The organism is Microvirga splendida, assembly GCF_016427565.1.
Lineage (GTDB): Bacteria > Pseudomonadota > Alphaproteobacteria > Rhizobiales > Beijerinckiaceae > Microvirga > Microvirga splendida.
Genome location: NZ_JAELXT010000007.1, coordinates 1 through 53,439, shown reverse-complemented (window position 1 = coordinate 53,439; position 53,439 = coordinate 1). Strand labels below are relative to the sequence as shown.

The window sequence follows — 53,439 nt, the reverse complement described above, 5'->3', positions numbered from 1 at the left end:
AGGTGACCCTGTCGCCGGGCCGCGTCGGCACCGTCCGGGCCAGGGTCGTGATCGCCTCGGGACGTGCCGCGCCGGTCGATCCGAAGGAGGTGACGCTCGTCCTCAGCAGGCCCGACGCCGGCATCGGGCCCCTCGAACGCCAGGCCCAGAGGGTGGAGCGGGGGTGGGAGGTCGACGGCCTGGTTCTGCCGTTGGCGGGGCCCTGGCAGCTCAGGGTCGAGATCCTTGTCAGCGACTTCGAGAAAGCCAGCCTTGAAGGGAGCATCACGCTCCGGCCATGAAGCCAGATGCACCCGCGGCAGCCGGTGTCACCCCGCCCAATCTCCTCAATCTGCCCGGAGACTGTACTGGCGATGGTGCCTACCGCCCGAACGACCTCGTGGGCCGGGTGCTCTGGACCGCGCCGCAGGAAGGTGCTGATGAACAGCCCCGCCGTGGAGGTGATCCGCTGGGCGCAGACACAGTTCCCCGCCCTGCTGCCGGGCGGCGACAGCCGCCCTCTCATGGTGCCGCCCGCGCGCCCGAAGCCCGCCGCAGCAAGCCGGCCATAACCGGCGGCCCCATGACAGGTGGCACGGGCACCGGCGAAGCGGCACCATTCCCCAAGACAGCGGCCTTGATATTCTTCGAAGCCGCCCACTTTGCTGCCAGGGCGAGCCCGCGCGGTCAGGCTCGTTGCAACTCGGGAAGGTCCGCCCGCAGCCAGGCGAGGCGGGCGATGGCGCGTCCGGCGAGCGCCTGCACCCGCCCCAGCGCCTGCTCGTCCTGCAGAGTGTCGCCGGCTTCGAGGTAGCGGTCGGTCAGCAGTTCGGCCAAAGCGACAGGGTCATCCGGTGTTGTGTCCATGGGCCGTGCGCCGGGCACGACGATGGGGAATCGCTCAAGCTGCTGCGCGTGATGCCGCGCCTCGTCGGCAAAGCCCTTGAGGCGTGCGCCCTCCTCAGGCGAAGCCTTGGCCGCGAGGGGATCGAGCAGATCGGCGAGCCGCCGCTCCAGGGCGGCAAGATCCGCTTGCCCGCCCTCCCCGGCAGCGCCCGTATGCCTGCGCTCAACATGAAAGGCCTTCCGCCTCTCCCGTCGAAGAGTCGCCACATGTCCGAGTTCCTCGTGGGCCATTGTCTCGGCCGCGTGCTGGATCTCGGGCACCTCCGCATGCGCCGCCACGTAGCTCCAGAAGGCGAAGGCGCGCTCCTCATTGCGCACCGCCATCGAGAGCGCGCGGTAGGCGCTCAGCAGCTTGGGATCCGTTGTGGCCGCCCCCTCGTCGTCGAAGGTCTCTGGCAGCGCCCAGCGGATCCGCGCCGGATCGGGATCCTGCCCCTTGGTCTTCTGCGACCAATGCACGACGCCGTCGAGGTGGCCCTGCTCGTCGGCGGACAGGCGCTCGAACACCTCCGCCAGCGCAGGATTGCCCTCATGGCGCATGCGTGCGGCAATCTCGGCGTAGCGGGTCGCAGCCTCATGCTCCATGGCGGCGGCGATGGCGAACAGCTCCTCCAGGGACCTCACGGTTCCCGTCGGCTCAGCTTTCAGAAGCGACATCGGACTCTCCTCATGATGCTGACGATGGCGCCAGAGGTTGACGAGGGATGCATGATCCGTCAATTTGCGCCAGATCAAAGCAATACAAGCTCGGCTGTTTCATAGAGTGCCGGGCTTCATGATCTTCACCGATCCAGCCCCGGAAAATCACGACACGGCAAGCGGAACCTTTCTGGCCCGCCGACCGTTCCGTGTTTTCTGTTCAGAAGCACACTCTGACGCTGGACGGTCCCTGTTGGAAAGATCGAATTCGTTAAACCCCGCCCGATCCTTCTCCATCACCACTCTGCAGGTTCTTCGGGTTCTGGCCCTGCTGGGGGCCATGATCCTTCTGTTGTGGGCAGGGCAAGCCCTGGCAGCCGGGCGCGTGCAGGAGTTCCTCCCCAAGGCGCAGCCTAGCGAGTTCTTCCCAGGCGCTGACCGCTTCGGCACGCCCCAAGGCGATCCGCCGCTCATCCCTGTGCAGCAGGGCGACCGCCTGCTCGGCTACGTCTACCTCAACTCCGACTTCACGGGCACCACCGGCTATTCGGGCAAGCCGATCCACATGCTGGTCGGCATCGACCCGAACGGCGTCATTACGGGCATCAAGCTCGTCGACCACAAGGAGCCCATCGTCCTCATCGGCATCCCCGAGCGTCGCATTGTCGACGCGATGAACAAGCTCATCGGCAAGGACATGAAGCCGGTCTCGACGGGCGCGGAGCGCCCGCCCCAGGTCGACATCGTCAGCGGCGCCACCGTGACGGTTCTCGTCATGGGCGACAGCGTCGTGCGCTCCGCCGTGCGGCTGATCCGCAGCGGCCGCCTCGGCGCAGGTGGCGGTCAAACCGCCGGAGCGGCCGCGGCTGCTCCGGCGGCCGTAAAGACCGTGGACCTGTCGAAGAGCGAGGTCCGGGACTGGCAGACTCTTCTCGGCGACGGCTCGGTCCGGCGCCTGTCACTCACCGTTGGCGAGGTCAACGAGGCCTACCTCCAGGCGGGCAACCAGGAGGCGGCCAACAACGCGGAAACTGGCGACCCGAACGACACCTTCATCGACATGTACGTCGCGCCCGTGAGCGTGCCCACCATCGGGCGCAGCCTGCTTGGCGACGCAGGCTACGAGCAGCTCAAGTCCCGCCTCAAGCCGGACCAGCAGGCCATCGTTGTTGCCGGTGACGGTGTCTACTCCTTCAAGGGCTCGGGCTATGTCCGCGGCGGCATCTTCGACCGCATCGAACTGCTCCAGGGCGGCCAGGGCATCCGCTTCCGCGACCGCAACCACACCCGCCTCGGCGACCTCGCGGCCGCGGGTGCGCCTGCCCTGCGCGAGATCGCCCTGTTCGTGGTGCCGGAGGACTTCAAGCTCGACCTCACGGAGCCATGGCAGGTGCAGCTGCTCGTCCAACGCAACGTCGGCGCCCGCGACCGGGCCTTCCTGACCTACAATCTCGAATACACGCTGCCGGACCAGTATCTGCGGATCGAGCAGCCTCCCGCCCCGGCACCGACGCCCGCTCCGGCCCCTTCGCAGCAGGCCCAGGTCCAAGGGCAGCCGAGTGCGCCCGTGCAGGCGGCACCTCCTGCCGAGCCGTCATTGAACGATGCCGACGCGCTGGCCGCCGGAGAGATCGACGAGCCGCTCTGGCTCAAGATCTGGAAGACGAACACCGTTTCCATCGGCATCGCGGCCATTGCGCTTGCCGTCCTCACCGCGATCTTCTTCTTCCAGGATGCCTTGGTGAAGCGCCCGAAGGTCTACGTCTGGGTGCGCCGCGCCTATCTGACGTTCACGCTGGTCTGGCTCGGCTGGTACGCCAACGCCCAGCTCTCGGTCGTCAACGTCCTGACCTTCACGAATTCCCTCATCACGGACTTCAACTGGGAGTTCTTCCTCGCCGCGCCGCTGATCTTCATCCTCTGGGCCGCGGTCGCGGCGGCGCTGCTGTTCTGGGGCCGCGGACCCTTCTGCGGCTGGCTCTGCCCCTTCGGCGCGCTTCAGGAGCTGACCAACAACATCGCGCAATGGCTGAAGGTACCGCAGATCACCGTGCCGTGGGGCCTGCACGAGCGCCTGTGGCCGATCAAGTACATCATCTTCCTCGGCCTGTTCGGCCTCTCGCTCTACAACGTGGCGCTCGCCGAGGTCTTCGCCGAGGTCGAGCCGTTCAAGACCGCCATCATCCTGAAGTTCGTCCGCGACTGGCCGTTCGTCATCTACGCCCTGACGCTGCTCGCGGCCGGCCTGTTCATCGAACGCTTCTTCTGCCGCTATCTCTGCCCTTTGGGCGCGGCGCTCGCGATCCCCGGCAGAATCCGCATGTTCGAATGGCTCAAGCGTTGGCCCGAGTGCGGCTCGCCCTGCCAGCGCTGCGCCAAGGAATGCCCGGTTCAGTCGATCCACCCGGAAGGCGTGATCAACGTCAACGAGTGCATCTACTGCATGCATTGCCAGGAGCTGTACCACGACGATCAGCGCTGCCCGCACATGATCCAGGTCCGCCTGAAGCGCGAGAAGCGCGAGGCCCTTTCGTCGCCGTCCATGCGCCAGAGCAAAGACGGCGGCAGCGGACCCGCTAAACCGATCATCACCCACAAGGGAAAGGCCGTCGGAGCGCCCACGGACGAACCGACAGCGGCCGACGTTCCGACCACCGCTTCATGACCAAGAAGGAGACTCACGTGTCACAGGAAGAAAACAAAAACGGCCTCAGCCGTCGCCAGTTGCTTGGAACGACTGCCGCGGTGGCGGCCGCCGGAGCGACAGGCGTCGCGGGCGGGGTGTCCCTGAAGGATGCGGGCTTGGTCACGCCGGCCGAGGCGCAGACGGCTCCTGGCGCGCCGGCCGCGCGCCCCGCGGTCGCCAACAAGTACGAGGTCAAGCCCGGCGAGCTCGACGAGTACTACGTGTTCTTCTCCAGCGGCCAGACCGGCGAGGTGCGCATCGTCGGCCTGCCGTCCATGCGCGAGTTGATGCGCATCCCGGTCTTCAACCGCGACAGCGCCACCGGCTGGGGCCAGACCAACGAGAGCCGCAAGATCCTCACCGAGGGCCTGACGCCGGATAGCGTCGAGTATCTCAAGGACAAGGGCGGGGTCTACACGGCCGGTGACCTGCACCACCCCCACCTGTCCTTCACGGACGGCACCTACGACGGGCGCTACCTGTTCGTGAACGACAAGCTGAACACCCGCGTCGCCCGAATCCGGCTCGACGTGATGAAGTGCGACAAGATCATCCAGTTGCCCAACCAGCACACGGTCCACGGGCTGCGCGTGCAGAAGTACCCGCGCACGGGCTACGTGTTCTGCAACGGCGAGGATCGCGTGCCGATCCCGAACGACGGCAAGATCCTCGACGACCCGAAGCAGTATTCGTCGATCTTCACGGCCGTCGACGGCGATACCATGAAGGTGGCGTGGCAGATCCGGGTCGACGGCAACCTCGACAACGTCGACGCCGATTACCAGGGCAAGTACGCCTGGGCCACCTGCTACAACTCGGAAGAGGGTGTGACGCTGGCAGAGATGATGGCCAAGGAGCAGGACTGGGTCGTCGTCTTCAACCTCAAGGCCATTGAGGACGCCGTGAAGGCCGGCGAAGCCCAGACGGTGGGCGGCGTACCCCTCCTCGACGGCCGCCAGGGCTCGAAGTTCACCCGCTACATTCCGGTGGCGAACAGCCCGCACGGCATCAACACCGCGCCGGACGGCATCCACTTCGTGGCCAACGGCAAGCTGTCGCCGACCGTTACGGTCTTCGACGCCCGCAAGCTCGACGACCTGTTCGCGGACAAGATCAAGCCGCGTGACGTGGTCGTGGCCGAGCCGGAGCTGGGTCTCGGCCCGCTGCACACCGCTTATGACGGCAAGGGCAACGCCTACACGACGCTGTTCCTCGACAGCCAGGTGGTGAAGTGGAACATCGACCTCGCCCGGCGTGCCTTCGCGGGCGAGAAGGTCAATCCGGTGATCCAGAAGCTCGACGTGCATTATCAACCGGGTCACAACCACACCTCCATGGGGCAGACCAAGGAGGCGGACGGCAAGTGGCTGATCTCGCTGAACAAATTCTCGAAGGACCGCTACCTCAACGTCGGCCCGCTCAAGCCTGAGAACGACCAGCTCATCGACATCTCCGGTGATCGCATGGTGCTCGTCCATGACGGCCCGAGCTTCGCGGAGCCGCACGACGCCACCATCGTGCACCGTTCCAAGATCAACCCGGTGCATACCTGGAAGCGCGACGACCCGTTCTTCGCCGATGCGGTGCAGCAGGCCAAGGCCGACGGCATCACCCTGGAAACCGACTCGGAGGTGATCCGCGACGGCAACAAGGTGCGGGTCTACATGACCTCGGCCGCACCTGCCTATGGGCTGGAGTCCTTCCAGGTGAAGCAGGGCGACGAGGTGACGGTGTACGTGACCAATGTCGACGAGGTCGAGGACCTGACCCACGGCTTCGCCATCGTCAATTACGGCATCAACATGGAGGTGGCGCCCCAGGCCACGGCCTCGGTCACGTTCACGGCGGACCGGCCCGGCGTGTACTGGTACTTCTGCTCCTGGTTCTGCCATGCCATGCACATGGAGATGAAGGGCCGGATGTTCGTCGAGCCGCAGGCGTCCTGACGACATGATGGGACTTCGTACCATGATACGAATGGGGCTGGCGGCGATCTTCGCCGCCGGCCTCGCCCTGCCCGCCCGGGCTGAACGCATCGCCGTCGCGACGGGCGATGCGGTCCAGGACGTCATCGATCTCGCCGCCGAGGGCGACGTGATCGTCCTGAAGCGCGGCGAGCACCGCGGCCCGGTCCGGATCACCCGCCGGCTGACCGTTGAAGGCGAGGCGGGCGCCGTCCTGACCGGACCGGGCCGGGGGAGCGTCGTCACGGTCTCGGCCCCGGGTGCTGTCGTGCGCGGGCTGACCATCCGCGGCTCGGGCACGGACCTGGAGAAAATGGACGCGGGGGTCTTCGTCGAGAAGACGGCCGCGGGCGCCGTTGTCGAGGGCAACCAGATCGAGGGCAATCTCTACGGCATCTACCTTCACGGGGCCGAGAATTCCATCGCGCGCGGCAACACGATCATCGGCATCGAGGAGGGCCGCCTCAACGAGGCCGGGAACGGCATCTCGGTCTGGAACGCCACTGGCGCCAAGGTGCTCGACAACGACGTGCGCTTCGGGCGCGACGGCATCTACGTGATCACCAGCAAGCGCAACGTGTTCTCGGGCAACCGCTTCCGCGATCTGCGCTTCGCCATCCACTACATGTACACCAATGACAGCGAGATCACGGACAACGTGTCGGTCAATAACGCCGTTGGCTTCGCGATGATGTTCTCCAGCCGCCTGAAGATCACGGGCAATGTCTCGGACGGCGACCGCGATCACGGCTTCCTGTTCAACTACGCGAACGGATCCCAGATCAGCGGCAACACCGTGCTTGGACGCCTCCAGCCCGCCGAGCGCTGGACCAACGCCGGTACGCGCGGCAAGGACGACAAGGAGCATGGTCTTCCGGCATCGGACGCTGCCGAACTGACACAGGGTGCCGACGCCCGCCCCGGGCCGACGAAGTGCGTGTTCATCTACAACGCCAACCAGAACAGGTTCCGCGACAACTGGTTCGAGGGCTGTGAGATCGGTATTCACTTCACGGCCGGCTCCGAGCGCAACGAGATGGTCGGCAATGCCTTCATCAGGAACCGCAACCAGGTGAAATACGTCAGCACGCGCTACCTCGACTGGTCCAAGGACGGTCGCGGCAACTACTGGTCGGACAACCCGGCCTTCGACCTCAACGGCGACGGGCTGGGCGACAGCGCCTACCGCCCCAACGACCTCGTCGACAAGGTGCTCTGGACCGCGCCGCAGGCGAAGGTGCTGATGAACAGCCCCGCCGTGCAGGTGATCCGCTGGGCTCAGGCCCAGTTCCCTGCCCTCCTGCCGGGCGGCGTGGTCGACAGCAAGCCGCTCATGGCGCCGCCGGTGCGCCCGAAGACGGTTGCGGAAGGAGGCCGGCCATGACCGGAACGGTGGAGATCCGCGACGTCGTCAAGCGCTTCGGCAAGGTCGAGGCCGTGCGCGACGTCTCGTTCAGCCTGCCCGAGGGCGAGACGGTGGCGCTCGTCGGCCACAACGGCGCCGGCAAGACCACGCTGATGAAGCTGATGCTGGGGTTGATCAAGCCGACCAGCGGCAGCATCTCCGTGCTCGGTGACGATCCCGTCGCTGGGCAATTCGAAGCCCGCCGCAGGCTGGGTTACCTGCCCGAGAACGTCTCCTTCAATGCAGCCCTGACGGGCTCCGAGACGCTGGCCTTCTATGCTCGCCTGAAGCGTGAGCCCGCCAAATCGGTCGCACCGCTCCTCGACCGCGTCGGCCTCACCCATGCGGCAGGCCGCCGGGTCGGCACCTATTCCAAGGGTATGCGCCAGCGGCTCGGGCTGGCCCAGGCGCTGCTGGGTGAGCCGCGGGTGCTCCTGCTTGACGAGCCGACCACCGGCCTCGATCCTGCCCTGCGCCAGAGCTTCTACGAGATCGTGGAGGAGCTGCGCGGACGCGGGGCCACCGTCCTGCTGTCGTCGCACGCCCTGACGGAGCTGGAGGAGCGTGCCGGGCGCGTCATCATCATGAACCGCGGGATCAAGGTCGCCGACGGCACCCTCGACGAGTTGCGCCGCATCGCGCGCCTGCCGACACGAATCCGCCTCAAGGTCACCGGTACGGGGCTGGCCAACGTGCCGAACTGGCTCGGCCCTGTCGATGGCTGGCGCCGCATCAACGGCCAAATGGTCGAGATCGACGCCGCGCCAGACAGGAAGATCGAGGTGCTGCGCCGCGCCACCGACGAAGGTGCGCCGGTCGAGGATCTCGACGTAATCCCGCCGACCCTCGATGAGCTTTATGCCCACTTCCTTCTCACGCAGGAGGCCGCGCGATGAGAAACATCCTGATCGTCGCGCGCAAGGAGATCCAGGAGGGGCTGCGCAACCGCTGGGTGCTCGCCACGACCCTGCTGCTGGCGGGCCTGGCGCTTTCGCTCACCTTCCTCGGCAGCGCCCCCACGGGTACCGTGGGCGTGAGGGCGCTCGACGTGGTGATCGTCAGCCTGTCCAGCCTCACGATCTTCCTCGTGCCGCTGATCGCGCTCCTCATCTCCCACGATGCCATCGTGGGAGAGATGGAACGCGGCACCATGCTGCTGCTTCTCAGCTACCCCGTGGCGCGCTGGCAGGTGCTGCTCGGCAAGTTCGTGGGCCACCTGTCGATCCTGGCCTTTGCGACCCTGCTGGGGTACGGCGCCGCCGCGGGTGCATTGGCCGTGACGGGCGCGGAGATCGACGCCCAGAGCTGGACGGCCTTCGGGTCCATGATCGGTTCCTCGATCCTGCTCGGCGCCGCGTTCATCGCCGTAGGCTACCTGGTGAGCGCGCTGGTGCGGGAGCGGGGCACGGCGGGCGGCATCGCCATCGGCATCTGGCTGCTGTTCGTGCTGATCTACGACATGGCCCTGCTCGGGCTGCTCGTGGTGGACCAAGGCCAGACGCTCTCCGGCGGGTTCCTCAACGCCCTGCTCCTGCTCAACCCGGCCGACGCCTACCGCCTGTTCAACCTGACGGGCTCTGCCGGCGTCAGCGCGTTCTCCGGCATGGCCGGGGTGGCGCAGAACGCCACCTTGAACCCGTCCGTCCTCCTTGCCGCTCTCGCCGCCTGGGCCCTCGTCCCGCTCGGGCTCGCGACGCTGGCCTTCTCCAGGAGAGAACTATGAGAAAGACCGTCCTCCTCGCCGCCTTCGCGGGTGCGCTGGCCCTGGCCGGCTGCAACGATCAGAAGACCGCCGAGGCCCCGCCGCCCCCGCAGCAGCTGACGGCCACCGCCGTCGGTCACTACTGCGGGATGAACGTGCTGGAGCATACGGGACCGAAAGGACAGATCATCCTGGCGAGCCGCAAGGAGCCGGTGTGGTTCTCGTCGGCGCGGGACGCGATCTCCTTCACCATGCTGCCGGAGGAGCCCAAGGACATTAGCGCGATCTACGTCTCCGACATGGCCAAGGCTCCGAGCTGGGACAAGCCCGGGGAAGCAAACTGGGTTGATGCGAAACAGGCGTTCTTCGTCATCGGCAGCCGCATGAAGGGCGGCATGGGCGCCGATGAGGCGGTGCCGTTCTCCGACAAGAGCGCTGCCGAAAAATTTGCCTCGGAGAATGGCGGGCGCGTGATGGCGTTCGCGGACGTGCCGAAAGACTATGTCCTCGGCGCCACCACGGAGGCCACGGGTTCGGTTGAGGAGGGGCACGGCGCCGGCGGACAGCATGATGGCCATGCGGCCCCTCCCGCGCCGAGAGACGGTCATGCCCACTAGGGAGTCCTTCATGTCCCCCCTCCTCTCGCGCCGGCGCTTCATCGGGGTCACCGCGGCCGCGGCGGGCCTCGGGCTTGTGCCGTTCGGACATGCGCCCAGGGCCGAGGCCCACCTTGTGACCTGGCAAGGCCAGGCGATGGGCGCGGTGGCGACCTTGCAGGTGCATCACCATGACCGTGCCGCCGCCGAGCGGCTGGTCGAACGCGCGCTTGCGGAAGTCCGCCGTCTGGAGGCCGTGTTCAGCCTCCACCGGGACGACTCGGCCCTCTCCACCCTGAACCGCCAAGGCTTCCTGATCGCGCCGCCCGCCGCACTCGTGGAGCTCCTGTCGGAGTGCCGCCGCTGCTGGGAGCTGACCGGGGGCGCCTTCGACCCGACGGTGCAGGCCCTGTGGATCCTCTACCGCGACCACTTCTCCCAGCCCGGCGCCGACCCGCAGGGACCGCCCGAAACCGCACTCCAGGCCGCTCTGGCGCGGGTGGGTTTCGGCCAGGTCGCGTTTGACGCGGACCGCATCGTCCTGCCACGGCGCGGCATGGGGCTGACCCTGAACGGCATCGCCCAGGGCTACGCGACCGACCGGGTCGTCGATATCCTGCGCGCGGGCGGCATCGCCAGCAGCCTCGTCGACATGGGCGAGTTGCGGGCTATCGGCCCCCGTCCCTCCGGCGAACCCTGGCGCGTCGGCCTTGCCGATCCGGACCATCCCGAGAGGATTGGCGAGACATTGGATCTGGTCGACCAAGCCGTCGCCACGTCCGGCGGCTACGGCTTCCGCTTCGAGCCCGAAGGCCGCTTTAACCACCTGCTCGATCCGCGCACGGGCGCGTCCGCCGGGCTGTATCGCAGCGTCACCGTCGTGATGCCGTCCGCGATGGCCGCCGACGCGTTGTCGACCGCGTTCAGCCTGCTGCCGCCCGGGGACATCGGGCAGGCTGTTCAGCGGCTTGGCGAAGGGCAGGTCCATCTGCTCACGGCATCAGGAGAAACCATCATGCTCCAGGTCTGAGCCTGTCGCGGCAGAGGAACCGTGCCGGACGCGGATCATTGACCTCCCATCCCAACCGGCAGGAGATTTGACGATGAAGGCACACCTCACGGCCACCGCACTCTGTGCCCTGCTCGTGGCCCTCCCCGCAGCGGCCCAGCAGGACCAGTCCCGCTCCACGACCCCCTCCCGGGCCGAGCAGAACCCGACGAGCAGCCCGATGGCGGACCCGCACAAGGACGGCGGCCGCCCTGAGAGCCACGGCGGCACGGTGCATGCGCCCCAGGTCAATGCGTCCACACCCCTGCCGGCCGACCTGAAGCCAACCGCCGAGAGTCTCGCCAGGAACACGATCACGGCCCAGCAATACGGCAACCTCGCCTCGAAGCGGCACACGAGCGGCGCTGTCCACGAACTCGGCGACAAGATGCTGCTCACCAACAGCCGGATCAATCGCGCCTTGACCGCCGCCGCTCCGGAGCTGGGCAACGTGCAGATGCCGGAGAAGGAGCGCGGGACGTTCGACAGCCTGGCGCGGGATGCCGACGAGACCCAGTTCGGCATGAACGTCGCGCAGTGGGTCGTGCAGTCCTACCCGCAGGCGATCAGCGACCTGGAGAAGCTCGGCCAGCAGGGACAATTCCAGGAATTGGCGAGTTCGGCCGTGCCGGAGATGAAATCCCAGCTCTCGGAGGCCCAGAGTATCCTCCAGAGCGCGAGCAACGCTTCGGGCGGGCAGCCCACGTCGACCGGCACGGTGACGGACCCGAAGAAGAAGTCCGATTGACACATGGAAGAAACGGCGGTGGCGGGCGGTCCGGGTCACCGGCCGTCCGCCCCACGCCCGCCTAGTCGCCGGTGCCCGGCTCAGGGCTGAAGAACTGCCCGTATTTGCCCGGCGCCCCGTTCATGGCATCGGCATCGACCGCCGGGGTTTTCTTCTGGGTGATGTTGGGCCACTGCGAGGCGTACTGCCGGTTGATGTCGAGCCAGACCGGGTCGAAGGGTTCCGAGTCCGGCACGATGGCTTCGGCCGGGCACTCCGGCACGCAGACGCCGCAATCGATGCACTCGTCCGGGTGGATCGCCAGCATGGTCTCGCCCTCGTAAAAGCAGTCGACCGGGCAGACCTCCACGCAATCCGTGTATTTGCACCGGATGCAGTTCTCCAACACCACATGCGTCATCACAGGCCTTTCGTCAGGGACACCCGGGGAGAACGGGCCGAAGGCGCTTCGGTTCTCCCCCGGATGTCCCGGCGATGGCAGTCCGGCAGGCAATGCCGATGCCTAGTGGCCCGTCTCGACGATGCGCGGCAGGGTGTTGAACTGGTGGAACGGCGGCGGCGAGGACAGCGTCCATTCCAGCGTCGTCGCCCCCACGCCCCAGGGACTGTCAGCCGCGCGCTCCTTGCGCCGGAACGCGTCGACAACACCGTACATGAAGACGAACAGGCCGACGAAGAAAATGTATGCCCCGATGGAGGACACCATGTTCCAGCCCGCGAAGGCATCCGGATAATCCGCATAGCGGCGCGGCATGCCGGACAGGCCGAGGAAATGCTGCGGGAAGAACAGCAGGTTGGAGCCGATGAAGGCGACCCAAAAGTGCAGCTTGCCGATGCGCTCCGAGAACATGTAGCCGGTGATCTTCGGGAACCAGTAGTAGACGCCGGCAAAGATCCCGTACACGGCGCCGAGAGACAGCACGTAGTGGAAGTGCGCCACCACATAGTAGGTGTCGTGCATGTAGCGGTCGACGGGGGCGTTCGCCAGCACGACGCCGGTGACGCCGCCGACCGTGAACACGAAGATGAACCCGATGGCCCAGTACATCGCCGCGGTGAAGCGGATGGAGCCGCCCCACATGGTGGCGATCCACGAGAAGATCTTGATGCCCGTGGGCACCGCGATCACCATCGTGGCGAACACGAAATAGGCCTGGGTCTGCAGCGACAGGCCCACCGTGTACATGTGGTGCGCCCACACCACGCTGCCGACCACCCCGATGGCCGCCATGGCGTAGGCCATGCCGAGATAGCCAAAGATCGGCTTCCTGGAGAACGTCGAGACGATGTGGCTGATGATGCCGAAGGCCGGCAGGATCATGATGTACACTTCGGGATGGCCGAAGAACCAGAACAGGTGCTGGTAGAGCACCGGATCGCCGCCGCCCGACGGATCGAAGAAGGTCGTGCCGAAGTTGCGGTCGGTCAGCAGCATCGTGATCGCGCCCGCGAGTACGGGAAGGGTGATCAAAAGAAGAAAAGCGGTCACCAGCATGCCCCAGGCGAAGAGCGGCATCTTGTGCAGCGTCATGCCCGGAGCGCGCATGTTCAGGATCGTGGTGATGAAGTTGATCGCACCCAGGATCGAGGAGGCGCCGGACAGGTGCAGCGCGAAGATCGCGAAATCAAAGGCCGGCCCGGGATGACCGATGGTGGAGAGCGGCGGATAGGCGGTCCAGCCGCCGCCGAAGCCTAGCGAGCCCGGAGCGCCCTCGGAGAACAGGGACAGGATCATCAGGCAGAAGGCGGCCACGAGCAGCCAGAAGGAGATGTTGTTCATCCGCGGGAAGGCCATGTCCGGCGCGCCGATCATCAGCGGCACGAACCAGTTGCCGAAGCCGCCGATCAGAACCGGCATGATCACGAAGAACACCATGATGAGGCCGTGGCCGGTCACGAAGACGTTGTAGGCCTGCGGGTTGGCGAACCATTGCAGGCCGGGCTCCTGAAGCTCCAGGCGCATGCCGATGGACAGCAGCCCGCCGGTGATGCCGGCCACGAAGCCGAAGATGAGGTAGAGCGAGCCGATGTCCTTGTGGTTCGTGGAATAGAACCACCGCCGCCAGAAGGTGGGATAGTCGCCGTGGTCGGCTGTGCCGGCATGCGCCGTGTGAGCCATGATGGTGCTCCTGACGCCCCCTGAGACTGCATTCCGACGCTTCGCCTGTTGCCCTCGGGCTGGGGCGCCGCCTTGTCCGTTCGCGCCGGCAAAACCGGCAGGCTGTCGAGGTTAGGGTGGGCGTTCCAGAGCGCAACCCAGGTAAAATGCGTAGGCCGTCTGGCCATGAAATGCCTTGGCCAGCCTGGAACTGCCGGACCTCCGTCCTATTATGCCTTCGACGTTCCGACGAACCATTAGGGAGTCTATGATGCGTCTCGCCCTTCTCGTGCCTGTTGTCCTGGCGCTCAGCCCCGCGGCCGCCCAGGCCCAGGATGCCGCCAACGGCGAAAAGGTGTTCGCCCAATGCCGCGCCTGCCACCAGATCGGCCCCACGGCCAAGAATGCCGTCGGTCCGCACCTGAACGGGCTCATCGGCCGCAAGGCCGGCACGGTGGAGGGCTACAACTACTCGCCGGCCAACAAGAACTCCGGCCTGACCTGGGACGAGGCGACCTTCTCCGAGTACATCAAGGATCCCAAGGCCAAGGTGCCCGGCACCAAGATGGTCTATGCCGGCCTGAAGGACGAGAAGCGCATCGCCGACCTGATCGCGTACCTCAAGCAGTTCGATGCCGCGGGGCAGAAGTCCGCGGAGCTTGTGAACCCTCAGCAGCTCGCGGCCCGGTAAGCTCCCCAGCGGCAGGCATGGAGGCCGCAGGCGGACGGGAGCGAACCATACCCGTTCCTGCCGCCGGGTTCCTTCATGCACCTCCACCGATCCGCCAAGCGCAACCATCCCGGTTGCGTTCCACAGGCTCCAGGAGAGACATCGATGTCCGATTCTTGGCTTCCTTCGCTGGTGACAGCGACACCCCAGGAGGGGTTCGACCTCGCCGTCAGGCTCTCACGGATGGGTGTCAAGCTGACCCAACCCTCCGATCAGGTGCGCGACAAGCTGCGGGCGGCCTATGAGCAGGATTCCGCCCAGCTCATCGCCATCTCGCAGGTCATCGCCATCCACTTCCAGACGATAGCGGCGGCGAACAACCATTGGCGGTCGTGACGGGCAGCGACATCCGTTGCGGCCTTTGGCGACACACTCTCCGCGCAGGCGGCGTCAACAGCCGCTCGGCCCGCATGGGCGAGAAGGTGAAGCTCGCCTGCTGACCGTTGGAAGGGGCAGGGACACTAGCGCCGCGCGGCCCGCCGGTGGCTTCGCCGGGGCTTCGGCTCCGGCGCGGTGTCCTGGTATAGCACCCGCGCCACGGCCTCGACATCGGCGATGACCAGCCGGCGCCGGGAGCGCCGGATCTGCCGCTGCGTCTCCCAGGCGCGCAGCGTCCGGCTCACGGTGGGCAGGGTGCTGCCGATGAGGTCGGCCAGGTCCTGGCGGCCAACCGGGAACGGGATCTCGACACCATCGTCGGTCTGACGGCCGAAGGTGTCGACGAGCTTGAGGATCGCGCGCGCCAGACGGTGCTCGACCGGCTCGTTCGAGAGGTCCCGCAGCCGGTCCTCCATCTCGCGCAGGCGTGTCTCCAGATCGTGGATGACATTGAACGCCACGCGCGGCTGCCGGTCGATGAAGGTCCTGAGCAGCTCCGAGGGCCATTGCAGCTCCACGCCGTCCATGACCGCCACGGCATCCACGGGATAGAACCTGTCCAGCAGGGCGGGGCTGCCGAAGACCTCGCCGGGCCGGACATACTTGACGATGACCCGAGCCCCCTTGGGTGTGGTCTGCATCAGCTTGGCGGCGCCGGAGGCGAGCACATGCACCGAGCGGGCGGGCTGCCCGGCCGTGAAGAGCACCTCGTCGGCATGCACCGTCCGCCGCTGCGCCTGCCGCAGCAGGTCGGCGGCAATCTCCGGCGCAAGCCCGGCCAGAAGGCCTATGGTCTCCACACCATCACGCATGGGCTCGTCCCGGTCTCCGGCATCTGTTGGTTCATCGCTGGACCAACGCGCGGGCCCGGGCCGTTCAGTCAGGAGCATCGTTCAACCCACAAAGCCAACGAGGTGAATCCTCCCGCCGGGTACGTCGCCCGTACCGGAGGCTTGTCCGGCATGAGCGCGAACGCACGCGTGCGGGCCAGGAGCTCCTCCATCACGACGCGCAGCTCCAGCCGGGCCAGCTCCGCTCCCGGGCAGACATGGATGCCGGCGCCGTAGAGAAGGTTGTGCGCCGAATCCCGGTCAAGCCGGAATTCGTCCGGATCGCCGAAGACGGCCTCGTCGCGGTTGGCCGAGGCCCAGATCAGGCTGATGCGCGCCCCTGCCTCCAGCCGACGGCCGCCGATCTCCACCGCCCGCGTCGTCATCCGGCGGTTGGCTATCAGGGGGGCATGGATGCGCAGGATCTCGTCGATGGCGGCAGGCAGCAGCGAGGGGTCTTCCCGGATGCGCCGCTGCAGGTCGGGATGGGCGGCCAAGTAGTGCGCCAGGATCCCGACGCTCGCCGCGATGGTGCCCAGCTCGCCCACGGTCCAGTTGCGCACGATGCTGACGATCTCCTCGTCCCTCAGCGGCCGATCCCCGATCCGCTCGCGGAGCAGGCGGGTGGTCACGTCGTCCGGCGCGGCGTTGCCGGCCTTGCGGCGCGCGTCCAGCAGGCCCCTGACAAAGCCGTCGAACTCCAGCGCCACGGCCGCGGTGGCGGCCCGGTCGCCGGAGAGCGTCGCCTCCTGGTTGCGATGGGTCCATTGCCGCAGCGGCTCGTGCAGCTCCGCCGGCCAGCCCATGAAGGCGCACTGGATCCGCAGGGCGAAGTCTCGGGCGAAGCCGCCCATCAGCTCGACCCCGCCGCCGGCCGGGAGCTGGCCCACCAGATCGGCGGCAACGCCCCGGCAGACCGGCTGGAAGGCCCGCACCCGCTCCGGCGCGAAGTACGGCTCGATGAGCGCCCGGTACGCCGTGTGCTCGGGCGGATCCATGCCGTTGGGCACGGAGGGGTGGCGGGAGACGACATTGCTGAAGGTGCCGTGGTCCTCCAGCACCCGCAGCACGTCGGCGTGCCGGAACACGGACCAGTGCAGATAGTCGCTGCGGGCCACGGGGCAGCGGCCGCGCATGCGGTCGTAGGCGGCGATCTGGTCGTCGAAAACCGCCGGGGACCGCGGATCCCAGTCAGGCTGTCGGTTGTTGCTCATGGGAATGATCTGGTGGAACGGATGGTATGGGTTCTGTTGGCCCGCTCGGAGGCGGGCGGCTGTCATCGCGGCGTCAGGCGCGGAGCAAGAGTCGAGGCGCCGGCCACCGCAGGTTCGGACCCGCCCCGAAGGCGCTGCCGCAGCGCCATGAGGCCGACGGCAATCGGCAGCCCGATCATGGCTCCCAGGAGCGCGAGCCCTGCAGCGAAGGCCATCAGGGCCATTCCGGCCAGCAGCGCCGCGACGGCGAGCCCCTGACCGAGAGGGCGCAGCAGGGGACGATCAGACGGGACGGGCATCGGCAGGCTCCAGGACAGGCAACGCGTGCTTGTTGCACCATCGGCGGCACGCCTGCTTTGCGGCACAGCAAACAAAAACGCGATCATGCGCGGGGCCGGGCGAGCAGCGGCCCGTCGCCCAGGCCGTGCGCCGGGCGCCGGACCACCCTCCCTCCGGCAGCTTCCTTACCGAGAACCGCGGGCGCAAGCGCGACAAGGGCCAGCAGGAGCAGAACGACCGCCGCGAAGTACGGGGCGCCCCAGATGATGGAGGGGCCGGGTTGGGCCACGCCCGCGGCGAAGCTCGCGGTGAACAGAACTGGGCCGATAAGGCCGCTCACCCCGCGCAGGCTGTTGAGCGCACCCTGCAGCCGCCCCTGCTCCGACGCCGCGATCCGTTGCGTCATCAGGCTCTGGGCCGCCGGGCTGAACAGCCCCCACAAGGCCGCCAACGGAATCGCGAGCCAGATCCATCCCCCGCTCGGGGCGAGGCCGAAGAGCAGGGAGCCGGCGGCGCCGCAGGCGAGGCCCGCCACCATGGTCGGCCGCTCGCCCAGCCGCGGCACGACACGGCGCACGAGCCCGCCCTGCACCACGGCCGAGGCGACACCCACGGCGGCCAGGGCAAGGCCGATGGTGACCTGGCCCCACCCGTAGCGGTGGCCGGCGTAGAGCACGAACACCGCCGGGAAGACCTCGTGCGCCAGGTTGGAGAGGAACAGCACCGCCGAGACCCGGAACACCTCCGTGTTCGACCGCAGCAGCCGCAGGGCGGCCACGGGGTTCGCCTTGCGCCAGGCGAACGGCGTCCGCCGCTCCCGCGGCAGCGACTCCGGCAGCACGAAGATGCCGTACAGCGCGTTGGCCAGGCACAGCCCCGCCGCCACCCAGAACGGGAGGCGCAGGTCGATGGCGCCGAGCATGCCGCCAAGCGCCGGCCCTGCAATGAAGCCGAAGGCGAACGCCGCGCCGATCACGCCGAACCCGGCCGCGCGGCGGTCCGCGTCGGTGATGTCGGCCACATAGGCGAAGGCGGCGGTGAAGCTCGACGAGGCGAGGCCGCCCGCGGCGCGTCCGACCAGGAGCCAGCCCACGCCGGGAGCGACGGCCATGAGCAGGTAATCGAAGCCGAGCGCCAGGTTGGACAGCAGGATGACCGGACGGCGCCCGACGGCGTCGGACAGCGCGCCCAGAACAGGGGCGCCGAAGAACTGCATCACAGCCCAGGTCAGGCCGAACAGGCCGTAGACCTGCGCCGCGCTGACGGCCTCGCCCCCAAGGAAGTCCTGCACCAGGCGCGGCAGGACCGGGATGATGATGCCGAACGCCAACAGGTCGAGGGCGACCGTGATCACCAGGAAAGGCAAGGCTGCGCGGCGGGGACGACGGGATTGCATGGGCAGATGTCTCATCAGGTGTTCGAGGACGGCGGGTTCACAGGGAGATGGTGCGCTAGGGCGATCCGGTCGCGGCCGGATCCTCGCCTTGCCAGCGGCCCTGGCTCTTCAGGGCGTCCGCCACCTCGCGCGGCATGTAGTTCTCGTCGTGCTTGGCCAGCACCGTGTCGGCCTTGAACACGCCGGCCGGATCGAGCATGCCCTCGGCGACGACGCCCTGCCCTTCGCGGAACAGGTCGGGCAGGAGGCCCCGATACTGCACGCCCACCGCCCCGTTCGCATCCCCGATTCGGAAGGCGATGACCTGATCCCTGCCCCGTTGGACCGAGGCCTCCTGCACCAAGCCGCCGAGGCGGAAGCGGACACCGGGCGCAACGCCCTTCGCCTCGACTTCGCTTGGGGTGTGGAAGAACACGATGGTGTCGCGCATGGCAAACGAAACGAGGCCGAGCGCGGCGGCGATGGTGGCCAGTCCGGTCCCGATCAGGGTCAGGCGCCTTTGCTTGCGGGTCATGCGTCAGGTCTCCAGGCTTGCGGTCGCGCCCTTCTGTAGCACCGGCGCGCCGACCTGAATTTGACCGAGCGCAAGCACCTTGCCCTCGAAGACTTTGGGGAGGCGGAGAGGCCATGCCATTCAGCCGCAGCCGACGGGCTCGGGCCGCACCCGTCATGTCCGGCTGGGCCGTGGGCGCGTGATCAGGTAGAGCGCGACACCACCCATGATGAGCGCCAGGATCAGATGCACAGGCCTGCTGTCCGTGGACCACAGGATCGTTGCGTAGGAGAGGCCAAGCGCGCCGACAGCCACCGCCTTCGCGGAAAGCGAGATGGCCCCCTCGTCGCGCCAGTTCAGGAGCAGGGATCCGAACCTTGGGTGGCGGTAGAGCCGCTCGGCCCGCTCCGGATCGGAGCGGGCAAAGCACCACACCGCGAGCAGCAGGAACGGCGTTGTGGGCAGGAGCGGTAGGATGACGCCAAGCACGGCCAGCGTGACGCTCCCGTAGCCGAGACAAAGATGAAGCCGGCGCATGGGATCTAAAGCGGCTGCATCAGGCGACGACGTGGCACCGTTCCGCCTGCAGGGCCTTGATCGTCTCGGTGTTGGGGCAGTAGCGCTGCACCACGGGCGCCCACCCTCGGTCGAGGTCGCGCCGGCAGCGCCGGGCGGCCTCGCAGCCGGAGCAGACGAGGCTCATGTCGCGCATGACGTCCGGATGCGTGCGCCCGATCCTCTCGGAGGCAAGCCCGACGGCATCCAGGAGCCGCGGCAGCTCCTCTCCGGCCCTGCCGCCGCGCGCCGTCAGGCGGGTCAACTGGTCCGGGGAAAGCCCGACGTCCCGGGCCAACGCCGCAAGTCCGTCCGCATCGAGAGAGGTCAGTTCCCGGCCGGCCTTTCGGCCGGAGCGCCAGTGCGTGATCGTGGTCATCAAACCCATGGGAGCCTCCATGCTGTTCGACAATGGTGCCACAGGCTGGCGCCGCGACTTTGCTCCGGCGCAAATTGGCAGGCGATATTGCCGCTGTGATCATCGCTGCGCAAGGCACGGACGGTGTCCTGAAGCCCTACCAAGCCTCGGCCTGGACGCCCTGCCCTATGCAAGCGGATGCGAGCGGCTCCTGATCCCGACCGGGCGGCAGTAACCGGCCTTCGCGCATCCGGAGCATCCGAGGGCCATGCCGCGCATCGACCTGTCGGCCCTGCCGTCCGCGGTCCCCTCCTGCCCAAAGGACTCCGGCGCGCCCATGAGGCTCAGAGGGACCGGCTTCACCGGTCCCTCGGCCGCGCGGCAGGTTCCTCACGGACCGGCGGGCCAGCGGGCCGCGACAAGCTCGGGCTCCGCCCTGGCGGAAGCAGGCGGCCCTGCGATGGCGGCCCGCAGGTCCGCCAGGAACCGCTCGCGGTCCGCCCCGTGCTCGCGGCACGCGTCGTCCACGGTGTGGAAGCAGGCAATTGGGCAGCCGACGCAGCGCATCTTGTGGTTCAGGAAAACCCGGATGGTCGCCGGCCATCGCCGCATGATGTCATCAACGAGCTGGGTGGATTCGACAGGCATGATCGCCTCCAAAGTCGCGTTCTTGCATGGCCCCACGGTTAGCAGGTCCGGTGCCGGCGCTCTTTGCGCGGCGACAACAACCGGTCCGCGCCGGCCGGCCAATCGGTGTTTTGTTTGAGGCAGGGCAAAGAAGACGACGGATCAGCCAGCCAAGGTCGCGCCGTCGAAACGGGAGGTCGAGGATTGCCGATGGGCGCCGTGCGCGTCGGTGTCAGGTCGCCTTCCCGTGGGGACGACGGTCCGGTGAGCAGCCTGTCCGGTGTCCCGATCCCATCATCACTCGCGGCCCGAAGCTTCCAGGCCGCGCACCAAGGAACGCTGTCCGATGTGCAATTGCAATGTCACCGAAACCGTCATCGACGTCCGCCAGATCATGCCGCGGATGCGCCATCCCCTGATCTTCAACACCTTCGACCAACTCGCCCCCGGCGAGGCGTTCCTGCTCGTCAACGACCATGACCCCAGGCCACTGTTCTACCAGTTCAATGTCCAGCGTCCGGGCGCGTTCGGCTGGGACTACCAAGAAGAGGGGCCGGAGCTCTGGCGGGTCCGCATAAGCCGCGCCGCCTGAGCGAGCCCGGCGGCGGATCAGATATGGACCGCATCGGGCTCCACCTCCCGGGCGGGCCTGCGCCAGTCAAGGAGGCCAACCAATGATCGAGTTCTGCGTCGCGCTGGCCACCTTTCTGGCGGCCCATCTGATCCCGGCGAGCCGCGGCCTGCGGGCTCGCCTGATCCTGCTTATGGGCCGGACAGCCTATCTGACCGTCTATTCGATCCTGTCTCTCATCCTGCTCGGTTGGCTGATCATGGCCGCCCAACGCACCGACACCGTGTGGCTGTGGGATCCGGCCCCGTGGCAGTGGCATGTTCCGTTCATCGTCATGCCGGTCGCGGCATTCCTGTTCGTCGCCGGCCTCCTGTCGGCCAATCCGCTCTCGATCTCCCTGCGCGGCGGCAGCGAGCCTGGCCCAATCACGGCCATCACACGGCACCCGGTCCTGTGGGCCTTCCTGCTCTGGGCGGCGGCTCACATCCCACCGAACGGAACCGCGGTCGCGCTCCTGCTGTTCGGCGCGATGGCCCTGTTCTCGCTGCTCGGGTTCATCCTGCTTGACGTCAAGGCCTGCAAGCGCCTCGGCCCGGAGCGCTGGCGCGAGCTGGCTGTTGGAACCTCCGTCCTTCCCTTCGCAGCGCTCCTCTCGGGACGGGCCCGGTGGCGCTCATTGCGGCCGCTGTTCGTGCCCGCGCTGATTGCCGCTGCCCTGTACGCCTGGTTCGTTCTGCAGGGACACGCGCTTCTCATCGGCGTGGATCCCCTCGCCGGCCTCACGGCCCTGGGATAGCTCTGCCGGACGGTGGGGGCGGATCCCGGCAGGCCAGTCCGAGGATCTTACTGCGTGAGGAAAAGGACGGCCGCAATCACGACCGACATGGTCACCGCCGTGATCGTGCCGGTCGGGCGCAGCACCCCCATCCGGTACAGCATGACGGCGAAGATGACGATCAACGGCGTCGCCATCACCAAACCAACCTGGGCGTCACCCATCAGAGGGCTCTCCTGTGTTCAAAGCTGTCCCTCTATGGCCGAGAACGCGCGGGATTTGTTTGAGCCACCGCAACGAAGAATGCGGTACCGGGCGGTACGAGGCGCCATCGGCCCACCCGCCCTGAAGGAATAAAGCCATGGATCCGGCAACAGCGGCGAACGCTGCGCAGGAAGACCGCCCCTGGGGCGCCCTCTCGGACCTGCCCGGGCACCCGATGATGTGGGTGCTCATCCTGACCGAGGTCGTCACCTTCGGTCTTCTCTTCCTCACCTTCGCGGTCACAAAGGCCGTCCATTCCGATCTCTTCGCGGCGGGCCAAGCGCAGCTCGACCCGGTTCTCGGGGGCATCAACACCCTTGTCCTGATCACCAGCGGCTGGCTGGCCGCCCTGGCGGTCGAGGTCAGGTCCACCGGGCAGCGTGGGGCGGCGCGGCTGCAGCTCGGGGGAGCGATGGCGCTGGGGCTCGTCTTCATCGTCATCAAGGTCGCAGAGTACGCCGCGAAGGCCCAGGCAGGCATTGGCCTGGAGACCGACACGTTCTTCACGCTCTACTTCCTTCTGACCGGATTCCACCTCCTCCATGTCGTGCTCGGCATCGTCATCCTGGCCGCCGTCGCGCTCTCGGACAGCATCGAGAACCTGAAGACCGGCACTGCCTTCTGGCACATGGTCGATCTGGTCTGGGTCGTGATGTACCCGCTCGTCTACCTGATTGGATAATGCCATGACCCAGACCGCCGCGCGCCAGGTCACCCGCGCCTGGGGGCTCCTTGTTCTGCTCACCCTTCTCAGCCTCGGTGCAGGCGGTTCCGGCTGGACGGGACTGGCGGCCAACGGGCTGATCCTCGCCGCCGCCTTCGCCAAGGGACGCTGGATGCTGATGGACTTCCTCAAGCTGCGCGGCGTGCCTGCCGGTTGGCGGGCCCTGTTTCTCTGCTGGCTGGCGCTGGTCACCGTCATTCCGTGGGCCACCGCTGCCCTTCCCCTGCTGCGCGGCTGAGACGGGCTTTCGTCGCAACGCTTGCTCCAGCGCAAAGAGCAGGGCTGCTGCTCCTGTCATCCAATGGGCGCGCACGCCGCACCTGTGCCTCCCTGCTCTTCAAGAAAGGAACCCGTGATGGCTGAAGCCCTCACCAAATCGGCGGCAAGAAACGTGTTCTACGGGGGCTCGTTCTTCTTCTTCGCCATCTTCGTGGGCCTGACAGCCCATAGCCACTACTACATGAACACCACGTCCACCGACGTCTCCACGCTGACCGACTCCGTCGCCCGCGGCAAGCACGTGTGGGAGAAGCACTCCTGCATCAATTGCCATTCGATCCTGGGAGAGGGAGCCTATTTCGCCCCCGAACTCGGCAATGTTTGGGATCGCTATGGCGGCAAGGAAGACCCGGTTGGCGCCCGCGAGACGCTGAAGGCCTGGATGGCGGCCCAGCCGACCGGCATCGAAGGCCGCCGCCAGATGCCGCAATTCAACCTGACCGACCAGGAACTCGACGATCTCGCGGACTTCCTGGAATGGACCAGCCGCATCAAGACCCAGAACTGGCCGCCGAACAAGGCCGGCTGAGACCAGGATCGTCATCATGAAATATCAAACACAGAAGGTGGCCCTGCTCTATTTCTATGGAGCGCTGGCCCTGTTCATCGCCCAGGTCCTGTTCGGTGTTCTCGCCGGCACGATCTATGTTCTTCCCAACACACTTTCCGAACTTCTGCCCTTCAACGTCGTCAGGATGATCCACACCAACGCGCTGATCGTCTGGCTGCTGATCGGCTTCATGGGCGCAACCTACTACCTGGTTCCGGAGGAAACCGAGACCGAGCTCTTCAGCCCGCTTCTCGCGAAGATCCAGTTCTGGATGTTCTTCGGCGCGGCCGGTATCGCGGTGGTTGGCTACCTGTTCAAGATCCACGAGGGACGTGAGTTCCTTGAACAGCCCTTCATCATCAAGGTCGGCATTGTCGTCGTGTGCCTGATGTTCCTGTTCAACATCACCATGACGGCGCTCAAGGGGCGCAAGACCGTCGTCACCAACATCCTGCTCTTCGGCCTGTGGGGCGTGGCGATCTTCTTCCTGTTCGCCTTTTACAACCCGATCAATCTCGCGGTCGACAAGATGTACTGGTGGTACATCGTGCATCTCTGGGTCGAGGGCGTCTGGGAGCTGATCATGGCCTCCGTGCTCGCCTTCCTGATGATCAAGCTCAACGGCATCGACCGCGAGGTGGTGGAGAAGTGGCTCTATGTCATCGTCGGCATGGCGCTGTTCTCCGGCATCCTCGGCACGGGCCACCACTTCTACTGGATCGGCGCCCCCGGCTACTGGCAATGGATCGGCTCGCTGTTCTCGACGCTTGAGGTCGCACCGTTCTTCACCATGGTGGTGTTCACCTTCCAGATGACCTGGAAGGCCGGCCGCAAGCACCCGAACCGGGCAGCGCTGCTGTGGTCCATCGGCTGCTCCGTGATGGCGTTCTTCGGCGCGGGGGTCTGGGGCTTCCTGCACACCCTGTCGTCGGTGAACTACTACACCCACGGCACGCAGGTCACCGCCGCGCATGGGCACCTCGCCTTCTTCGGCGCCTACGTGATGCTCAACCTCGCCCTCATGGCTTATGCCATGCCGCAGATCCTGGGTCGTCAGCCCTACAACCAGATGCTCAGCATCGTGAGCTTCTGGATCATGTGCACGGCGATGTCGGTGATGACCTTCGCCCTCACCTTCGCGGGCGTCATCCAGGTCCATCTGCAACGCGTGCTCGGGCAGTCGTACATGGACGTCCAGGACCAGCTCGCCCTGTTCTACTGGATCCGCCTCGGCTCGGGCGTGTTCGTGCTGATCTCGGCGATCATGTTCGTCTACGCGGTGTTCGTCCCCGGGCGCGAGAAGGCGCCACGCCTGACGCAAAGTCTGCAGCCCGCAGAGTGAGCGTCTCCTCGGGGCGGCTGTCGCAAGCCGCCCCGTTTCCAGAATCCCCTATTCAAGGAATCTCCCCATGAAGCCGCTTCTTCATGCCGTGCCGCAGCCGGCCTTCGACCTGCCCTATTACGTTCCTGCCGGCAACGAATGCGCTCTGTTCGAGCTCGCCTGGAGCAAGCGCCTGCCCCTGCTCCTCAAAGGTCCGACCGGCTGCGGCAAGACCCGGTTCGTCGCCCACATGGCGTCGAGGCTCGGCCTGCCGCTCCACACGGTCTCCTGTCATGACGATCTCACGGCCGCCGACCTCACCGGCCGCTACCTTCTCAAGGGCGGTGACACGGTGTGGGCGGACGGCCCTCTGACCCGCGCCGTCCGGGAAGGCGGCATCTGCTATCTTGACGAGATCGTGGAGGCCCGCAAGGACGTCACCGTGGTGCTGCATCCGCTCACCGACGACCGCCGCATCCTGCCGCTCGACCGGACGGGTGAGGAGCTGCAGGCGCCGGACTCCTTCATGCTGGTCGTGTCCTACAATCCCGGCTACCAGACCCTGCTCAAGTCGCTGAAGCCCTCGACGCGTCAGCGCTTCGTCGCCATCGAGTTCGACTTCCTGCCCATCGACCACGAGATCGCCGTCGTAGCAGCGGAGAGCAGCCTGTCCACGGAGCGTGTCCGTCCGCTTCTGCTGCTGGCCCGCCGCCTGCGGGCACTGAAAGGTCAGGATCTGGAGGAAGGCGTGTCCACACGCCTGCTGGTCTACTGCGCGTCCCTGATTGCGGCAGGCCTCCCGGCGGAAGAAGCCGTGCTCGCCACCATGATCGAGCCGCTGACCGACGAACTCGACGTCAAGAAGGCCCTGATTGAGGTCGCCCGCGCGACGCTCGCCTGATCCGGAGACACGCCATGCTCGACTTTCTGGAGCTCGAAGAAACCGTCGGCCAGTTCTGGCACCGGCTGGTCGGCCGTGCGGTCACCTACCCGCGCTACCCCGAGCTTGGCGTCTCCCTCGATGAGGTCCGCGGATCCCTCGCCGTTTTCTTCCGTGGGCTCGGCGGCGAGGCCGGCGTACAGCTCGCGGGCACTGCCGCCCGCGCCTCGTCCCACCGCCTGAATTTTCTTCAGCGGCTCGGGGTCACCGAGGAGCGGCTGGAGCAGCCGGGACGGGACGCGGCCACCCTGTTCCTGCCGCCGAGGATCGAGCTGTTTCCGTCGAGCGTGCTCAACCGATCACTGTACCTGTGGCTGGCGGCCTACTTCGCCCATGTGCCGACAAGCCCGATCACCGAGGCCGATCCGCTGCGCCGGGACCTTATGGTCCTCCGGCGGGTGCAGGAGACGGTCGCCGCCGTCCTGGCGGAGTGCCCCGGACTGACGCCAACGTACAACGAACTCTGCACCGCCATGCGCGAGGCGCGGCCGCAACGCCCCCTGCCGGCCGCTGAGAGCAGGATCGAGCAGATCGTGCTCTCGCTGCTGGGCGCCGCCGATGCATCGCCGCCTGCCCTCTGGAACACCGCCGCCGGCGACGCGGCCCTGCCGCGGCAGGCCCCTGCCGGCTACCAGCTTTTCCTGCCCGTCCCGCTCTGGGGCGACACCTGGGCCCGCGAAGGCGGTGAGCCGGGCCGCAACAGCGACGAGCCCGCCGGCCCGAGCGATCTCGCCGCGTCCGACACGCGCAAGCGCTTTGCCGCAAGGCGCGAGGCCGATCAGGCCCAGCGCAGCGATCCGTTCATCCTCAACCGGTTCGAGAAGATCCTGGCGATGGCGGAGATGGTCAACGTCAACCGGCCCTCCGACGATGACGAGGACGAGAACGCCGAAAAGGCCCTGGACGAGATGGAGGAGATTCCGCTCTCCAAGCACAAGGGCAAGCCCGCCACGAAGCTCAAGTTCGACCTCGACCTGCCGCCCGAGGCCGTCGACACCACGAGCCTGACGGCCGACCTGACCTATCCGGAGTGGGACTACACCCGCAAAGCCTACCTGCCGAGCCATTGCCGCGTGCTGGCAGCCCCTGCCTCCGAACAGGGTGAGGCCTGGGACGCTGATGACGAGGCCCGCCGGATGATCCGGCGGGTTCGCCGGCAGTTCGAGGCGCTGCGGCCGAAGCACGAGGTTCTTCGGGCGCAGCCGGACGGCGAGGAGCTCGACATTGATGCACTCGTGCGCGCCCGCAGCGATCTGCTTTCGGGGGGCTGCGGCTCGGATCGGGTCCATCTCGCCAGCAAGCGCCAGGCCCATGATCTCGCCGTGACGCTGCTGGTCGATGTCTCGCTCTCCACCGATGCCTGGATCGACAACAGGCGCGTGCTCGACGTGGAGAAGGAGGCGCTCATGGTGCTGGCGCACGGAATGGCCGCCTGCGGCGACTCGCATTCCATCCTGACCTTCACCTCGCGGCGGCGCACCTGGGTGCGGGTGGAGACCGTGAAGGACTTCGACGAGCCCATGAGCCAAGCCGTGGTGCGACGCATCTCGGCGCTGAAGCCCGGCTACTACACCCGCATCGGGGCGGGTATCCGCCACGCCACGGCGAAACTCGCGGAGCGTCCAAACCGGCAGAAGCTGCTGCTGGTGCTCACCGACGGCAAGCCGAACGACATCGATTATTATGAGGGCCGCTTCGGCATCGAGGACACGCGCAAGGCCGTCATGGAGGCGCGCCGCGCCGGCGTCACCGTGTTCGGCGTGACGGTGGACCGTGAGGCGCAGTCCTACTTCCCCACCCTCTTCGGCCGGGGCGGCTATGCCATCGTCGGTCAGGTGGCGAAACTCCCTTCCGCCCTTCCGGCGATCTACCGGCATCTCGTTCGATAGACAGCGGAAGCACCGGCGAACCTAGCCTCGGCCGCGAACGCCGTCCCCGGCCGCGCGGCTGGGCAGATGCAAAGCCTTCGGCCCAATGTTGAGACCGATCTGCAGACTGTCGGCGATGCGCCTGGCACGGTCGATGAGGAACTCCGCAACATCAGGCTCGCAGACCTCACGAGCCGCCGCCTCGAAAAGGGCGAGCCAGCGCTCAAAGTGCCCCTCCATCAGGGCCATGCCCCTGTGGGCCGCCTGCGGCTTGCCCTGGTACCGCCCTGTCCGGAGGGCGACGGACGACCAGAAGTCGATCATGATCGCCAGATGCTCGCTCCAGCGATGGGACAGGGCCCGGCGGAAGATCGGTCCCAACTCCTCGTCCTGCAGAACGCGGCCGTAGAAGGTCTCGACCAGGCGCCGGATCAAATCCTCGGTCACGCCCCTTGCCGGCTCGATCAGGGAAATCGCGGTCGTTGAATTCATGCCAAAAGATGCCTTCTGAATTCCTCTTTGCTTAAGATCAAAAAGATGTACTTTAAATGCATCTTTGAGGAGTTCGAATGAGGCTGACGTCCCACACCGACTTTGCGCTGCGCCTGCTGATAAGCCTCGCCGTCGTCGAAGAGCGCCTCGTCACCATCGAGGAGCTCGCAAGGCGTCACGGGCTGTCCCGCAACCATCTGATGAAGGTGGCGCAGACCCTGGTCAGCCTCGGCTACGTCACGGGCGTGCGTGGACGCGCCGGCGGCCTGAAGCTCGCCCGGCCCGCCTCCACGATCCGCATGGGCGAGGTCGTTCGCGCCCTGGAGGACGACACCCTTCTGGTGGAGTGTCTGGGCGACGGACCGACCACCTGCATCCTGAGCGGCGCCTGCCTGCTCACCCACACCATGGGCCGCGCCATGGAGGCCTTCTTCGCCTCGCTCGACGAGGTGACGCTGGCCGACTTGGCCGCCCCGCGCATGGCCCTCCGCCAGCGCCTCGGGGTCGGCGAGGGAAGCGACCGCGGCCTTGCCGCCACTGCCTGAGATCAACACATCTAACGGAAGGAAATAAGAGCCATGACGACCAAAGCCATTCTGACCGCCGTGCTCCTGCTCTCGGCAGCGCCGGCCTCCGCCGAGTGCATCTACAGAAATGCCTACAACCACCTGACCAACGAATACGTCACCGTTCCGGTCTCCTGCCCTCCCGTGAAGGCAAGCCAGACGCCCAAGTACCGCCGCTGGCATGAGTGCCCGGTTCACGAGGAGCGGAATGCCAAGACCGGCGACGTCTACCAGGTGCGGTCCTGCGCATGACGAACCCACCGGTGGCGAAGTGAAGGCCGCCACCGATACGAACGGAACAAGCAAGCCCACAGGAGCCGGGCCGACGTTCGGTTCCTGTGGGCTTCATGATGCCATCACACCGCGCGGCTGTGGGTTCTGCCCGACTGGCCGAGGTAGGCGTCGAACGCGGATGCCACGCTCCGCACCAGGAAGCGGGTGTCGTCATTCACCGACAGCACGCTGCCATCGAGCCGGATGACGCCGTCGCCTTCCAGCATCCGCAGCCGCGGGATCGACTGCAGGATGGTCTCAGGCGCCACGCCGTGCCGGCCGCACACCTGCGCCACGTCGACCTTGAAGTCGCACATCACCCGCTCGATCAGATCGGCCCGCAGGCGGTCGTCTGCCGTGAGGGCATAGCCCTTCGCGGTGGCCAGTTCGCCGCGCGAGATGCGCTCGGCATAGCGGCCCAGCACGACCTCGTTCTGGGCATAGCCCTGCGTCAGCCGTCCGATGGCTGACGCCCCAAAGCCGATCAGCACGTCGCTGGGGTCGGTGGTGTAGCCCTGGAAGTTGCGGTGCAGGACGCCGTCGACCTGGGCCTGCACCATCGTGTCCTCAGGCAGGGCGTAGTGGTCGAGGCCGATCCGGCGGTAACCGGCTTCATCGAGCGCCTCGGCGATGGCCTCGGCCTGCTCGTAGCGGGCGGCGCCGTCGGGCAGCGCGGCCTCGTCGATCTTGCGCTGATGCTTCTTGAACGTCGGGATGTGCGCGTAGCCGAAGACGGAAAAGCGCTCGGGGCGCAGCTCGATGCTCTTGCGCACGGTGTCGACACAGGACGCCACCGTCTGGTGCGGCAGGCCGTAGATCAGGTCGAAGTTGATCCCATGCACACCGGCCTCCCGCAGGCCGTTCGTGGCCCGTGCCGTCTGCTCGAAGCTCTGGATGCGGTTGATGGCCTTCTGAACCACCGGGTCGAAGCTCTGCACGCCGAGGCTGGCCCGGGTGACGCCCGCCTCCCCCAGGGTCTTCGTCATCGTCTTGGTCAGGGTGCGCGGGTCGATCTCGACTGCAATCTCGGTCTCCTCACTGAGGGAGAATTTCTGCCGCATCAGGGCCATGAGGCCGAGCAGCTCGGAGGGCTCCATGATGGTTGGCGTCCCGCCACCGAAATGGACATGGCGGACCGGCAGCGGTCCGGTCAGGCGCTCCGCGACGAGGCCGATCTCCCGGCGGAGGACATCAAGGTAGTCGACAATCGGCGCATCGCGCTGGGTGATGGTGGTGTGGCAGCCGCAGTACCAGCACATCGAGCGGCAGAACGGCACGTGAAGGTACAGTGAAGTGCTCGTCTCGGCCGGCAGGGATGCGAGCCACGTCCCATAGGCCTCGTGCCCCGTGGCGTCGGAGAACTGCGGCGCCGTCGGGTAGCTTGTGTAGCGCGGAAGCCGCTCTTCGCCGTAGCGCGCTCTCAGGTCGTCTTTCATGGTGCAATCCCGTACATGCGGCGGACCATCCTCCGGGAGGCTGTCCGCCCTTGATGCAAGGGGGTGTACGGCAACTTCCGCCGGGGTTCCTTGCGCTTGCTCAATATGATCCGGCGGCTTTCCGACCGCAGTGCATACATCATTTGATCTGGATCAAATCCTTGAGGACGTTCAGCAAAAATCACGCGCCTTCGAGCGCATTCGCCAATGTATTTGCGCTGCAGCAAATAAGCCTGGGAAGCTGAGGAGTACAAAGTCTCCATCCGATGACGGACCAGAACGATCCGCCAGGCGGTCCCATAGAGGAGATGATGATGAAGACCCTGAAGATCCCGGGACGCCGGCCGCTGCTTGCGACCGCTGCCGTTGTAGCCCTTGCCGGCGCAGCCTGGCTCGGCGCCCCGCTCGCAGCCAACGCAGGCGACAAGGTGGCGGCCGCCACGACGCACGCCCACGCTGCCACCGAGGCAGCTCCGGTGAGCGTGGTGCGCCTGCCCACCGATCTTCCGGGCCCCATCGGCAAGCGTGGCCCGCAGCGGGTCAAGGTCGATCTGGAAACCGTCGAGGTGACGGGTGAACTGGCCGACGGCACCAGCTACCACTACTGGACCTTCAACAAGAAGGTTCCCGGTCCCTTCGTCCGGGTGCGGGTGGGCGACACCGTCGAGGTCAAGCTCAAGAACCATGACGACAGCATGGTGATGCACAACGTCGACTTCCATGCGGTCACCGGCCCCGGCGGCGGCGCGAAGGCCACCGAGGCGGCGCCCGGCGAGACCCGCGGCTTCGAATTCAAGGCGCTGAACCCAGGCCTGTACGTCTACCATTGCGCCACCCCGATGGTGGCCCAGCACATCGCCAACGGCATGTACGGGATGATCCTGGTGGAGCCGGAGGACGGCCTGCCGAAGGTCGACCACGAGTTCTACGTCATGCAGGGCGAGATCTACACCGAGCAGGCGTTCGGCACGAAGGGACTCGTGGAGGAGAGCTACGACAAGCTGATCAGCGAGCGTCCCGAGTACTTCATCTTCAACGGCAGCACCGAGGCCCTGAAGAAGAACCCTCTCAAGGCGAAGGTCGGCGAGACGGTCCGGGTCTACTTCGGCGTCGGTGGCCCCAACTACACCTCTTCGTTCCACGTGATCGGGGAGATCTTCGACAAGGCCTACAACATGGGGTCGCTGACCACCGATCCGCTGAAGGACGTCCAGACGATCACCACCCCTCCCGGCGGCGCCAGCGTGGTGGACTTCAAGGTCGAGGTACCCGGCAACTACGTTCTGGTCGATCATGCCCTGAGCCGGGTTGAGCGTGGGCTGGCCGGCATCCTGCAGGTCGAGGGCCCCGAGAACCCCACGATCTTCAAGGACCACAACCCCGAGAAGTCGGCCATGTCGACCAGCGGTCACTGACAGCGGCAATTCGATGTGATGAAAAGTCCGGGCCTGGCCCGGACTTTTTGCGTCTCGTGTTTTTGCGCCAGGGCAACGAAGCCAGGACCGGCATCTGTCTTTCTGGCGTCGCAGGGCAAACACCGCCACCACCTCAAACCCGACGGAGACTGCTGATGAAACCCGAGCTGCACGAGGTCGCCGCTCCCGGCCCGGCCACCCCACCGGCCCCCTCGCCTCTGCTGACGCGCGTGCGCGCCGTCATGGACACCCTCGACCTGGACTGCCGCTGCCGCGGCAAGCTCGACGCCGCGCTGGAGCGGTTCGAGGCCCTGGAGAACCGGCGCCAGCTCCGCGGCCTGATCCTCGATGCCCGCCACCAAGCGGAGCGCATTGGGGCGTTGCTCGAACTCGTCGGTGAGCTCGACACCGTCTCGACAGACGAGACGGACCTGAGCGTATTCCAAGAGATCGCGCTGCTGTTCGAGGACATCAGGGCGGCGGCAACGCGCGGCGCCGAGGACATGGTCCGGGCTGGAGGACTTGACCTGCGTGGCAGCCAAGCGGCCTGACCCGCAAGTCCGGGCGCCGATCATGCCTGTCAGAGGGAGTTCACCGGCCCGGCCGGCGCAGGGCTCCCGGCAGCGCCCGGTCGCCGTAGTCGATGCTGGAGCGCTGCAGGATGCGCCCGGCCGCGTCGACGACAAGGCGCAGCCGCCGACCGGCATGGAAGAACGTGAGCCGGAAACGGCCCTCGTCCTCGCCGATGCCACGCTCGCAGCGGCTGGTGATCGCCCCGCGGCGGAGCAGCTCCGGCACGTGCGACGGCTCCACGCCCAGGCCCTCTCCGAGAACCGAGGCATCAACCTGGATCGTGCCGTCCTGGATCTCGATCTCGGGCATGGGGGCTCCCTTCAGTGATGCGGCCGGACAGAGGAGACGGTTTCGTCAGGCCGCTGACGCGGAGGCTGTGCCCGGCACGAGCGTCAGCAGGACTACATTCGGATCGTCGGCGTGGTCGAGCAGCAGCTGCCGGACGCGGTCCTGCCACAGCCGGCGGAACTCCTGGGCTTCCGCCGGGGAGGCCTCGCCGCCAAGCACCCGCTGGAACAGCGGTCGGGCGTCGGCATGAAGCGGCACGGCGGCGGAGTTCAGGCTCGCGATGACGCCCTCGCCCGTATCGCGACGGGTGAACTGGATCTCCCCGTCGATGGCGGCCCCGAAGGCGAGCCGGTCACGGCGCTCGAACCGTCCTGCGATCCCCTTGAACCCGCCCTCGCCCGCAGCTCCGGTCAGGAGGGTGGCCACCGAAGCCATCACGCCGGCCACGCCCTCGGAGGCGTCCTGGCCCAGCGTGACGTCGATGTCGCCCCGCACCGGGATTCCGCCTTGATACAGATACCTGAGCGCCTGCAGCGTCATGAGGTAGGCGCCGGCCACGGTCGGGCAGGAATGCCCGGCCAGCTTGACCGCATCGAGGTAACTGTACTCGACCAATCCATCTGCGGTGGCGCCGAGGAAGGCGCTCAGGGGATCGTAGAGCGTGAGGCGGGGCGCCTCGTCGAAGAAGCTTGGATAATTCATCGGGACCACCGGATCAGTTGAGCCTTCTCGTTACCGCAGCCGCGCGGCCCGCTCGTTGCTCTGGCTCAATAAGACTGAGGATGGCGGGTAAGGCGGTGCGATGCATGGCGCCAAGTTCCAAACCCTGTCCCTCGGAGGCGTTGGTGGAGAACATCGCGGACGGCGAGCCCGTCGGCAGCTGTCGGACGACGCGGCCATGGCCGGTGCCGTTTGGGTTGCCTGTTATGAGTGGCTGCCCTTGTCCCTGGCGAGGTCGGCCCGCAGCGCCGCGATCTCGGCCCGCAGGGCGGCCAGGTCGGCGCCGCTCGCGGTCTCCGCCTCGGGTGCGGCGGCATCACGCTCGACAAAGAACGAGGCGAAGCTTGCGGTGATGTAGCCGAACACGGCAAAGCCATACAGAGACAGCAGAAAGCACAGGATGCGGCCCTCCAGGCTCCGGGGCCAGAACTCGCTTCCCATGGTGGTCAGCAACATCCCGGTCCACCACAGCGCGTCCGCATAGCTGGCGAAGCCGCCCTGAACCTCCGGGGCGGGCTCGAAGGCCAGCATGCCGCCGGCCCCGAGCAGCGTGATCAGGACGGTCAGGACAATGGCATATCCAAGCCCGCGCCGGCTCAGGCTGGCCCGCAGCGCGTTCATACCCCGGTTGGCGGTGCCGACGATGCGCACGAGCCGGAAGCCCCGTGCCGCCCGGGCAAGCTTGAGGAAGCGGAGCCCCCGCAGCAGCCGGAAGGCCGGCACGACCAAGGCGATCACCGTGAGCCAGTTGCGCCTCAGAAACGAAGTCTTGCGGGGAGCAAGCGCAAATCGGATCGCGAACTCGACGATGAAGGCAACCCAGATTGCCGTGCCGAAGACCTCCAGCAGGCGGATGGTCCCCCACACCAGCTCGACGATGACGAGCACGAGCCAGGCAAAGCTGAGCACCATCATCGGTGCTTGCAGCCACTCCTCAAGGTCGTGGAGCGTGCTCCAGCGCTCCTCCACCTCGTTCTCACGGGGCGTGTCGTTCATGATCCGGGCACTCCTGTTCAGGGTCAGATGCCGGTGAGAACGGCGGCGTCCATCGGGCGGGTCCGTGGGAACTGACAGGACAGCCGGCAGCCCTCCCCCTGAAGCAGCCGGGACTGCACCGCGCTGGGCGTCGTGACAGGCGATGTCCGCCCCCGAACCCGGATCCGGTAGACGTTGCCTTCAGGCGGACCCGCAGGAGGGCTATGACGGTGAAGCGATCATGCAGGTTCGGATCCACGTGCGCCAAGGGTGATCTGCGGCTTGCGCCTCCAAGGCCTAGCTTGTCTAGGCAGCATTAACAGACTTGTTCCCCACGCCAAATGCCAGTCCGGGCCTGTGCAATCCAGAAGGCCCGGACTGGCCCGTGCGGGTTTTCGTGCATTCAGGGGGCCTCACGCCAGAAGCCCGGTTGTTCCCCCGCCCTGCTTCCCTGTACACCTCGTTGTCGTGGCAGCGGATCGCCGTGGTTATTGGGCAAGGGATGGACGCATGTGGGCAGACCGTCGCATTCAGGATCTCTTTGGGATCGAACTGCCGATCATCCAGGCGCCCATGGCGGGTTCGGTTGGGTCCGAGATGGTGGTCGCGGTCTCCGAGGCAGGCGGCCTCGGTTCCCTGCCCTGCGCGATGCTCAGCCCTGAGCAGATGCGGACCGAACTTGGGATCATTCGCCAACGCACCTCGCGACCGATCAACCTCAATTTCTTCTGTCACAACCCGCCACAGGCCGATCCGGCCCGCGAGGCGGCCTGGAAGCGGCGCCTGGAGAGCTACTACGTTGAGCTCGGGCTCGACCCAAGGACACCTGCTCCCGCGGCGGCCCGTGCCCCGTTCGACAGCGCCATGTGCGACCTGGTGGAGGAGTTCGCGCCGGAGGTGGTCAGCTTCCATTTCGGGCTACCCGAGCGAAGCCTTCTGGAGCGGGTCCGGGCGACCGGCGCGAAGATCATCTCCTCGGCCACCACTGTGGAAGAAGCGCGATGGCTTGAAGACAAAGGCTGCAATGCCGTCATTGCGCAGGGCTACGAGGCTGGCGGACATCGCGGCCTGTTCCTGTCTCAGGACATCACCACGCAGGCTGGCACGATGGCATTGGTGCCGCAGGTCGTGGATGCCGTGGCGGTGCCGGTAATTGCCGCAGGAGGCATCGCTGACGCGCGGGGCATCGCCGCCGCCTTTGCTCTGGGAGCCTCGGCGGTCCAGATCGGCACGGCGTATCTGTTCTGTCCCGAGGCCAAGGTCGGCCCGCTCCACCGAGAGGCGCTCAGGCGCGCCAAGGACAACGACACCGTGCTGACCGACGTCTTCACAGGCCGGCCGGCCCGTGGGATCACCAACCGCATCGTGCGCGAGGTCGGCCCGATGTCGGAACTCTCGCCGGAGTTCCCGCTGGCCACGGGTGCCCTCGCTCCCCTCAGGGCCAAGGCCGAGCAGGCTGGATCGGGAGACTTCTCGCCGTTCTGGTCCGGGCAGGCTGGCGCTCTCGGCCGAGAAGCCCCAGCGGGCGACCTGACACGCCAGCTTGCCGCGGAGACGCTTTCGAGGTTGTCCAGGTTGAGCGGCGACGCATGACCATCCGCTCTCCTCAAGGTCGCCACCGATAACATCGCGCCCGCTGTGGAGATGGCGGGAGCTTCGACGGCCTGATGCGAGCTTATGGTTTGGTCCCTTCAAGCGCCTGGGTCAGGAGCCTGTCGAGAATGGCCTCGATGTTTGAGGCCGCAATCCTGTCAGCCATGGCGTCGTCGACCCGGCAGACATCCTTCAGAGCCAGATAGCTCTCCATTCCGGAAGCGGCAGACAGGGACAGAACGAGGAATTGAAACTGCTTCCGGGACAGGCGCGACCGCACGGGAGCGAGCGCATGCTCATACATCGGCAGGCGGCGCCCCCCTCTTATCTCACGGCTGGCATCCCTAGGATCAGCAACAGATGCATCCAACGCCCGCGCCAGGAACAGCCGGAACTTGGTCTCAGATGCACGGGTGAGCGTGAACAGATACCGCTGCACCCGGAGCACTCTCTCCCGCACGTCCTGGGCGTCTCCGACGATCTCCTCAGGGGTGGCGACCTTCGCGTCGAGAGCGGCCTCCAGGACCAAGGTCTCCGACGTGGAGAAGTAGCGGTAGGCTGTCGCCTTGGAGATGCCCGCCTCCTGGGCCGCAGCCAAGACCGTGGCGGGCTCACCGCGCTCCATCACCTGTCGTGCCGCCGCCAGGAGAGCCTGCCGGGTGCGTGCCTTTTGGCTGCTTCGTCCGGTATCGAGACGCAAAGGAGAAACTCTCTTGAGACGCTAGTCTCATTATGATACCGTGGCCTCACGTCCTGAGCAACTGATGCTCGGCGCAGAATGGGAGAGAACGTCATGGCTGCTCCCCAGACCGACACCTACCACCTCCTTGGCAACCTCCTGCGGTTTCATGCCCGCAGTCCGGACACGGGCGGGGCTTACTGCCTCGTGGAAACGCTGACGGCGCCTGGGGCTGGTGCTCCGCCCAACCGGCATCCCTCCGACGACGAAGCCTTCTACGTGCTCGACGGCTCCTTCGAGTTCATGATTGAGGGCGAGACCATCACGGCAACCAGCGGCAGCTTCGTGAAGGTGCCGAACGGAGCCGTTCACGCTTTCAAGAATGTGGGCCAAGCGCCGGGGCGGCTCCTGATCATCAACTCGCCCGGCAGGGTTCATGACGGCTTTTTCAGCGAGGCGGGTGACCCCATGCCGGCCGGCACCCGCGAACTTCCACCGCCATCAGGCGAGCCTGACATCCCGCGCGTCCTGGAGATCGGCAGGAGAAACGGCCTGGAGTTCCTCCTTCCTCCTGCGGAAGGTTAGCTGGCCTTGCGTCCAGCCCCAGTGGCAGCGGCTTGATGGCCGGTTCCATGCGCCCAACGATCTCGCCGTCACCGCACAGGCAGTGCAATTGGATCGGTGCCGCCTCTTCCTTGGCGGGCCATACATGCTCCAGCTTGCACGTGGTTGCTCCCGTCAGACCTAGAGCTCCTCGATGCTTCGTGGCTCTCTGATCGAACGGCCGTTCTCCTGGCGGCGTGCGTTGCCCCGGACCTCATAGGCCTTCAGCCGGGCGCGCATAATCGAGCCGAGCGGGCGGTGGGCAGCAAGGCTGTGCGAGGGGCAGAACAGCAACTCCTCGTCCAGGGCCTGGCGCCTGGCATCGAAGGCTTCCTGCGGCGGCAGGATCAGGCGGGCAACCGGCCGATACGGGCTCTCGTCCTCCGGCCATTCGGCATTGGCATTCTCCACCGGCATGCGCTCCAGGTCGGTGCAAAGCTGAATGGCGACCTCGTATTCGGCCGGATTGTCGCGAAAGTATTCTACGACAGCGGTGCGCAGGCCATCCTCGTCGGCGGGTGTGAAGCCGGCTTGCAGCAGCTCGTGCAGACGCGGCATGTCGGGCCTGACCCGGAGCTTGGCGATGTAGTCGCCATAACGGAACGGGCATTGGCTGTAATAGGCCTCCGCCAAGGGGTGGTTGAACGGATGGCCATAGAAGTCGAGGTTGGCGCTGTCCAATCCCACGGCGTTGAGCGCCGCATTGGCCGCGCGGGATGTTGCGGAGACGGCCTGCTTCACCCCTTCCGGCAGCGGCATCGCCATCTCGGTCGCGGTGATCTGGGCCAGAAAGACCTTGGCGGTGGGTGCGATGAACACCTTGCCCGTGTCGAGCACCCAGTCCTGGGTCACCTCCTCCTGATGACCGGGCAGCATCTCTCCTTCGACACCGATGATCTTGAGCGACATGCCGCGTGGTGTGGACACCCGACGGTCGTCCAGGAACTCGCCGGGCACATGGGACAGGCGCACCACGACTGGGTAGGTCCGCGCCTCGGCAAACAGCCCCTGGCGCAACTCGGGAGGCAGATTCTCCAGAACCCGCAATTCGCCCTTGAGGATGCCGTGCGCCTTGGCATGGGACGTGCGCACGGAACGGCCGTAGCGCTCCCGCGTGACCCGGCCGCCACCTGCCATCGCCTCGATGATCCTGTCGAAGGTCTCCTGCTCATCCGGCTCAACCTCCTCCACGTCGTCGCGGTAGCGGACGAAGGACGGCTTTGCCTTGGGATGGCCTGAGGCAAAGCCTCTTCCGGCGGGCAGCCGCGCGTCGCGAACGCCAGAGGATCCACTGATCGCCCGGCAGAGGGCGTCGGTCACAAGCCCATAGGCCAAATGGGCGACAAGTCCGCGGGCATGGGCGGTCCAGGGATAATCCTGCGGGCGGCCGGACAGGCCCAGAGCGGCGTTCATCCCCTCGTCCTTGATCAGGAACAGGCCCAGCCCGAAGAGGCTGCACCTGCCTGCATCAAGGTAGGCGACGCGCCCGCGCAGGGCACCATAAAGCGCCGCCGGCACCATCCCCAGCCCGTAATGCACGATGAGACCGGCCGCATCGCGCTGGCGCCGGGTCAGGGCACGTCCAGCTTGGTCTGCCGTTTCTGCGGCCAGAACCTGGGCCGGATCCATGCCGCCGGGACGGGCCTGCCGGGTCTGCTGGCGTGTCCGCCTGTTGTCGAGGCCGCGCCGGAAGTTGAACCAGTCGATGCGGTCCATCACCCAGACGGCCGCCACCCCTGCCGCCGCGCCTGCCAAGGCATCCAGAACGATGTCTGCGGATGAATGCCGCGAATTCCGGCCGGCGCGCCCCCCGGTCCATGCCGCAGATCCGGCGGAAGTTGCGTTGGCTCTGTCGCGTGCTGACTTTGGCATGGCAAATCCTTACCGGGACGGTGCGGGTGTTGCTGAGGCCCACCCGCAGGCCTTGCGCCTTATCCTCCAATCGAAAGACCCCTCGACCGTTCCAGCTTCACTATTTAGTAGGATGGTCGCTCGCGCTGCATCTGGTGTCGGAACCTGTGCTGCGGCGGTTAATTGACCTCTCAGGCAGCCTCCGGGCCACATTCCGGACAGACGGTCCCGAATCAATGCCACACCCGCCTGTCTGGAGGAGAGGCAATGACCGTCATCCTCCTGAGGAAGAGGCGATCTCTCTGACCGTGAGGTTTGCGATGCCGATGCGCGTTCACGAAGTCCATCCCGCCCTTGCCCACTTCCCGGTGGCCCTGCTGCCCACCGCCGTGGCGGCCGATCTCATCGGCACGCTCACCGACAACGACTCGTTGATGGAAATGGGGCGCCAGTTGATGCCGGTGGCCGCCGCAAGCGTGGCCGCGACGGGGATCGCAGGCTTTGCCGCGCAGGAGGCGGTCAGGACCAGCGATGCCTCGCATGATCTCCTCGTCACCCATCGCACGCTCAACATCGGCCTGCTGGCCCTGTCGGTGGGCTTGGCAGCGATCCGCGCCCGCAGCCGGCGGCCCAGCGCCGGCTACCTGCTGGCAGGTTTGGCGGGAGCCGCCCTTGTTACGTATTCGGGCTATCTTGGCGGCCGGATGGTTTACGCGCATGGCGTCGGCGTGACCCCTGCCGATGGGATCGAACCGGAGCGGACGCCCGAGATGCCACACGACGGGTTCGGGAAGGCCGCACGCGCGTCTGCGGCCAACGTCGGCCATGCGCTCAGGCACACCGCCCAGGAGATGGCGCAAGGGGAGATCGTCCCGAGATTCCAGGAGAATCTGCCCGCTCGACGGCAGACGGCCGCAGGATAAGCTCCGTTCCTGGAGGCAGCAGGTTGGCCCGACCAGGGATCGAGATCCCGTTGGAGGAATGATCATGTCCCGAGGTCCGATGTGACTGGAAGTAGAAGCGGGTGCGCCAAATGGATCTGACCCGGCTTGCGGCTGATGCGATCCTCAGGGCTGCGGCCGATGCCGTGGTGGCCACGGACCGCGACGGAATCATCCGAGTGTGGAACCCCGGAGCCGAACGGATCTTCGGCCACCACGCCGACGAGGCGCTGGGCCAATCGCTGGACCTCATCATCCCGGATCGCCTGCGTGCACGCCACTGGGAGGGCTTCCGGCACGTCATGGCAACCGGCGAGAGCCATTATGGCGCGGGCGATCTCCTGTCGGTGCCAGGCATCCGCAAGGACGGACAGCGCATTTCGCTGGAGTTCACCATCGTGCCGCTCAAGGATGAGCAGGGGCAGATGCAGGGCCTTGCTGCCGTCATGCGGGACGTGACCAGCCGCTACGAGGAGATCAGAGGCTTGAAGAAAAAGCTGGCGGAGGCAACCGCTCCCCCGAGCCCTCACTGACCGGCATGACAAATCCGTTCTACACCATCGGGCATTCCACCCGCACCATTTCGGAATTCGTGGACCTCCTGCGCGAGGCAAACGTCCGTCTGGTGGTGGACGTCCGGACCGTTCCGCGCTCCCGGACGAACCCGCAGTTCAACCGTGACGCCCTGCCCGAGAGCCTGGCGGGTTATCAGATCGGCTACGAACACATTGCCGAGCTCGGCGGGCTGCGCGGCAAGCAGCGCCGGGACGGGCCGTCCCCCAACGCCTTCTGGGAGAACACGAGCTTCCGCAATTATGCCGACTACGCTCTGACAGACCGATTCCGGGAGGGCCTTGACCGCCTGACTGATCTCGGCAATCGGAGCGTCACGGCGATCATGTGCGCCGAGGCGGTGTGGTGGCGCTGCCACCGCCGGATCATTGCCGACTACCTGCTCGCCTCCGGCCATTCCGTGTTCCACCTCCTTGGACCTGGCAAGATCGAGCCGGCATCGCTCACGCCCGGAGCCCGGCCGTCCACTGAACGGATCGTCTATCCCGCCGCGGGATGAGGCCGGGCAGTCTCAGCTGACGCCGGTGTAGCGGCCGGGCCTGTGGTTCGTCGCCAGCACGAGGTTGAGCACGACGGTCCCCAGGAGCGACAATGCGAGCCTGTCCGGCGCGAGGACGAACAGAGACGCAAGGAGGATCAGCGCGTCGAGGGCCAACTGGACATATCCGGCCCTCAGGCTGTGGCGCTCCTGCAGGTACAGCGCCAGGATGTTGATGCCGCCGAGGCTGGCCTGGTGGCGGAAGAGGATCAGAAGTCCGATTCCAGTGAGCGACCCGCCGGTGACCGCGGCAAAGACCGGATCGAGATGGCCTATGCTGACCGAAGAGGCCGTCAGCTTCGAGAGCAGGGAAACCAGGAGGACGGCCAGAAAGGTTCGCACCGCGAGCTTCCAGCCCATTCTCTTGACGGCGAGATAGTAGAACGGAAGGTTGACGGCGAAGAAGGCGGCTCCGAACTCGAAGCCGGTTACCTGCCCCAGGAGAAGGGCGAGGCCTGCCGTGCCTCCGGTCAGCAGGCCGGCGGAGCCGAAGAAGGTGACCCCAAGCGCCACCATCAAGGTGCCCGTCAGGATGGCAGCCACATCCTCGTAAGGGCGATGCATGCTCGCGATGGCTTGATCCGTCACGGCGTCCCTTTGTGCCTGAACATTGCCCCATGAGCCTCAAGCCATAGCCGGTTTCCGGTCAGGTCTATTTGCTGAGGAGCAAGGATGGACACGGTTGTACGTCCCATCGGGCGTGTTTTCGTCCAGCATGGAGAGGAGGAAACCAGCGGGGTCGCCCTCGGCTGCGTCCTGACCGCATGGCGGCGCTCTGGACCCGCCGGGCATTGCGGCCGCGGGGTGCCGCCTGGGGAGGCCTGATCCGTTGCGCCCGCATGGGCCCGGACCGCAGGCAGGCCCTGCCCAAGCGGCTCCTGCACGAGCGGCCCCGCCTGTGGAGGGCGCCGGAAGGTTGTGCTGGCGCAACGAACCCCGCTGGGCTGGGCGGCACATTCGCCAGGATCCAACCGGAGGTTTTCCCGATGCCGCAAGCCAGACAGCCCCAGTTCCCGAGCCAGCCGAGCGCCAGCGATGCAGCCATCGAGGCCCTGGCCCGCCAAACCTATGATGCCTGCCACCCTGATGACACCTTTGACGATCTCAAGCGGCGGGCAGGCTTTACCCGCGAGGCAGCCGGCCTGCTCCGCGCCTGGACACGGGCGGCCCGATCAGGACGCCTCGGCCCTGTCGGTTCGACGTCCCCGGACCAGGCCCTTGCGGGCGAAGCGGACGCACTGGCCGCTTAAGGGAACGGTAGGGAACCCGGAGGCTTTCGCCCTTGGCTGGAGGCCGCAGGCCGCGCCGGCCAGCGCAATGGCTCGGTTCAGTGCGGCCAGGAGATCCGGGACTAGGTGTGGCGCGCGAAGATCATCTTCTTGATCTCGGCGATGGCCTTGGCCGGGTTCAGGCCCTTGGGGCAGGTGTTCGAGCAGTTCATGATCGTATGGCAGCGGTAGAGCCGGAACGGATCATGCAGCGTATCGAGACGCCTGTCGGTGGCCTCGTCGCGGCTGTCGATAAGCCAGCGGTAAGCCTGGAGCAGGGCCGCAGGACCGAGATAGCGGTCACCGTTCCACCAGTAGCTCGGGCACGAGGTGGTGCAGCAGGCGCACAGGATGCACTCGTAGAGGCCGTCGAGCCGTGAGCGCTCCTCCGGCGTCTGGGGCCATTCACCTTCCGGTGCGGGGGTCTCGGTTTGCAGCCAGGGCTCGATGAGGGCATGCTGGGCGAAGAAGCTGGTGAGGTCCGGCACCAGGTCCTTGATGACCGGCATGTGCGGCAGCGGATAGATCTTGATCGAATCCGACTCGCAATCCTCGATGCCGAGCGTGCAGGCGAGCGTGTTCATGCCCATGATGCTCATGGCGCAGGACCCGCAGATGCCCTCGCGGCAGGAGCGGCGGAAGGTCAGCGTGGAATCGACGTTGTTCTTGATCCAGAGCAGCGCGTCGAGAACCATTGGGCCGCAATCGTCGCGGTCGACGTAATAGGTGTCGATGCGCGGGTTCGCGCCGTCATCCGGGTTCCAGCGGTAGATGCGGAACGCCTGGACGTTGGCGGAACCATCCGGCCTCGGCCAGGTCTTGCCTTCGGTGTAGCGGGAGTTCTTGGGAAGCGTGAACTGAGCCAATCGTTTCTCCGTTCTGATCAGTCAAGCCGCGGATCGAAGGTGGATTGAACCGCATTGCCCTGAGAGCGGCAACGACAATGAACACGCCGTGAGCAAGGGGACGAGGGGCTGGTGACCGGCCTGTTCGTCACTGGCCCTTTGCGGCATCGCGCCGTTGCCATGGTGGCACTCTCCGCCCGCAGCGCTTGAGGCAGGTGTTACGCGCGAGGGCGCGTGATCCCATGCTGGGTGCATCGGCGCCGGCTTGGCAACCTCACGAGATCGCATCCGGCGGAGAGGCCGAGGGCAGTGCGATCCCTGTTGCGGCTGATATGATTTCCATCGTCACAGGCGAACGGACGGGGCCGGGCGCAACGGCAGGCCGGCGCTTAGGCCCTCATCCTAGCTGGCTCCCGCCTCCGCGGGATCCGGTGTTCGGCTGCCGGACCCGACGAGTGTCCCGGACCTGATGCCGTGCGCAACTGCCTCTAGCCGCCTCACCAATGGCTCCGCGAGCTCGGAAGGCCATCTCGCCCTTGCAATCATCCGGAACAGGGCGATCCAACGCTGGAGGCAGCAGGGGGAGAGGCCCGCAATTGCCGGATCAGGTGGTCCGAAGCTCCCGTTCCCCGTCCCGTCAGAAGCAAGAACGGACGACCAGAACTGGCACGCATGAGCAACGTGCGGTCCCCGGCTGCCGCCGGTCGCCTCCTTCAGGTGGTCCGCGAGAAGGTGGTCTGCGCCCGCCTGGGCGTAGACGGCCCGCACCACCTCTGCGATGGCCGCCCGTGTCACCCGCGGATGTGCGGGTTCGTCAATCTCATGGTTGCTGCGCATCTCTGGCTCCGTGTGCATGGGCGCCTCCGTGGGTCGTGTGATCCATGCCTCGTGACAGCCCCGCCTCCGGGGAAGGACAGTCCGGCTATCTCCACGTCCCGCCATTGAAGCAGAGCACGAAACTTCGTCTTTGACACAACACAAACAGCGGCACCGATTGACTTGGCCCGGATGGAAAATCGGGTGTTGCAGGGCAAGGCCTTCGGTCATGCATATGGGTTGCCCCTGCCCGCTGATGCGAAAGTCCGATTCGGGATCTTCAGGCTCCCTGCACCCGCTTCAGCCACAAAGGCGCTGTCCGGAACGCGCCTGCCCGTGAAGCACACCAACGTGACCTGGAACAAAGATCCCTCGGGGGCTGTCAGGCAACATGTGCGCGTAAGACAGGAGCGATATCGTGCACAACACCTTCAAGGTTCCCCAGAATGGCCTGATTCTTGTCAGCGACGGGCGCAAGGCCCTGTTCCTGACCAACCATGGGGATGACGTCCACCCCAATTTCCAGGTCGAGCGCGTGCTCCAGGCGCCCGACAATCCGCAGACGCATCTGCAGGGAACCGACAAGGCAGGCGCGCGCGGTCAGCACGGCGCGGTCGAGCAGACCGACTGGCATGATCTGGCCGAACGGAAGTTTGCCGGCGAGGTTGCGGAGACGGTCAATGCCGCCTGCTTCAACGGGGGGCTGAAAGCCATCGTCGTCGCGGCGCCCCCGCGCACCCTCTCCGAACTCCGCAGCCGGTTCTCAGAGGCGGTGAAGGAGCGGATTCTCGCCGAGGTCAACAAGGATCTGACGAAGCATCCCACCTACGAAATCGAGCGATACCTCACGGCCGGTGCATGACAGTGATGGCGAATGCCCGCCGGCCTCCCGAGATTACCTGCTCCTGAGTGCCGGTTCGGGCGTTCGCCCCGGCCCCCTCTTGGACCGCACCGACCGGCTTGGGGCGTCGGGAGAGGCCGTGCCGCCGCATGCGTCACATGCAGCACTGGGGCGGCATTGCAATCCCTCTACCCGACGATCACGATGGTCCGTAGACATTGAAAGTGTACAACCCGGCAGGAGACGAGAGACGATCATGCTTGTTGAGCGCACCCTTCCACCCGCCCGCGACCGCCTCGCGCTGATCGACAACGACGCCCCCGTCACACAGGCGGCGGAACTCATGTCCAAGCCGCACACCGATCTGGTCGTCGTGTGCGGCCGCGACGGGGAGATGGTCGGCGTTCTGACCAAGACCGACATTGTCGGCCAGATCCGGCAATGCACCGGATGCGGATGCGCCGCCCAGGTGGAGTCCATCATGACCCGCGATGTGGTGGCCTGCCGACCCGAGGACCATCTCAAGGACGTCTGGGCGACGATGATGCGGCATGGGCTCCAACGCGTTCCGGTTGTCGACGGGGGCCGCAGACCGCTGGGCATCCTCTATGCGCGCGATGCCCTCCAGAGCCTGCTGGGCGAGGTCGAGCACGAGGAGGCTCTTCTGCGCGACTATGTGATGTGCGTCGGCTACCGCTAGCATAGCGGTGCTTCCAGTCCGGAGGGGTCCCGCGCCCGGGAGCCTGCCGCGGGAGCTCAGGCACAGGTCCCGGCCAGGCGGGCAGGAACCTCATGCCCGAAGGGGGGCTGGCCTAGCGGTAAGGCGGCACAAAGCGCACGGCGACGTCCTCGGCCCGCGCAAAATGCTCATCGGTACCGTCCTCGCCAACCATCCGCACCGAGTAGCCGCGCTGGAGATAGTAAAGAAGCTCCTCATCGGAGTGGATCATGATCAGGCTCTTTGTTGGCAGCCTGTCGTCGTGCGGGACGGCCGACGCCGCCACGCCATACCCTTCGCCACGAGGGCCTGTCCTCTGCGGGACAAACTTCGCGCCTTTGATGAAACGCTCGAACACGATCACCTTTCTCCTCCAGGTTGCCCTAGCTCATGCCGCACTCTCAGCGGAAACCGCTCGCGCCGGATCGACACATTTGCGGTGGCGCGTCCCGCTCCGGGCTACGTTCGGAATGTCCGACTGGCTGCCGGCGGAAAGACCGCCTACTCATGGGCCGGTCAGCCTTACCTCACCAACCCTGTAGTCCAGGCTGTCGCGCACGACGCTTCCGATGAAGCAGCGGTCGCGGGCACGCTGCGCCGCCCGCGTGTACTCCTCGGCCCGGATCCCGTCGGCATCGCGGATCTCGGGGTGGACCAAGATGGTCGTGAACCGCATTTCCCGCGGAAACCCGGTCACCGAGCCTTCCACCCTGACGTGAACGCGCGAGAACGGCAGGTCCGCAGTCTTGAGGATGCGGGACAGGGTGATGCTGTAGCAGGAGCCCACCGCGGACAGCAGCAGGGTCTCCGGATTGGCTCCTTGGCCAAGCCCACCCATTTCGGCAGGAGCCGAATAGCTCAAGCGCTTGGTCCCAATGATGCAGACACCCTCTCCGTCCGCCGGTTGGCCATGCCACCCCAGGGTCACGCGGAAAGATAGATCCGTCACGTCGTCATCTCCTTGCCGGCCATCGCGCACCCGCCTGCGTGGTATGGCCTGTGCCCACCATGGAGCAGGCAGTCAAAGGGCCGGAGTTCCTCGCCACATGGCTTGAGCGAGGCGCTCCGGCCGCGACGGCTGTGCCCCCGCAGCCGCCCATGGGCTGATAGCAGGCGCTGGGGCTTGCACTTTGTGCTGCAGCAAAGTGTTGGCGGCTTTGTCGGGCCGCCGGCCCCCTGGCCCTTGGCATCACAGATTGGCCTGACAGGGCGCTCCAGCTCCCCCGGGGATCCCCACGTCATCTCATCCAGGGCGGGGCAGCGTCCGCCCGTCGCAGCCCCTCCGGGAAATCCCGGAATGGGCAATACAAGGCGGCTTAGGCTAAGTCTCTGAGATCACTTATTATTTAGAATATTTCTAAACTGAGGACTCCCATGATCGTCTGCTCGTGCAACGTCTTTTCGGACGGCGAGGTCCGGAACTGCCTCAACCCCGGCCCGGACTGCCCCCGCACCCCTGCCCAGGTCTACCGCAATCTCGGCTGCGGCCCGCAGTGCGGGCGCTGCGCCACCACGATCCGCGCGATCATGGATCAGGAAATGGCCCACAAGCACGCCTGCACGGCCGACTGCGCAACGGACTGCCCAATGACCCGGCAGGCCAATTCCAACGAGCCGGGGAAGCTTGAGAGATGGCGGCGCTCTACCCTCAATGGCTCCGCACGGAGGCAGGGCCCATGAAGGGTGATGCCAGGGTGATCGAGTACCTGAACAGGGGCCTTCGGCATGAGCTGACGGCGGTCAACCAGCCTTGGCAGCACTCCCGCACCCTGGCCGACTGGGGATACAACGACTTAGCCAAGAAGTGGCACGAGGAGACTGCCGAGGAGAGGCAGCACGCCGACCGCTTCATCGAGCGCATCATCTTCCTGGAGGGCGTCCCCAACATGCAGGAGCTGAACCCGCTGCGGATCGGCCGGAGCAAGCGGGAGGTCCTGGAGAACGACCTCGCGGTCGAGTCCGACGCGCGCGACCTCTGCGGGGGAGCGGCGGCATATTGCGACAGCATCGGCGACCGTGTCTCGAAGGACCATGGAGGGCTTGGAACGCCGGGAGCTCAGCGTCGAAACGGAGGCGAAAACGGACGACGGCCTGGTTGAGGTGAGCGTCCGCGACACCGGCACCGGCATCGCCCCCAAGGTCGCGGCCCAGCTTTTTCAGCCCTTCGTGACCACCAAGCAACACGGCATGGGGGTCGGGCTCTCCATCTGCCGCACCATCATCGAGTCGCATGGCGGCAAGATCACGGTCGATTCGGATCCGGGCCGCGGGATGACGTTCCGGTTCAGCCTGAGCGCGGTGGATCGGGAGGAGATGGCTGATGTCCAGTGAGGCGGTTGTCCATGTGGTTGATGACGACCTCGCGGTGCGGCAGTCGCTGTCGTTCCTGCTCGCCTCGGACGGTCTGCCCGTGCGCCTGCACGAATCCGCAGCCGCCTTCCTGGAAACCGTGGCGGCCCCCTCGGGATGCGTCGTGACGGACGTGCGCATGCCCGGGATGGACGGCATCGCGTTCTTGCGCTGCCTGAGGGAGCAAGGTTTCGCCATTCCGGTGATCGTGATGACGGGCCATGCCGACGTGCCGATGGCAGTCGAGGCCATGAAGGAGGGAGCCGTCGCCTTCATCGAGAAGCCGTTCGATGACGACCTCTTCCTGGCCGCCGTCCGCTCGGCCCTTGTGGTGCGGGAGCAGACCGTGGAACGCGATGGCCACGTACGCGCGGTGCAGTCCCGCCTGGAGGGTCTCTCCGAGCGCGAGAGGCAGGTGCTGGACGGTCTGGTGACCGGCAAGGCCAACAAGGTGATCGCACACGATCTCGGCATCAGCCCGCGGACGGTGGAGATCTACCGGGCCAATGTGATGACCAAGATGCAGGCCGGCAGCCTGTCCGAGCTTGTGCGCATGGCCCTGATGGCTGGCGCCGCACCGGCCGCATGATCGCCCCTTAAGGACATGTCCTGAGCGCGTCCCGGCGGGCCCGTTGAGGGAGATCAATCCCGGATGGCGCAAGGCGGGGTATGCCAAGGCCAGAGCGGTGGAGGGCTCACCATGCCGAAGACCCCAGGATCCATCATCCTCGTCATCGAGGACGACGACGCCGTGAGGCGGTCGCTGAAGTTCGCCCTGGAGCAGGAGGGACTGGAGGTGCATCTCTACGAGAGCGGCGAGCGGCTTCTGTCAGACCCCGACCTGCCGCCGACCGGATGCCTTGTGGTGGATTACGCCATGCCCGGGATGGACGGGATCACCCTGGTGGAGCGCCTGCGGCAGCGGCATGTCACCCTGCCGGCCCTTCTGATCACGGCCAAGTCCTCCCCGGCCGTGCGGGCACGGGCCCTCCGCGTGGGGTTCCGCCAAGTGCTGGAGAAGCCCTTGGAGGACAATTCGCTACTTGACGGGATCCGCAACGCGCTGGCGGTTTCCGCATAGACATACCGGATTGGGCAGGCGCCCCGACAGGCATGGCTGACGACAGCCATCCCGGGCTGCCGGCGTAAGGCAGACCTGGCGGCGGTTAGCAGGATGGAAGGAATAAGCAGCATGGCGTTGAACCACGTGAAGTCCGGCGAAATCGTCGACCTGCGGCCCCTTGGGGAGAGATTGCCGGGAGCAAAGACCACGGCTCTTGCAAAGACCGAGGCCTTCGAGGCGATCCGGCTGGTCGTTCCGGCCGGGCGGGACATCGCGCCCTATGAGGTGGCGGGGCCGATCACCCTGCACTGCCTGGAGGGGCGCGTCGTGCTGGAGCTCCCCGACGCCGGCGTGGAGCTGTCCGCAGGCCAGTGGATCTACCTCGACGGCGGAGTCAGGCACGCCCTCAAGGGTCTTGAGAACTCGTCCCTGCTGCTCACGATCCTGTTCGACCCGTGAGCAGGGGCAGCCCCCGCGCCCATTCGCGTGCCCCGGTGCCCGGGGCTTCCGCTCCGGCCATCCCGCGGATTACGGGCCCGCTGACGTCCGAACCCGGTTGAGGAACGCGGCATTTGGACAGAAGGAGGGCGCGGCATCGGCGCCCCCGCCCTCCAGCCAGCGCTGGCAGTCGGTGGCGATTGGGCACGCCAGGCAGCGGCGGCACGCGGTGGGGAACCCGCCCTCGAACTGCTCCCGGACCGCGAAACGCCGACGCGATGCGCGAATGGAGATGGCCATCCAGCACTGGGAGCAGGATCTCCGGTTTCTGTACGAGAAGTTCTATGTCGGAACCTTCAGGTTCGCCTGGCCGGAGACGTCCCTCTGACTGGAAACGGCCATAGCCCAGGTACCGCGGCATCTCAGTGGCCAGCTCGTTCTCCACAGCGCAAGCCCAAGTGGCACGCGCCTAAGACTTCACTCCTACCTCTTTCGAGTCGTTGACACGGCCAAGCTTTTTGTTCCCTATTTGTTCGCAGATGCGGTTCACCTGACAACCCATGGCGACCGGCCGGGTCCGGCGCCGCCCCGCCCACCCTGGCCGTCCCCGCGGCGGCCGGGCGCGCGGGGATTCGTAGGAGTGCGTCCATGTTGCGTCCCCAATCCACCCGGCCCGCCCCGCCGGCGCGCCAGTTCGAAAGCGCCAAGACCCGCGGCCCCATCGCCGCCCGCGACCGCCATGTCTTCGACGCCCTGCTGGTCGCGACCCTGGACCCCGCCGTGCGCGCCATCGCGCCGGCGGATCCGGTCACCATCGTCCTGGACGGTCTGCCGCTGCCCCATGTCCCCGACTACCAGCTCGAAACCGACAGCGGCACCGTGGTCATCGACGTGTGCCATCCGGCCAGAATCATAGTCGGTCGCGGCCGGTTCGAGGCCGCCGCGGCGGCGTTCGCCGCCCAGGGTGTCGCCTACGAGCGCCGTGAGCCGCCGCAGGTTCATGGCACGCCCCTGCTCATGAACGCACGCTCCGTCTGGGGCTGCCGGCGCGTTCCGGTTCTGGCCGCCGACCAAGTGCGGGTGCTGGAGGTGCTCAGGCGCCTCGATCCCGCGCCCCTGGCGGAGGTGGCCAGGGCCGTGCGCGAGGGCGACGGCGTCGCCGCGGTTCTAGGCCTGGCTTGCCGCGACCTCGTCGAGCTGGACCTGGCGGCAGCCCCGCTTGGTCCCGAAACCCCGGTGCGGCGTCGCCGCCACCCGCGCTGAGCCGGGACGCCTCCCTGTCCGAAAGGGGTAATTGACAAGCTTACATCTGTTCCCTATTTGTTCTGAGATACGCAAGGCCTCCACCGCGACGGGGCCACCACCGCAGCAGGGCTGCGGGACCATGGAGGTCACGGAGCGCCTCCCCACCCTTTCGTCCCGGCCGACGGGACCAGGCACCCTGTCCGCGGCGCGCCCTCAGCGCCGCGCGGAGGCAGGCACCGGCCCCGCCGCGGGGCCCATCGATCCCAACCCCATTCCTGTTCCACGGCGGACCCGTCCGGCGAGCGCCAAGGCGCGCCCGGCCGCTTCGCCCCACGAGGTTGCCCCATGGCAGAAGCAGACGACATCACCCTCGACGATCTCCTGGTGCCGGCGGAGGACAACGCCGAGGCATCGGCACCAGAGCCTTACACCTCCCCGTTCACCCCCGCGGCCCAAACCCTGGCCCGTTATGCGCTGGAGGCGGCCCTCGACCGGCGAACCCGGCGCCGTTTCACCGCGGCGCCGACGCTGGCCGCGGTGATCGCCGTCCCGACGCCGGCCTGGGTCGAGCCAATGTATCTCGCCGCCCGCACGCTGGCGTCGTGGGACGGCGTCGCCATCCGCACCGGCACGGACCGCGTCCACCACCAGCCCGCCAAGGGCAACGAGCACGCGATGGACTACCTGTCCCGAAGCCGCCGGTTTCTCGGCATCGCGCCGGATCCAGGCCGCCATCTCCCGTCGGCCCTGATGGGGGCGGCCGACCTTCAGATCACGATCCCCCATCCTTCGCCGGCTGTCCTGCGCCGGGTGATCCGGGCCGCGACCGGCTCCGTCCCGCGGCGGGTTCCGCCGGACCTCGGCGTGGCCTTGGACTTCGCCGACATCTGCTCGGCAATCAGGATCCGGACGACCCCGGCCTCGTGCGTGCGCCGGTTGCAGGCTGCGGCCCGCGCCCGGACCATGGTCGACGCGACCGTGGCCGAGGCGCCGGCGCTGTCCGCCCTGCACGGCTTTGGCGAGGCGATGACCTGGGCCGAGGCCCTTGTTCAGGACCTTGAGGCCTGGCGGCGCGGCGCCCTGGACTTCTCGGCCATCGACCGGGCCTGCGTCTGGGCCGGCCCGCCCGGCACCGGCAAGACGACCTTGGCGAGGTCCATCGCCAAAGCGGCCGACCTGCCCCTGGTGTCGACCTCGGTGGGAGGCTGGTTCTCCCAAGGAACCGGATATCTGGACGTCACCATCCGGGAGTGGGAGAAGGCTTTGGCCGCGGCGACGGCGCTGTCGCGGCCCGCGCTCCTTTTCATCGACGAGCTCGATGCGCTCCCCGACCGGGCCACCGTGGACGGGCGCAACCGCGACTACTGGTCGGTTTTGGTCACCAAAATTTTGCTGGACATCGAGCGGGTGCTTTCGAACCCCTCGTCGCGGGTGGTCATCGTCGGCGCCACCAACCACCCGGGGCGGATCGACGCCGCGCTCGTGCGCCCCGGGCGCCTGAACCGCGTGATCGAGATTCCAATCCCCGATCCTGCGGCCCTCGCCAAGATCCTGAGGTACCATCTTGGCGAGCACGACCTCCCCGGGGCCGACCTGGGCCCGCTGGCCCGGATCGCGGCCGGAGCCACCGGGGCCGACGCCGCGCTGTGGGTCAAGTCGGCCCGCCGCCGGGCCCGGATGGCCGGGCGGGCGATGGCGCTCCACGATCTGATAGCCGAAATCCTGCCGCCCGACACCCGCTCCCCCAAGGCCCTGCGCCACTGCGCCGTGCACGAGGCCGGCCACGCCGTCGCGCTGCATCTCGTCGGCGCCGGGACCGTTGCGGAGATCAGCCTGCTGGACCGGCACGGCGGCGGATTCATGAACGGGCTGGCCCCGGCCGAGCCGGTCCTGTCGCGGCCGGCGCTGGAGGCGATGGTCATCGTCCTCCTGGCCGGCCGCGCCGCCGAGAAGGTCATCTGCGGCGCGGCCACGACGGGCGCGGGCGGCGCGCCCCGCTCCGACTTGGCGCTCGCCACCGGCTGGCTGGCGGCCGTGCACGCGAGCCTGGGCCTCGGGGATTCGCTGGCGTACCGCGCCGCGCCGGAAAACGCCGCATCCCTGCTCGCCCTCGACCCGGACCTGCGCCGCGCCGTCGAGGGCGACCTCAACCGCCTCCATGCCTGCGCCGAAGCCCTCGTGCGGGAGCACCGGCCTCTGGTCGAGGCCGTGGCCGGCGTGCTTGAGGCGGACCGCTACATGGACGGGCAGGACTTCCTGCGGCTGTTCACCGCCTACGCGCGCGCGGCCACCGCCCGGCGGCCGCGGCGCAAGGGAGGCCGCCATGGATAGGGGCATCGTGGAGGTCGCGGCGCGCCTCGCCGCGGTGCGCGAGGCCCTCGGCGCCCGCATCTGCCGGGCGGCCTGCCGGCGCGCGC

At 66.9% G+C, this 53,439-nt stretch carries 62 protein-coding genes and 2 pseudogenes (1 of these 64 only partly in view); 40 read left to right on the top strand and 24 right to left on the bottom strand.

Annotated elements, in window-relative coordinates:
* Nucleotides 1-281, top strand: the final stretch of a protein-coding gene (locus tag JAO75_RS09270; protein WP_199048551.1) for a copper resistance CopC/CopD family protein. 1,315 nt of this gene lie to the left of the window's left edge; only the last 281 of its 1,596 coding nucleotides appear in the window; its start codon lies beyond the left edge, outside the window; it ends in the stop codon at nt 279-281.
* Nucleotides 282-328: 47 nt separating this feature from the next.
* Nucleotides 329-551, top strand: a pseudogene (locus tag JAO75_RS09265) (nitrous oxide reductase family maturation protein NosD); the annotation flags it as partial.
* 115 nt (nt 552-666) lie between these two features.
* Here JAO75_RS09265 and JAO75_RS09260 read toward each other — a convergent pair.
* Nucleotides 667-1,542 carry a ferritin family protein gene (locus JAO75_RS09260; RefSeq protein WP_199048549.1) on the bottom strand — a complete coding sequence of 292 codons (876 nt, stop codon included), beginning with the start codon at nt 1,540-1,542 and terminating at the stop codon, nt 667-669.
* 322 nt (nt 1,543-1,864) lie between these two features.
* Between JAO75_RS09260 and JAO75_RS09255 the strand changes: the two genes are divergently transcribed.
* The 8 genes from JAO75_RS09255 (at nt 1,865) to JAO75_RS09220 (ending at nt 11,673) form a co-directional block, all read left to right on the top strand.
* Nucleotides 1,865-4,189: a NosR/NirI family protein gene (locus JAO75_RS09255; protein ID WP_199048547.1), complete on the top strand. Its 2,325-nt coding sequence runs from the start codon at nt 1,865-1,867 to the stop codon at nt 4,187-4,189.
* 17 nt (nt 4,190-4,206) lie between these two features.
* Entirely contained in the window at nt 4,207-6,156 is a 1,950-nt protein-coding gene (gene nosZ, locus JAO75_RS09250; RefSeq protein WP_199048545.1) for a TAT-dependent nitrous-oxide reductase, read from the top strand.
* Nucleotides 6,157-6,160: 4 nt separating this feature from the next.
* Entirely contained in the window at nt 6,161-7,558 is a 1,398-nt protein-coding gene (locus JAO75_RS09245; RefSeq protein ID WP_199048543.1) for a nitrous oxide reductase family maturation protein NosD, read from the top strand.
* Nucleotides 7,555-8,475 (top strand): ABC transporter ATP-binding protein, encoded by a 921-nt coding sequence (locus JAO75_RS09240; protein WP_199048541.1) that lies wholly within the window; start codon nt 7,555-7,557, stop codon nt 8,473-8,475. Before JAO75_RS09245 ends, JAO75_RS09240 begins: the two co-directional genes overlap by 4 nt.
* The gene (locus JAO75_RS09235) at nt 8,472-9,302 is read left to right on the top strand and encodes an ABC transporter permease (protein ID WP_199048540.1); all 831 of its coding nucleotides are present in this window, start codon (nt 8,472-8,474) and stop codon (nt 9,300-9,302) included. The genes JAO75_RS09240 and JAO75_RS09235 overlap by 4 nt, the downstream gene beginning before the upstream one ends.
* Nucleotides 9,299-9,898, top strand: coding sequence for a nitrous oxide reductase accessory protein NosL (locus JAO75_RS09230; protein WP_199048539.1), 600 nt, complete (start codon nt 9,299-9,301; stop codon nt 9,896-9,898). The genes JAO75_RS09235 and JAO75_RS09230 overlap by 4 nt, the downstream gene beginning before the upstream one ends.
* Entirely contained in the window at nt 9,888-10,907 is a 1,020-nt protein-coding gene (locus tag JAO75_RS09225; RefSeq protein WP_246742433.1) for an FAD:protein FMN transferase, read from the top strand. The genes JAO75_RS09230 and JAO75_RS09225 overlap by 11 nt, the downstream gene beginning before the upstream one ends.
* Before the next feature lie 73 nt (nt 10,908-10,980).
* Nucleotides 10,981-11,673, top strand: a complete 693-nt coding sequence (locus JAO75_RS09220) for a DUF4142 domain-containing protein (RefSeq protein WP_199048538.1) — start codon at nt 10,981-10,983, stop codon at nt 11,671-11,673.
* Between the two features lie 61 nt (nt 11,674-11,734).
* Here the strand turns inward: JAO75_RS09220 and fdxA are convergent, their stop codons facing one another.
* Together fdxA and ctaD are read right to left on the bottom strand one after the other, a co-directional pair.
* A complete protein-coding gene (gene fdxA / locus JAO75_RS09215; protein ID WP_199048537.1) occupies nt 11,735-12,073 on the bottom strand; it encodes a ferredoxin FdxA in 339 nt (112 codons plus the stop codon).
* A 102-nt stretch (nt 12,074-12,175) separates the two neighbouring features.
* On the bottom strand, nt 12,176-13,792 hold the full coding sequence (ctaD, locus tag JAO75_RS09210; protein WP_199048536.1) for a cytochrome c oxidase subunit I: 1,617 nt from the start codon (nt 13,790-13,792) through the stop codon (nt 12,176-12,178).
* Nucleotides 13,793-14,042: 250 nt separating this feature from the next.
* Between ctaD and JAO75_RS09205 the strand changes: the two genes are divergently transcribed.
* Together JAO75_RS09205 and JAO75_RS09200 are read left to right on the top strand one after the other, a co-directional pair.
* Nucleotides 14,043-14,462 (top strand): c-type cytochrome, encoded by a 420-nt coding sequence (locus JAO75_RS09205; RefSeq protein WP_199048535.1) that lies wholly within the window; start codon nt 14,043-14,045, stop codon nt 14,460-14,462.
* 144 nt (nt 14,463-14,606) lie between these two features.
* Nucleotides 14,607-14,837, top strand: a complete 231-nt coding sequence (locus JAO75_RS09200; protein WP_199048534.1) for a hexameric tyrosine-coordinated heme protein — start codon at nt 14,607-14,609, stop codon at nt 14,835-14,837.
* A gap of 125 nt (nt 14,838-14,962) precedes the next feature.
* On the opposite strand, the gene JAO75_RS09195 is transcribed toward JAO75_RS09200, so the two are convergent.
* The 8 genes from JAO75_RS09195 to JAO75_RS09160 all read right to left on the bottom strand — a co-directional run bounded on the left by JAO75_RS09195 (nt 14,963) and on the right by JAO75_RS09160 (nt 20,652).
* The gene (locus tag JAO75_RS09195; protein WP_199048532.1) at nt 14,963-15,691 is read right to left on the bottom strand and encodes a Crp/Fnr family transcriptional regulator; all 729 of its coding nucleotides are present in this window, start codon (nt 15,689-15,691) and stop codon (nt 14,963-14,965) included.
* A 68-nt stretch (nt 15,692-15,759) separates the two neighbouring features.
* On the bottom strand, nt 15,760-16,923 hold the full coding sequence (locus JAO75_RS09190) for a cytochrome P450 (protein WP_199048530.1): 1,164 nt from the start codon (nt 16,921-16,923) through the stop codon (nt 15,760-15,762).
* Between the two features lie 62 nt (nt 16,924-16,985).
* On the bottom strand, nt 16,986-17,222 hold the full coding sequence (locus JAO75_RS09185) for a hypothetical protein (protein WP_199048528.1): 237 nt from the start codon (nt 17,220-17,222) through the stop codon (nt 16,986-16,988).
* A gap of 83 nt (nt 17,223-17,305) precedes the next feature.
* On the bottom strand, nt 17,306-18,598 hold the full coding sequence (locus tag JAO75_RS09180; protein WP_246742432.1) for a TCR/Tet family MFS transporter: 1,293 nt from the start codon (nt 18,596-18,598) through the stop codon (nt 17,306-17,308).
* Between the two features lie 55 nt (nt 18,599-18,653).
* On the bottom strand, nt 18,654-19,112 hold the full coding sequence (ccmE, locus tag JAO75_RS09175; RefSeq protein ID WP_199048524.1) for a cytochrome c maturation protein CcmE: 459 nt from the start codon (nt 19,110-19,112) through the stop codon (nt 18,654-18,656).
* 153 nt (nt 19,113-19,265) lie between these two features.
* Nucleotides 19,266-19,628 carry a YbaN family protein gene (locus JAO75_RS09170; protein WP_199048522.1) on the bottom strand — a complete coding sequence of 121 codons (363 nt, stop codon included), beginning with the start codon at nt 19,626-19,628 and terminating at the stop codon, nt 19,266-19,268.
* Between the two features lie 19 nt (nt 19,629-19,647).
* The gene (locus JAO75_RS09165; RefSeq protein WP_199048520.1) at nt 19,648-20,034 is read right to left on the bottom strand and encodes a DUF6455 family protein; all 387 of its coding nucleotides are present in this window, start codon (nt 20,032-20,034) and stop codon (nt 19,648-19,650) included.
* A gap of 360 nt (nt 20,035-20,394) precedes the next feature.
* Nucleotides 20,395-20,652, bottom strand: a complete 258-nt coding sequence (locus tag JAO75_RS09160) for a DUF1858 domain-containing protein (RefSeq protein ID WP_199048518.1) — start codon at nt 20,650-20,652, stop codon at nt 20,395-20,397.
* 325 nt (nt 20,653-20,977) lie between these two features.
* Here JAO75_RS09160 and JAO75_RS09155 point away from each other — a divergent pair, with 325 nt between their 5' ends.
* Both JAO75_RS09155 and JAO75_RS09150 read left to right on the top strand, forming a co-directional pair.
* Nucleotides 20,978-21,223 carry a DUF2249 domain-containing protein gene (locus JAO75_RS09155; RefSeq protein WP_199048516.1) on the top strand — a complete coding sequence of 82 codons (246 nt, stop codon included), beginning with the start codon at nt 20,978-20,980 and terminating at the stop codon, nt 21,221-21,223.
* An 82-nt stretch (nt 21,224-21,305) separates the two neighbouring features.
* Nucleotides 21,306-21,998 carry an NnrU family protein gene (locus JAO75_RS09150; RefSeq protein ID WP_199048514.1) on the top strand — a complete coding sequence of 231 codons (693 nt, stop codon included), beginning with the start codon at nt 21,306-21,308 and terminating at the stop codon, nt 21,996-21,998.
* Nucleotides 21,999-22,045: 47 nt separating this feature from the next.
* On the opposite strand, the gene JAO75_RS09145 is transcribed toward JAO75_RS09150, so the two are convergent.
* On the bottom strand, nt 22,046-22,201 hold the full coding sequence (locus JAO75_RS09145; RefSeq protein WP_199048512.1) for a hypothetical protein: 156 nt from the start codon (nt 22,199-22,201) through the stop codon (nt 22,046-22,048).
* 137 nt (nt 22,202-22,338) lie between these two features.
* Between JAO75_RS09145 and JAO75_RS09140 the strand changes: the two genes are divergently transcribed.
* From JAO75_RS09140 to JAO75_RS09115, 6 genes are all read left to right on the top strand, one after another.
* Complete coding sequence (locus JAO75_RS09140) at nt 22,339-22,923, top strand: cytochrome c oxidase subunit 3 family protein (protein ID WP_199048510.1); 585 nt, start codon at nt 22,339-22,341, stop codon at nt 22,921-22,923.
* 4 nt (nt 22,924-22,927) lie between these two features.
* Nucleotides 22,928-23,203, top strand: a complete 276-nt coding sequence (locus JAO75_RS09135; RefSeq protein ID WP_199048508.1) for a cytochrome C oxidase subunit IV family protein — start codon at nt 22,928-22,930, stop codon at nt 23,201-23,203.
* A 117-nt stretch (nt 23,204-23,320) separates the two neighbouring features.
* On the top strand, nt 23,321-23,773 hold the full coding sequence (locus JAO75_RS09130) for a c-type cytochrome (protein WP_199048506.1): 453 nt from the start codon (nt 23,321-23,323) through the stop codon (nt 23,771-23,773).
* 16 nt (nt 23,774-23,789) lie between these two features.
* Nucleotides 23,790-25,136 carry a nitric-oxide reductase large subunit gene (locus JAO75_RS09125; RefSeq protein ID WP_199048505.1) on the top strand — a complete coding sequence of 449 codons (1,347 nt, stop codon included), beginning with the start codon at nt 23,790-23,792 and terminating at the stop codon, nt 25,134-25,136.
* Between the two features lie 67 nt (nt 25,137-25,203).
* Nucleotides 25,204-26,016 (top strand): CbbQ/NirQ/NorQ/GpvN family protein, encoded by an 813-nt coding sequence (locus tag JAO75_RS09120; RefSeq protein WP_199048504.1) that lies wholly within the window; start codon nt 25,204-25,206, stop codon nt 26,014-26,016.
* Between the two features lie 14 nt (nt 26,017-26,030).
* Entirely contained in the window at nt 26,031-27,944 is a 1,914-nt protein-coding gene (locus JAO75_RS09115; protein ID WP_199048503.1) for a nitric oxide reductase activation protein NorD, read from the top strand.
* Nucleotides 27,945-27,965: 21 nt separating this feature from the next.
* Here JAO75_RS09115 and JAO75_RS09110 read toward each other — a convergent pair whose 3' ends face one another.
* Nucleotides 27,966-28,415, bottom strand: coding sequence for a group III truncated hemoglobin (locus JAO75_RS09110; RefSeq protein WP_199048502.1), 450 nt, complete (start codon nt 28,413-28,415; stop codon nt 27,966-27,968).
* A gap of 77 nt (nt 28,416-28,492) precedes the next feature.
* On the opposite strand from JAO75_RS09110, the gene JAO75_RS09105 reads away from it, so the two are divergent.
* Both JAO75_RS09105 and JAO75_RS09100 read left to right on the top strand, forming a co-directional pair.
* Nucleotides 28,493-28,960, top strand: a complete 468-nt coding sequence (locus JAO75_RS09105) for an RrF2 family transcriptional regulator (protein ID WP_199048501.1) — start codon at nt 28,493-28,495, stop codon at nt 28,958-28,960.
* A gap of 33 nt (nt 28,961-28,993) precedes the next feature.
* A complete protein-coding gene (locus JAO75_RS09100; protein ID WP_199048500.1) occupies nt 28,994-29,233 on the top strand; it encodes a hypothetical protein in 240 nt (79 codons plus the stop codon).
* A gap of 104 nt (nt 29,234-29,337) precedes the next feature.
* On the opposite strand, the gene hemN is transcribed toward JAO75_RS09100, so the two are convergent.
* The gene (hemN, locus tag JAO75_RS09095; protein ID WP_199048499.1) at nt 29,338-30,690 is read right to left on the bottom strand and encodes an oxygen-independent coproporphyrinogen III oxidase; all 1,353 of its coding nucleotides are present in this window, start codon (nt 30,688-30,690) and stop codon (nt 29,338-29,340) included.
* A gap of 314 nt (nt 30,691-31,004) precedes the next feature.
* Here hemN and nirK point away from each other — a divergent pair, with 314 nt between their 5' ends.
* Complete coding sequence (gene nirK / locus JAO75_RS09090; protein WP_246742431.1) at nt 31,005-32,105, top strand: copper-containing nitrite reductase; 1,101 nt, start codon at nt 31,005-31,007, stop codon at nt 32,103-32,105.
* A gap of 155 nt (nt 32,106-32,260) precedes the next feature.
* A complete protein-coding gene (locus JAO75_RS09085) occupies nt 32,261-32,656 on the top strand; it encodes a hypothetical protein (RefSeq protein ID WP_199048495.1) in 396 nt (131 codons plus the stop codon).
* A 40-nt stretch (nt 32,657-32,696) separates the two neighbouring features.
* Here JAO75_RS09085 and JAO75_RS09080 read toward each other — a convergent pair whose 3' ends face one another.
* The 3 genes from JAO75_RS09080 to JAO75_RS09070 form a co-directional block, all read right to left on the bottom strand.
* Nucleotides 32,697-32,987, bottom strand: a complete 291-nt coding sequence (locus tag JAO75_RS09080) for a DUF6522 family protein (RefSeq protein ID WP_199048493.1) — start codon at nt 32,985-32,987, stop codon at nt 32,697-32,699.
* Nucleotides 32,988-33,032: 45 nt separating this feature from the next.
* Nucleotides 33,033-33,668 carry an FmdE family protein gene (locus JAO75_RS09075; RefSeq protein WP_199048491.1) on the bottom strand — a complete coding sequence of 212 codons (636 nt, stop codon included), beginning with the start codon at nt 33,666-33,668 and terminating at the stop codon, nt 33,033-33,035.
* A 222-nt stretch (nt 33,669-33,890) separates the two neighbouring features.
* Nucleotides 33,891-34,682: a potassium channel family protein gene (locus tag JAO75_RS09070; RefSeq protein WP_199048489.1), complete on the bottom strand. Its 792-nt coding sequence runs from the start codon at nt 34,680-34,682 to the stop codon at nt 33,891-33,893.
* A gap of 489 nt (nt 34,683-35,171) precedes the next feature.
* On the opposite strand from JAO75_RS09070, the gene JAO75_RS09065 reads away from it, so the two are divergent.
* A complete protein-coding gene (locus JAO75_RS09065) occupies nt 35,172-36,254 on the top strand; it encodes an NAD(P)H-dependent flavin oxidoreductase (protein ID WP_199048487.1) in 1,083 nt (360 codons plus the stop codon).
* An 82-nt stretch (nt 36,255-36,336) separates the two neighbouring features.
* Here JAO75_RS09065 and JAO75_RS09060 read toward each other — a convergent pair whose 3' ends face one another.
* The gene (locus tag JAO75_RS09060; protein ID WP_199048485.1) at nt 36,337-36,954 is read right to left on the bottom strand and encodes a TetR/AcrR family transcriptional regulator; all 618 of its coding nucleotides are present in this window, start codon (nt 36,952-36,954) and stop codon (nt 36,337-36,339) included.
* A 93-nt stretch (nt 36,955-37,047) separates the two neighbouring features.
* Here JAO75_RS09060 and JAO75_RS09055 point away from each other — a divergent pair, with 93 nt between their 5' ends.
* Entirely contained in the window at nt 37,048-37,518 is a 471-nt protein-coding gene (locus JAO75_RS09055; protein ID WP_199048483.1) for a cupin domain-containing protein, read from the top strand.
* A gap of 159 nt (nt 37,519-37,677) precedes the next feature.
* Here JAO75_RS09055 and JAO75_RS09050 read toward each other — a convergent pair whose 3' ends face one another.
* The gene (locus JAO75_RS09050; protein WP_199048482.1) at nt 37,678-39,408 is read right to left on the bottom strand and encodes a hypothetical protein; all 1,731 of its coding nucleotides are present in this window, start codon (nt 39,406-39,408) and stop codon (nt 37,678-37,680) included.
* Nucleotides 39,409-39,707: 299 nt separating this feature from the next.
* On the opposite strand from JAO75_RS09050, the gene JAO75_RS09045 reads away from it, so the two are divergent.
* From JAO75_RS09045 to JAO75_RS09035, 3 genes are all read left to right on the top strand, one after another.
* Complete coding sequence (locus JAO75_RS09045; RefSeq protein ID WP_199048481.1) at nt 39,708-40,310, top strand: DUF2231 domain-containing protein; 603 nt, start codon at nt 39,708-39,710, stop codon at nt 40,308-40,310.
* A gap of 110 nt (nt 40,311-40,420) precedes the next feature.
* Nucleotides 40,421-40,861, top strand: coding sequence for a PAS domain-containing protein (locus JAO75_RS09040; protein ID WP_199048480.1), 441 nt, complete (start codon nt 40,421-40,423; stop codon nt 40,859-40,861).
* Between the two features lie 5 nt (nt 40,862-40,866).
* Nucleotides 40,867-41,400 carry a DUF488 domain-containing protein gene (locus JAO75_RS09035; RefSeq protein WP_199048479.1) on the top strand — a complete coding sequence of 178 codons (534 nt, stop codon included), beginning with the start codon at nt 40,867-40,869 and terminating at the stop codon, nt 41,398-41,400.
* Nucleotides 41,401-41,412: 12 nt separating this feature from the next.
* On the opposite strand, the gene JAO75_RS09030 is transcribed toward JAO75_RS09035, so the two are convergent.
* Nucleotides 41,413-42,027 carry a YitT family protein gene (locus tag JAO75_RS09030; protein ID WP_425523169.1) on the bottom strand — a complete coding sequence of 205 codons (615 nt, stop codon included), beginning with the start codon at nt 42,025-42,027 and terminating at the stop codon, nt 41,413-41,415.
* Nucleotides 42,028-42,425: 398 nt separating this feature from the next.
* On the opposite strand from JAO75_RS09030, the gene JAO75_RS09025 reads away from it, so the two are divergent.
* Nucleotides 42,426-42,689 carry a hypothetical protein gene (locus tag JAO75_RS09025; protein WP_199048478.1) on the top strand — a complete coding sequence of 88 codons (264 nt, stop codon included), beginning with the start codon at nt 42,426-42,428 and terminating at the stop codon, nt 42,687-42,689.
* A gap of 101 nt (nt 42,690-42,790) precedes the next feature.
* Here the strand turns inward: JAO75_RS09025 and JAO75_RS09020 are convergent, their stop codons facing one another.
* On the bottom strand, nt 42,791-43,573 hold the full coding sequence (locus tag JAO75_RS09020) for a succinate dehydrogenase iron-sulfur subunit (RefSeq protein WP_199048477.1): 783 nt from the start codon (nt 43,571-43,573) through the stop codon (nt 42,791-42,793).
* 1,213 nt (nt 43,574-44,786) lie between these two features.
* Between JAO75_RS09020 and JAO75_RS09015 the strand changes: the two genes are divergently transcribed.
* Entirely contained in the window at nt 44,787-45,230 is a 444-nt protein-coding gene (locus JAO75_RS09015; protein WP_343234578.1) for a host attachment protein, read from the top strand.
* A gap of 235 nt (nt 45,231-45,465) precedes the next feature.
* Nucleotides 45,466-45,909 carry a CBS domain-containing protein gene (locus JAO75_RS09010; protein WP_199048476.1) on the top strand — a complete coding sequence of 148 codons (444 nt, stop codon included), beginning with the start codon at nt 45,466-45,468 and terminating at the stop codon, nt 45,907-45,909.
* Nucleotides 45,910-46,021: 112 nt separating this feature from the next.
* Here the strand turns inward: JAO75_RS09010 and JAO75_RS09005 are convergent, their stop codons facing one another.
* Together JAO75_RS09005 and JAO75_RS09000 are read right to left on the bottom strand one after the other, a co-directional pair.
* Nucleotides 46,022-46,285, bottom strand: coding sequence for a hypothetical protein (locus JAO75_RS09005; RefSeq protein ID WP_199048474.1), 264 nt, complete (start codon nt 46,283-46,285; stop codon nt 46,022-46,024).
* A 147-nt stretch (nt 46,286-46,432) separates the two neighbouring features.
* Entirely contained in the window at nt 46,433-46,876 is a 444-nt protein-coding gene (locus JAO75_RS09000; protein WP_199048473.1) for an OsmC family protein, read from the bottom strand.
* A gap of 425 nt (nt 46,877-47,301) precedes the next feature.
* Between JAO75_RS09000 and JAO75_RS08995 the strand changes: the two genes are divergently transcribed.
* The 6 genes and pseudogenes from JAO75_RS08995 to JAO75_RS08970 all read left to right on the top strand — a co-directional run bounded on the left by JAO75_RS08995 (nt 47,302) and on the right by JAO75_RS08970 (nt 49,798).
* The gene (locus tag JAO75_RS08995; RefSeq protein ID WP_199048472.1) at nt 47,302-47,607 is read left to right on the top strand and encodes a (2Fe-2S)-binding protein; all 306 of its coding nucleotides are present in this window, start codon (nt 47,302-47,304) and stop codon (nt 47,605-47,607) included.
* Nucleotides 47,604-48,026 carry a ferritin-like domain-containing protein gene (locus JAO75_RS08990; protein ID WP_199048470.1) on the top strand — a complete coding sequence of 141 codons (423 nt, stop codon included), beginning with the start codon at nt 47,604-47,606 and terminating at the stop codon, nt 48,024-48,026. The genes JAO75_RS08995 and JAO75_RS08990 overlap by 4 nt, the downstream gene beginning before the upstream one ends.
* Nucleotides 47,959-48,258, top strand: a pseudogene (locus tag JAO75_RS08985) (ATP-binding protein); the annotation flags it as partial. The gene JAO75_RS08990 and the pseudogene JAO75_RS08985, both read left to right, overlap by 68 nt.
* Complete coding sequence (fixJ, locus tag JAO75_RS08980; protein ID WP_199048466.1) at nt 48,248-48,865, top strand: response regulator FixJ; 618 nt, start codon at nt 48,248-48,250, stop codon at nt 48,863-48,865. The pseudogene JAO75_RS08985 and the gene fixJ, both read left to right, overlap by 11 nt.
* A gap of 111 nt (nt 48,866-48,976) precedes the next feature.
* On the top strand, nt 48,977-49,357 hold the full coding sequence (locus tag JAO75_RS08975; protein ID WP_199048464.1) for a response regulator transcription factor: 381 nt from the start codon (nt 48,977-48,979) through the stop codon (nt 49,355-49,357).
* Between the two features lie 111 nt (nt 49,358-49,468).
* Nucleotides 49,469-49,798: a cupin domain-containing protein gene (locus JAO75_RS08970; protein WP_199048462.1), complete on the top strand. Its 330-nt coding sequence runs from the start codon at nt 49,469-49,471 to the stop codon at nt 49,796-49,798.
* Nucleotides 49,799-49,867: 69 nt separating this feature from the next.
* Here the strand turns inward: JAO75_RS08970 and JAO75_RS25465 are convergent, their stop codons facing one another.
* Nucleotides 49,868-50,077 (bottom strand): DUF6455 family protein, encoded by a 210-nt coding sequence (locus tag JAO75_RS25465; RefSeq protein ID WP_425523168.1) that lies wholly within the window; start codon nt 50,075-50,077, stop codon nt 49,868-49,870.
* A gap of 348 nt (nt 50,078-50,425) precedes the next feature.
* Here JAO75_RS25465 and JAO75_RS08965 point away from each other — a divergent pair, with 348 nt between their 5' ends.
* Together JAO75_RS08965 and JAO75_RS08960 are read left to right on the top strand one after the other, a co-directional pair.
* Nucleotides 50,426-51,040, top strand: a complete 615-nt coding sequence (locus JAO75_RS08965; RefSeq protein WP_199048460.1) for a hypothetical protein — start codon at nt 50,426-50,428, stop codon at nt 51,038-51,040.
* A gap of 327 nt (nt 51,041-51,367) precedes the next feature.
* A complete protein-coding gene (locus tag JAO75_RS08960; RefSeq protein ID WP_199048458.1) occupies nt 51,368-53,353 on the top strand; it encodes an AAA family ATPase in 1,986 nt (661 codons plus the stop codon).
* Nucleotides 53,354-53,439 lie beyond the last annotated feature (86 nt).

Bases quoted from the DNA above. Each gene is read 5' to 3' on its own strand.
- JAO75_RS09260 (WP_199048549.1), bottom strand. From the start codon at position 1,542: ATGTCGCTTCTGAAAGCTGAGCCGACGGGAACCGTGAGGTCCCTGGAG.
- JAO75_RS09255 (WP_199048547.1), top strand. From the start codon at position 1,865: ATGATCCTTCTGTTGTGGGCAGGGCAAGCCCTGGCAGCCGGGCGCGTG.
- JAO75_RS09245 (WP_199048543.1), top strand. From the start codon at position 6,161: ATGATGGGACTTCGTACCATGATACGAATGGGGCTGGCGGCGATCTTC.
- JAO75_RS09240 (WP_199048541.1), top strand. From the start codon at position 7,555: ATGACCGGAACGGTGGAGATCCGCGACGTCGTCAAGCGCTTCGGCAAG.
- JAO75_RS09235 (WP_199048540.1), top strand. From the start codon at position 8,472: ATGAGAAACATCCTGATCGTCGCGCGCAAGGAGATCCAGGAGGGGCTG.
- JAO75_RS09230 (WP_199048539.1), top strand. From the start codon at position 9,299: ATGAGAAAGACCGTCCTCCTCGCCGCCTTCGCGGGTGCGCTGGCCCTG.
- JAO75_RS09225 (WP_246742433.1), top strand. From the start codon at position 9,888: ATGCCCACTAGGGAGTCCTTCATGTCCCCCCTCCTCTCGCGCCGGCGC.
- JAO75_RS09220 (WP_199048538.1), top strand. From the start codon at position 10,981: ATGAAGGCACACCTCACGGCCACCGCACTCTGTGCCCTGCTCGTGGCC.
- fdxA (WP_199048537.1), bottom strand. From the start codon at position 12,073: ATGACGCATGTGGTGTTGGAGAACTGCATCCGGTGCAAATACACGGAT.
- ctaD (WP_199048536.1), bottom strand. From the start codon at position 13,792: ATGGCTCACACGGCGCATGCCGGCACAGCCGACCACGGCGACTATCCC.
- JAO75_RS09205 (WP_199048535.1), top strand. From the start codon at position 14,043: ATGCGTCTCGCCCTTCTCGTGCCTGTTGTCCTGGCGCTCAGCCCCGCG.
- JAO75_RS09200 (WP_199048534.1), top strand. From the start codon at position 14,607: ATGTCCGATTCTTGGCTTCCTTCGCTGGTGACAGCGACACCCCAGGAG.
- JAO75_RS09195 (WP_199048532.1), bottom strand. From the start codon at position 15,691: ATGCGTGATGGTGTGGAGACCATAGGCCTTCTGGCCGGGCTTGCGCCG.
- JAO75_RS09190 (WP_199048530.1), bottom strand. From the start codon at position 16,923: ATGAGCAACAACCGACAGCCTGACTGGGATCCGCGGTCCCCGGCGGTT.
- JAO75_RS09185 (WP_199048528.1), bottom strand. From the start codon at position 17,222: ATGCCCGTCCCGTCTGATCGTCCCCTGCTGCGCCCTCTCGGTCAGGGG.
- JAO75_RS09180 (WP_246742432.1), bottom strand. From the start codon at position 18,598: ATGCAATCCCGTCGTCCCCGCCGCGCAGCCTTGCCTTTCCTGGTGATC.
- ccmE (WP_199048524.1), bottom strand. From the start codon at position 19,112: ATGACCCGCAAGCAAAGGCGCCTGACCCTGATCGGGACCGGACTGGCC.
- JAO75_RS09170 (WP_199048522.1), bottom strand. From the start codon at position 19,628: ATGCGCCGGCTTCATCTTTGTCTCGGCTACGGGAGCGTCACGCTGGCC.
- JAO75_RS09165 (WP_199048520.1), bottom strand. From the start codon at position 20,034: ATGGGTTTGATGACCACGATCACGCACTGGCGCTCCGGCCGAAAGGCC.
- JAO75_RS09160 (WP_199048518.1), bottom strand. From the start codon at position 20,652: ATGCCTGTCGAATCCACCCAGCTCGTTGATGACATCATGCGGCGATGG.
- JAO75_RS09155 (WP_199048516.1), top strand. From the start codon at position 20,978: ATGTGCAATTGCAATGTCACCGAAACCGTCATCGACGTCCGCCAGATC.
- JAO75_RS09150 (WP_199048514.1), top strand. From the start codon at position 21,306: ATGATCGAGTTCTGCGTCGCGCTGGCCACCTTTCTGGCGGCCCATCTG.
- JAO75_RS09145 (WP_199048512.1), bottom strand. From the start codon at position 22,201: ATGGGTGACGCCCAGGTTGGTTTGGTGATGGCGACGCCGTTGATCGTC.
- JAO75_RS09140 (WP_199048510.1), top strand. From the start codon at position 22,339: ATGGATCCGGCAACAGCGGCGAACGCTGCGCAGGAAGACCGCCCCTGG.
- JAO75_RS09135 (WP_199048508.1), top strand. From the start codon at position 22,928: ATGACCCAGACCGCCGCGCGCCAGGTCACCCGCGCCTGGGGGCTCCTT.
- JAO75_RS09130 (WP_199048506.1), top strand. From the start codon at position 23,321: ATGGCTGAAGCCCTCACCAAATCGGCGGCAAGAAACGTGTTCTACGGG.
- JAO75_RS09125 (WP_199048505.1), top strand. From the start codon at position 23,790: ATGAAATATCAAACACAGAAGGTGGCCCTGCTCTATTTCTATGGAGCG.
- JAO75_RS09120 (WP_199048504.1), top strand. From the start codon at position 25,204: ATGAAGCCGCTTCTTCATGCCGTGCCGCAGCCGGCCTTCGACCTGCCC.
- JAO75_RS09115 (WP_199048503.1), top strand. From the start codon at position 26,031: ATGCTCGACTTTCTGGAGCTCGAAGAAACCGTCGGCCAGTTCTGGCAC.
- JAO75_RS09110 (WP_199048502.1), bottom strand. From the start codon at position 28,415: ATGAATTCAACGACCGCGATTTCCCTGATCGAGCCGGCAAGGGGCGTG.
- JAO75_RS09105 (WP_199048501.1), top strand. From the start codon at position 28,493: ATGAGGCTGACGTCCCACACCGACTTTGCGCTGCGCCTGCTGATAAGC.
- JAO75_RS09100 (WP_199048500.1), top strand. From the start codon at position 28,994: ATGACGACCAAAGCCATTCTGACCGCCGTGCTCCTGCTCTCGGCAGCG.
- hemN (WP_199048499.1), bottom strand. From the start codon at position 30,690: ATGAAAGACGACCTGAGAGCGCGCTACGGCGAAGAGCGGCTTCCGCGC.
- nirK (WP_246742431.1), top strand. From the start codon at position 31,005: ATGAAGACCCTGAAGATCCCGGGACGCCGGCCGCTGCTTGCGACCGCT.
- JAO75_RS09085 (WP_199048495.1), top strand. From the start codon at position 32,261: ATGAAACCCGAGCTGCACGAGGTCGCCGCTCCCGGCCCGGCCACCCCA.
- JAO75_RS09080 (WP_199048493.1), bottom strand. From the start codon at position 32,987: ATGCCCGAGATCGAGATCCAGGACGGCACGATCCAGGTTGATGCCTCG.
- JAO75_RS09075 (WP_199048491.1), bottom strand. From the start codon at position 33,668: ATGAATTATCCAAGCTTCTTCGACGAGGCGCCCCGCCTCACGCTCTAC.
- JAO75_RS09070 (WP_199048489.1), bottom strand. From the start codon at position 34,682: ATGAACGACACGCCCCGTGAGAACGAGGTGGAGGAGCGCTGGAGCACG.
- JAO75_RS09065 (WP_199048487.1), top strand. From the start codon at position 35,172: ATGTGGGCAGACCGTCGCATTCAGGATCTCTTTGGGATCGAACTGCCG.
- JAO75_RS09055 (WP_199048483.1), top strand. From the start codon at position 37,048: ATGGCTGCTCCCCAGACCGACACCTACCACCTCCTTGGCAACCTCCTG.
- JAO75_RS09050 (WP_199048482.1), bottom strand. From the start codon at position 39,408: ATGCCAAAGTCAGCACGCGACAGAGCCAACGCAACTTCCGCCGGATCT.
- JAO75_RS09045 (WP_199048481.1), top strand. From the start codon at position 39,708: ATGCCGATGCGCGTTCACGAAGTCCATCCCGCCCTTGCCCACTTCCCG.
- JAO75_RS09040 (WP_199048480.1), top strand. From the start codon at position 40,421: ATGGATCTGACCCGGCTTGCGGCTGATGCGATCCTCAGGGCTGCGGCC.
- JAO75_RS09035 (WP_199048479.1), top strand. From the start codon at position 40,867: ATGACAAATCCGTTCTACACCATCGGGCATTCCACCCGCACCATTTCG.
- JAO75_RS09025 (WP_199048478.1), top strand. From the start codon at position 42,426: ATGCCGCAAGCCAGACAGCCCCAGTTCCCGAGCCAGCCGAGCGCCAGC.
- JAO75_RS09010 (WP_199048476.1), top strand. From the start codon at position 45,466: ATGCTTGTTGAGCGCACCCTTCCACCCGCCCGCGACCGCCTCGCGCTG.
- JAO75_RS08995 (WP_199048472.1), top strand. From the start codon at position 47,302: ATGATCGTCTGCTCGTGCAACGTCTTTTCGGACGGCGAGGTCCGGAAC.
- JAO75_RS08990 (WP_199048470.1), top strand. From the start codon at position 47,604: ATGAAGGGTGATGCCAGGGTGATCGAGTACCTGAACAGGGGCCTTCGG.
- fixJ (WP_199048466.1), top strand. From the start codon at position 48,248: ATGTCCAGTGAGGCGGTTGTCCATGTGGTTGATGACGACCTCGCGGTG.
- JAO75_RS08975 (WP_199048464.1), top strand. From the start codon at position 48,977: ATGCCGAAGACCCCAGGATCCATCATCCTCGTCATCGAGGACGACGAC.
- JAO75_RS08970 (WP_199048462.1), top strand. From the start codon at position 49,469: ATGGCGTTGAACCACGTGAAGTCCGGCGAAATCGTCGACCTGCGGCCC.
- JAO75_RS25465 (WP_425523168.1), bottom strand. From the start codon at position 50,077: ATGGCCATCTCCATTCGCGCATCGCGTCGGCGTTTCGCGGTCCGGGAG.
- JAO75_RS08965 (WP_199048460.1), top strand. From the start codon at position 50,426: ATGTTGCGTCCCCAATCCACCCGGCCCGCCCCGCCGGCGCGCCAGTTC.
- JAO75_RS08960 (WP_199048458.1), top strand. From the start codon at position 51,368: ATGGCAGAAGCAGACGACATCACCCTCGACGATCTCCTGGTGCCGGCG.